This is a genomic window from Sinomonas atrocyanea, from assembly GCF_030811715.1.
GTDB classification, from domain to species: domain Bacteria; phylum Actinomycetota; class Actinomycetes; order Actinomycetales; family Micrococcaceae; genus Sinomonas; species Sinomonas atrocyanea_A.
On sequence record NZ_JAUSRH010000001.1, the window covers coordinates 450,039 to 503,918 of the forward strand.

General features: G+C 71.2%; 59 protein-coding genes and 3 tRNA genes (2 of these 62 running past the window's edge). 17 read left to right on the top strand and 45 right to left on the bottom strand.

What is annotated here, in order from left to right:
* Positions 1-49: the 5' end (the start) of a carbohydrate ABC transporter permease gene (locus J2W21_RS02155; RefSeq protein ID WP_307112858.1), read on the bottom strand. The gene continues 974 nt to the left of window position 1, outside the view; 49 of the gene's 1,023 nt are visible here — the first part of the coding sequence; it begins with the start codon at positions 47-49; its stop codon lies beyond the left edge, outside the window.
* A 27-nt stretch (positions 50-76) separates the two neighbouring features.
* Positions 77-1,429, bottom strand: coding sequence for an ABC transporter substrate-binding protein (locus tag J2W21_RS02160; protein ID WP_307112859.1), 1,353 nt, complete (start codon positions 1,427-1,429; stop codon positions 77-79).
* Positions 1,430-1,570: 141 nt separating this feature from the next.
* Here J2W21_RS02160 and J2W21_RS02165 point away from each other — a divergent pair, with 141 nt between their 5' ends.
* A complete protein-coding gene (locus J2W21_RS02165; protein WP_307112860.1) occupies positions 1,571-2,611 on the top strand; it encodes a LacI family DNA-binding transcriptional regulator in 1,041 nt (346 codons plus the stop codon).
* A 63-nt stretch (positions 2,612-2,674) separates the two neighbouring features.
* Here the strand turns inward: J2W21_RS02165 and J2W21_RS02170 are convergent, their stop codons facing one another.
* The 5 genes from J2W21_RS02170 to dgoD all read right to left on the bottom strand — a co-directional run bounded on the left by J2W21_RS02170 (position 2,675) and on the right by dgoD (position 8,123).
* Entirely contained in the window at positions 2,675-3,841 is a 1,167-nt protein-coding gene (locus J2W21_RS02170; RefSeq protein WP_307112861.1) for a Gfo/Idh/MocA family protein, read from the bottom strand.
* A gap of 12 nt (positions 3,842-3,853) precedes the next feature.
* A complete protein-coding gene (locus J2W21_RS02175; RefSeq protein WP_307112862.1) occupies positions 3,854-4,714 on the bottom strand; it encodes a sugar phosphate isomerase/epimerase family protein in 861 nt (286 codons plus the stop codon).
* 114 nt (positions 4,715-4,828) lie between these two features.
* Positions 4,829-5,872, bottom strand: a complete 1,044-nt coding sequence (locus tag J2W21_RS02180) for a Gfo/Idh/MocA family protein (protein ID WP_307112863.1) — start codon at positions 5,870-5,872, stop codon at positions 4,829-4,831.
* Between the two features lie 70 nt (positions 5,873-5,942).
* Positions 5,943-6,899 carry a sugar kinase gene (locus J2W21_RS02185; RefSeq protein WP_307112864.1) on the bottom strand — a complete coding sequence of 319 codons (957 nt, stop codon included), beginning with the start codon at positions 6,897-6,899 and terminating at the stop codon, positions 5,943-5,945.
* 78 nt (positions 6,900-6,977) lie between these two features.
* Positions 6,978-8,123, bottom strand: coding sequence for a galactonate dehydratase (dgoD, locus tag J2W21_RS02190; protein WP_307112865.1), 1,146 nt, complete (start codon positions 8,121-8,123; stop codon positions 6,978-6,980).
* A gap of 18 nt (positions 8,124-8,141) precedes the next feature.
* Between dgoD and nadE the strand changes: the two genes are divergently transcribed.
* The 3 genes from nadE (at position 8,142) to J2W21_RS02205 (ending at position 10,749) form a co-directional block, all read left to right on the top strand.
* Complete coding sequence (nadE, locus tag J2W21_RS02195; RefSeq protein WP_307112866.1) at positions 8,142-8,987, top strand: ammonia-dependent NAD(+) synthetase; 846 nt, start codon at positions 8,142-8,144, stop codon at positions 8,985-8,987.
* Between the two features lie 75 nt (positions 8,988-9,062).
* Positions 9,063-9,875 carry an exodeoxyribonuclease III gene (locus J2W21_RS02200; RefSeq protein ID WP_307112867.1) on the top strand — a complete coding sequence of 271 codons (813 nt, stop codon included), beginning with the start codon at positions 9,063-9,065 and terminating at the stop codon, positions 9,873-9,875.
* 40 nt (positions 9,876-9,915) lie between these two features.
* A complete protein-coding gene (locus J2W21_RS02205; protein ID WP_307112868.1) occupies positions 9,916-10,749 on the top strand; it encodes a hypothetical protein in 834 nt (277 codons plus the stop codon).
* Between the two features lie 30 nt (positions 10,750-10,779).
* Here the strand turns inward: J2W21_RS02205 and J2W21_RS02210 are convergent, their stop codons facing one another.
* The 15 genes from J2W21_RS02210 to J2W21_RS02280 all read right to left on the bottom strand — a co-directional run bounded on the left by J2W21_RS02210 (position 10,780) and on the right by J2W21_RS02280 (position 20,969).
* A complete protein-coding gene (locus tag J2W21_RS02210) occupies positions 10,780-11,364 on the bottom strand; it encodes a DUF3618 domain-containing protein (RefSeq protein WP_307112869.1) in 585 nt (194 codons plus the stop codon).
* Positions 11,361-11,732, bottom strand: a complete 372-nt coding sequence (locus J2W21_RS02215) for a phage holin family protein (protein ID WP_307113005.1) — start codon at positions 11,730-11,732, stop codon at positions 11,361-11,363. Before J2W21_RS02215 ends, J2W21_RS02210 begins: the two co-directional genes overlap by 4 nt.
* A 104-nt stretch (positions 11,733-11,836) precedes the next feature.
* Positions 11,837-12,763: a hypothetical protein gene (locus tag J2W21_RS02220; RefSeq protein ID WP_307112870.1), complete on the bottom strand. Its 927-nt coding sequence runs from the start codon at positions 12,761-12,763 to the stop codon at positions 11,837-11,839.
* Positions 12,764-12,834: 71 nt separating this feature from the next.
* A complete protein-coding gene (locus tag J2W21_RS02225; RefSeq protein WP_307112871.1) occupies positions 12,835-13,857 on the bottom strand; it encodes a LacI family DNA-binding transcriptional regulator in 1,023 nt (340 codons plus the stop codon).
* 39 nt (positions 13,858-13,896) lie between these two features.
* Positions 13,897-14,178 carry a hypothetical protein gene (locus tag J2W21_RS02230; RefSeq protein ID WP_307112872.1) on the bottom strand — a complete coding sequence of 94 codons (282 nt, stop codon included), beginning with the start codon at positions 14,176-14,178 and terminating at the stop codon, positions 13,897-13,899.
* The gene (locus J2W21_RS02235; protein ID WP_307112873.1) at positions 14,175-15,056 is read right to left on the bottom strand and encodes a carbohydrate ABC transporter permease; all 882 of its coding nucleotides are present in this window, start codon (positions 15,054-15,056) and stop codon (positions 14,175-14,177) included. Before J2W21_RS02235 ends, J2W21_RS02230 begins: the two co-directional genes overlap by 4 nt.
* 1 nt (position 15,057) lies before the next feature.
* Complete coding sequence (locus tag J2W21_RS02240; RefSeq protein ID WP_307112874.1) at positions 15,058-16,062, bottom strand: carbohydrate ABC transporter permease; 1,005 nt, start codon at positions 16,060-16,062, stop codon at positions 15,058-15,060.
* Positions 16,063-16,135: 73 nt separating this feature from the next.
* Complete coding sequence (locus J2W21_RS02245; RefSeq protein ID WP_307112875.1) at positions 16,136-17,428, bottom strand: ABC transporter substrate-binding protein; 1,293 nt, start codon at positions 17,426-17,428, stop codon at positions 16,136-16,138.
* A 228-nt stretch (positions 17,429-17,656) separates the two neighbouring features.
* On the bottom strand, positions 17,657-17,905 hold the full coding sequence (locus J2W21_RS02250) for a hypothetical protein (protein WP_307112876.1): 249 nt from the start codon (positions 17,903-17,905) through the stop codon (positions 17,657-17,659).
* A gap of 117 nt (positions 17,906-18,022) precedes the next feature.
* The gene (locus J2W21_RS02255; RefSeq protein WP_307112877.1) at positions 18,023-18,667 is read right to left on the bottom strand and encodes a hypothetical protein; all 645 of its coding nucleotides are present in this window, start codon (positions 18,665-18,667) and stop codon (positions 18,023-18,025) included.
* The gene (locus tag J2W21_RS02260) at positions 18,664-19,293 is read right to left on the bottom strand and encodes a DUF6286 domain-containing protein (protein ID WP_307112878.1); all 630 of its coding nucleotides are present in this window, start codon (positions 19,291-19,293) and stop codon (positions 18,664-18,666) included. Before J2W21_RS02260 ends, J2W21_RS02255 begins: the two co-directional genes overlap by 4 nt.
* On the bottom strand, positions 19,286-19,711 hold the full coding sequence (locus J2W21_RS02265; protein WP_307112879.1) for a hypothetical protein: 426 nt from the start codon (positions 19,709-19,711) through the stop codon (positions 19,286-19,288). Before J2W21_RS02265 ends, J2W21_RS02260 begins: the two co-directional genes overlap by 8 nt.
* Positions 19,712-19,716: 5 nt before the next feature.
* Entirely contained in the window at positions 19,717-19,908 is a 192-nt protein-coding gene (locus tag J2W21_RS02270) for a hypothetical protein (RefSeq protein WP_066494703.1), read from the bottom strand.
* Positions 19,905-20,339: an Asp23/Gls24 family envelope stress response protein gene (locus tag J2W21_RS02275; RefSeq protein ID WP_307112880.1), complete on the bottom strand. Its 435-nt coding sequence runs from the start codon at positions 20,337-20,339 to the stop codon at positions 19,905-19,907. Before J2W21_RS02275 ends, J2W21_RS02270 begins: the two co-directional genes overlap by 4 nt.
* Positions 20,340-20,420: 81 nt before the next feature.
* The gene (locus J2W21_RS02280) at positions 20,421-20,969 is read right to left on the bottom strand and encodes a TetR/AcrR family transcriptional regulator (RefSeq protein WP_307112881.1); all 549 of its coding nucleotides are present in this window, start codon (positions 20,967-20,969) and stop codon (positions 20,421-20,423) included.
* 121 nt (positions 20,970-21,090) lie between these two features.
* Between J2W21_RS02280 and J2W21_RS02285 the strand changes: the two genes are divergently transcribed.
* Complete coding sequence (locus J2W21_RS02285) at positions 21,091-22,509, top strand: MFS transporter (protein ID WP_307112882.1); 1,419 nt, start codon at positions 21,091-21,093, stop codon at positions 22,507-22,509.
* A gap of 18 nt (positions 22,510-22,527) precedes the next feature.
* Here J2W21_RS02285 and J2W21_RS02290 read toward each other — a convergent pair whose 3' ends face one another.
* From J2W21_RS02290 to J2W21_RS02305, 4 genes are all read right to left on the bottom strand, one after another.
* A complete protein-coding gene (locus J2W21_RS02290; RefSeq protein WP_307112883.1) occupies positions 22,528-22,977 on the bottom strand; it encodes an SRPBCC family protein in 450 nt (149 codons plus the stop codon).
* 131 nt (positions 22,978-23,108) lie between these two features.
* Positions 23,109-23,181 (bottom strand) — tRNA-Phe (locus tag J2W21_RS02295).
* Between the two features lie 50 nt (positions 23,182-23,231).
* Positions 23,232-23,305: transfer RNA gene (locus J2W21_RS02300), tRNA-Asp, on the bottom strand.
* Positions 23,306-23,387: 82 nt separating this feature from the next.
* Positions 23,388-23,460, bottom strand: a tRNA-Glu gene (locus J2W21_RS02305).
* A 63-nt stretch (positions 23,461-23,523) separates the two neighbouring features.
* On the opposite strand from J2W21_RS02305, the gene J2W21_RS02310 reads away from it, so the two are divergent.
* Positions 23,524-23,898: a metallopeptidase family protein gene (locus J2W21_RS02310; protein WP_307112884.1), complete on the top strand. Its 375-nt coding sequence runs from the start codon at positions 23,524-23,526 to the stop codon at positions 23,896-23,898.
* Between the two features lie 290 nt (positions 23,899-24,188).
* Here J2W21_RS02310 and J2W21_RS02315 read toward each other — a convergent pair whose 3' ends face one another.
* Positions 24,189-25,229 (bottom strand): universal stress protein, encoded by a 1,041-nt coding sequence (locus J2W21_RS02315; RefSeq protein ID WP_307112885.1) that lies wholly within the window; start codon positions 25,227-25,229, stop codon positions 24,189-24,191.
* A gap of 271 nt (positions 25,230-25,500) precedes the next feature.
* On the opposite strand from J2W21_RS02315, the gene J2W21_RS02320 reads away from it, so the two are divergent.
* A complete protein-coding gene (locus tag J2W21_RS02320; protein ID WP_307112886.1) occupies positions 25,501-26,136 on the top strand; it encodes an FAD-binding protein in 636 nt (211 codons plus the stop codon).
* A 37-nt stretch (positions 26,137-26,173) separates the two neighbouring features.
* Here J2W21_RS02320 and J2W21_RS02325 read toward each other — a convergent pair whose 3' ends face one another.
* Positions 26,174-26,821, bottom strand: a complete 648-nt coding sequence (locus tag J2W21_RS02325) for a copper resistance CopC family protein (RefSeq protein ID WP_307112887.1) — start codon at positions 26,819-26,821, stop codon at positions 26,174-26,176.
* Between the two features lie 124 nt (positions 26,822-26,945).
* On the opposite strand from J2W21_RS02325, the gene J2W21_RS02330 reads away from it, so the two are divergent.
* Both J2W21_RS02330 and J2W21_RS02335 read left to right on the top strand, forming a co-directional pair.
* Entirely contained in the window at positions 26,946-28,379 is a 1,434-nt protein-coding gene (locus tag J2W21_RS02330) for an NCS2 family permease (RefSeq protein WP_307112888.1), read from the top strand.
* A 243-nt stretch (positions 28,380-28,622) separates the two neighbouring features.
* Positions 28,623-29,189 carry an NADPH-dependent FMN reductase gene (locus J2W21_RS02335; RefSeq protein ID WP_307112889.1) on the top strand — a complete coding sequence of 189 codons (567 nt, stop codon included), beginning with the start codon at positions 28,623-28,625 and terminating at the stop codon, positions 29,187-29,189.
* On the opposite strand, the gene J2W21_RS02340 is transcribed toward J2W21_RS02335, so the two are convergent.
* Genes J2W21_RS02340 through J2W21_RS02350 form a run of 3 tightly spaced genes read right to left on the bottom strand, consistent with a single transcriptional unit; the run spans position 29,167 to position 32,431 of the window.
* The gene (locus J2W21_RS02340) at positions 29,167-29,955 is read right to left on the bottom strand and encodes a permease prefix domain 1-containing protein (RefSeq protein ID WP_307112890.1); all 789 of its coding nucleotides are present in this window, start codon (positions 29,953-29,955) and stop codon (positions 29,167-29,169) included. The two genes, J2W21_RS02335 and J2W21_RS02340, sit on opposite strands and share 23 nt — an antisense overlap.
* Positions 29,952-30,275, bottom strand: coding sequence for a PadR family transcriptional regulator (locus J2W21_RS02345; RefSeq protein ID WP_307112891.1), 324 nt, complete (start codon positions 30,273-30,275; stop codon positions 29,952-29,954). Before J2W21_RS02345 ends, J2W21_RS02340 begins: the two co-directional genes overlap by 4 nt.
* 41 nt (positions 30,276-30,316) lie before the next feature.
* Entirely contained in the window at positions 30,317-32,431 is a 2,115-nt protein-coding gene (locus J2W21_RS02350) for an elongation factor G-like protein EF-G2 (protein ID WP_307112892.1), read from the bottom strand.
* A gap of 162 nt (positions 32,432-32,593) precedes the next feature.
* Between J2W21_RS02350 and hutG the strand changes: the two genes are divergently transcribed.
* Positions 32,594-33,568 (top strand): formimidoylglutamase, encoded by a 975-nt coding sequence (hutG, locus tag J2W21_RS02355; RefSeq protein ID WP_307112893.1) that lies wholly within the window; start codon positions 32,594-32,596, stop codon positions 33,566-33,568.
* Positions 33,569-33,579: 11 nt separating this feature from the next.
* Here the strand turns inward: hutG and J2W21_RS02360 are convergent, their stop codons facing one another.
* Positions 33,580-34,272, bottom strand: coding sequence for a DUF4396 domain-containing protein (locus J2W21_RS02360; protein WP_307112894.1), 693 nt, complete (start codon positions 34,270-34,272; stop codon positions 33,580-33,582).
* A gap of 31 nt (positions 34,273-34,303) precedes the next feature.
* Positions 34,304-36,070, bottom strand: coding sequence for a chloride channel protein (locus tag J2W21_RS02365; protein WP_307112895.1), 1,767 nt, complete (start codon positions 36,068-36,070; stop codon positions 34,304-34,306).
* 78 nt (positions 36,071-36,148) lie between these two features.
* Between J2W21_RS02365 and J2W21_RS02370 the strand changes: the two genes are divergently transcribed.
* Positions 36,149-36,658 (top strand): MarR family winged helix-turn-helix transcriptional regulator, encoded by a 510-nt coding sequence (locus tag J2W21_RS02370; RefSeq protein ID WP_307112896.1) that lies wholly within the window; start codon positions 36,149-36,151, stop codon positions 36,656-36,658.
* 100 nt (positions 36,659-36,758) lie between these two features.
* Here J2W21_RS02370 and J2W21_RS02375 read toward each other — a convergent pair whose 3' ends face one another.
* The 3 genes from J2W21_RS02375 to J2W21_RS02385 all read right to left on the bottom strand — a co-directional run bounded on the left by J2W21_RS02375 (position 36,759) and on the right by J2W21_RS02385 (position 40,574).
* Positions 36,759-36,944, bottom strand: coding sequence for a hypothetical protein (locus J2W21_RS02375; protein ID WP_307112897.1), 186 nt, complete (start codon positions 36,942-36,944; stop codon positions 36,759-36,761).
* Positions 36,945-37,194: 250 nt separating this feature from the next.
* Complete coding sequence (gene hutH / locus J2W21_RS02380) at positions 37,195-38,796, bottom strand: histidine ammonia-lyase (protein ID WP_307112898.1); 1,602 nt, start codon at positions 38,794-38,796, stop codon at positions 37,195-37,197.
* A gap of 14 nt (positions 38,797-38,810) precedes the next feature.
* A complete protein-coding gene (locus J2W21_RS02385) occupies positions 38,811-40,574 on the bottom strand; it encodes a urocanate hydratase (protein WP_307112899.1) in 1,764 nt (587 codons plus the stop codon).
* A 221-nt stretch (positions 40,575-40,795) separates the two neighbouring features.
* Here J2W21_RS02385 and J2W21_RS02390 point away from each other — a divergent pair, with 221 nt between their 5' ends.
* Positions 40,796-41,209, top strand: a complete 414-nt coding sequence (locus tag J2W21_RS02390; RefSeq protein WP_307112900.1) for a hypothetical protein — start codon at positions 40,796-40,798, stop codon at positions 41,207-41,209.
* 28 nt (positions 41,210-41,237) lie between these two features.
* On the opposite strand, the gene J2W21_RS02395 is transcribed toward J2W21_RS02390, so the two are convergent.
* Together J2W21_RS02395 and J2W21_RS02400 are read right to left on the bottom strand one after the other, a co-directional pair.
* A complete protein-coding gene (locus J2W21_RS02395) occupies positions 41,238-42,578 on the bottom strand; it encodes an LCP family protein (protein ID WP_307112901.1) in 1,341 nt (446 codons plus the stop codon).
* Between the two features lie 111 nt (positions 42,579-42,689).
* Entirely contained in the window at positions 42,690-43,286 is a 597-nt protein-coding gene (locus tag J2W21_RS02400; protein WP_307112902.1) for a TetR/AcrR family transcriptional regulator, read from the bottom strand.
* Positions 43,287-43,383: 97 nt separating this feature from the next.
* Between J2W21_RS02400 and J2W21_RS02405 the strand changes: the two genes are divergently transcribed.
* The gene (locus tag J2W21_RS02405; protein WP_307112903.1) at positions 43,384-44,394 is read left to right on the top strand and encodes an NADP-dependent oxidoreductase; all 1,011 of its coding nucleotides are present in this window, start codon (positions 43,384-43,386) and stop codon (positions 44,392-44,394) included.
* Between the two features lie 34 nt (positions 44,395-44,428).
* Here the strand turns inward: J2W21_RS02405 and J2W21_RS02410 are convergent, their stop codons facing one another.
* Complete coding sequence (locus J2W21_RS02410; RefSeq protein ID WP_307112904.1) at positions 44,429-45,220, bottom strand: IclR family transcriptional regulator; 792 nt, start codon at positions 45,218-45,220, stop codon at positions 44,429-44,431.
* 255 nt (positions 45,221-45,475) lie between these two features.
* On the opposite strand from J2W21_RS02410, the gene J2W21_RS02415 reads away from it, so the two are divergent.
* The gene (locus tag J2W21_RS02415) at positions 45,476-46,915 is read left to right on the top strand and encodes an amino acid permease (RefSeq protein WP_307112905.1); all 1,440 of its coding nucleotides are present in this window, start codon (positions 45,476-45,478) and stop codon (positions 46,913-46,915) included.
* Positions 46,916-47,031: 116 nt separating this feature from the next.
* Here J2W21_RS02415 and J2W21_RS02420 read toward each other — a convergent pair whose 3' ends face one another.
* Together J2W21_RS02420 and J2W21_RS02425 are read right to left on the bottom strand one after the other, a co-directional pair.
* Positions 47,032-47,775, bottom strand: coding sequence for a 3-hydroxybutyrate dehydrogenase (locus J2W21_RS02420; protein ID WP_307112906.1), 744 nt, complete (start codon positions 47,773-47,775; stop codon positions 47,032-47,034).
* Entirely contained in the window at positions 47,772-49,148 is a 1,377-nt protein-coding gene (locus J2W21_RS02425) for an MFS transporter (RefSeq protein WP_307112907.1), read from the bottom strand. The genes J2W21_RS02420 and J2W21_RS02425 overlap by 4 nt, the downstream gene beginning before the upstream one ends.
* 179 nt (positions 49,149-49,327) lie before the next feature.
* Here J2W21_RS02425 and J2W21_RS02430 point away from each other — a divergent pair, with 179 nt between their 5' ends.
* Positions 49,328-50,236: a LysR family transcriptional regulator gene (locus J2W21_RS02430; RefSeq protein ID WP_307112908.1), complete on the top strand. Its 909-nt coding sequence runs from the start codon at positions 49,328-49,330 to the stop codon at positions 50,234-50,236.
* Between the two features lie 63 nt (positions 50,237-50,299).
* On the opposite strand, the gene J2W21_RS02435 is transcribed toward J2W21_RS02430, so the two are convergent.
* Genes J2W21_RS02435 through J2W21_RS02450 form a run of 4 tightly spaced genes read right to left on the bottom strand, consistent with a single transcriptional unit; the run spans position 50,300 to position 52,792 of the window.
* The gene (locus J2W21_RS02435) at positions 50,300-51,145 is read right to left on the bottom strand and encodes a spermidine synthase (protein WP_307112909.1); all 846 of its coding nucleotides are present in this window, start codon (positions 51,143-51,145) and stop codon (positions 50,300-50,302) included.
* Entirely contained in the window at positions 51,145-51,684 is a 540-nt protein-coding gene (locus tag J2W21_RS02440; RefSeq protein WP_307112910.1) for a GNAT family N-acetyltransferase, read from the bottom strand. The genes J2W21_RS02435 and J2W21_RS02440 overlap by 1 nt, the downstream gene beginning before the upstream one ends.
* A 6-nt stretch (positions 51,685-51,690) precedes the next feature.
* Entirely contained in the window at positions 51,691-52,353 is a 663-nt protein-coding gene (locus J2W21_RS02445) for an O-methyltransferase (protein ID WP_307112911.1), read from the bottom strand.
* Positions 52,354-52,411: 58 nt separating this feature from the next.
* Positions 52,412-52,792 carry a thiamine-binding protein gene (locus tag J2W21_RS02450; RefSeq protein WP_307112912.1) on the bottom strand — a complete coding sequence of 127 codons (381 nt, stop codon included), beginning with the start codon at positions 52,790-52,792 and terminating at the stop codon, positions 52,412-52,414.
* Positions 52,793-52,886: 94 nt separating this feature from the next.
* Between J2W21_RS02450 and J2W21_RS02455 the strand changes: the two genes are divergently transcribed.
* Positions 52,887-53,513, top strand: a complete 627-nt coding sequence (locus tag J2W21_RS02455; RefSeq protein ID WP_307112913.1) for a TetR/AcrR family transcriptional regulator — start codon at positions 52,887-52,889, stop codon at positions 53,511-53,513.
* A gap of 55 nt (positions 53,514-53,568) precedes the next feature.
* Positions 53,569-53,880: the beginning of a DUF5684 domain-containing protein gene (locus tag J2W21_RS02460; protein ID WP_307112914.1), read on the top strand. The gene runs 348 nt beyond the window's last position; the window shows 312 of its 660 coding nt (coding positions 1-312); it begins with the start codon at positions 53,569-53,571; its stop codon lies beyond the right edge, outside the window.

Sequence of the window (53,880 nt, forward strand, 5' to 3'; positions counted from 1 at the left end):
CGGGTGCGGCGGGCCGGGTCTCCGGCTTCGGGGTGCTTGCAGTGCTCATGTCAGTCACGCGGGAGGTCCCGCTCTCTCACTTGGCCCTGTCGAGGGACTGCTGGGACTTGGTCTGGGCGTCCTTGATGCGCTGGCTCAGAGCGGCATCCGAGACGTTGCCGGAGGCGAGATCGGGCAGGGACTGCACCGTCACGTTGAGCAGGGCGAGCTGGATGTCGCCCCATGCCCCCGTGAACGGCGTTGCCTTGGACTCCTTGGCGGACTCGGTGCTCGCAGCCATGTGGGGTGCGCTGGCCAGGGACGCGAGGGCGTCCGCGTTCGCGGGCAGGTCGCCGAAGGTCTTCTGGTAGTTCAGCTGCTCGTCCTTGCTCGTGACGAGGTTGACGTACGCGAAGGCGAGGTCCTTGTTCTTCGAGTAGTCGGCGACCACGAGGTTGTCGCCGGACAGGATCGAGGCCGCCGGCTGATCGGACTTCGAGGAGGTCTCACCGGGAGCCACGGTCGGCATGAGCGAGTACTCGAACTTGTCCTTGATGGCGGACTTCTGCAGCGTCGGGAGCGAGGTCGTGGTCGTCATGAGGAAGTAGGCGGACTTGCCTGACGCGAAGTCCGCGAGCGCCTGGCTGTTGCTCCAGCCCACGGCGGCCGGATTGACCACCTTGTCCTTGGTGAGCCAGCCGAAGTAGGTCTGGTAGGCCTTCTGGACGGCCGGGTCGTCGAGCTTGGCGGTCTTGCCGTCCACGAGGGGGTTGCCCGCCTGCACCGACATCGCCCAGATGTACTTCCAGGGGTCGAAGTTGTCCTTGTAGGCGACGCCCATCCCGTACTGGCCCTTGGACGGGTCGGTGAGCTTCTTGGCCTGGTCGAGGAGGCCGTCCCACGTGGTGGCCGGCTTGTCGATGCCGGCCGCCTTGAGGAGGTCCTTGTTGTACGCCATGACGAACGGGCGGCTCACGAACGGGATGCCCGCGAGGTGGTCCTTGTCCGGGCCGGAGATCCCGAGCGCGGCCGGGTTGAAGCGGTCCTTCCCGCCCACCTTCTTCCAGTCGTCGTCCGAGAGCGTGACGAAGGCCTTCGTGGCATAGGCCGTGGGAGTGAAGGTCGTGCCCAGCGAGTACACGTCGGGGCCCTGCCCCGACACGACGGACGTCTGGATCCGGGTCAGCTCGTCGTTCGCCGACGTGAACGTCTCGAACTTGAGGTCGGCCCCGGTCTGGTCCTTGAACTTCTTCGCGGTGTCCGCGAACCACTGCTTCTGCTGCTCTGGGTAGTTCGTGTTGACGTTGACCAGGACGTCGAGCGTCTTGCCCGCCCCGTTCACCGCCCCGCCGGACGACGATCCTCCGCCCGACCCCGAGCCGCACGCGGCCAGGGCGAGGGATGCCACAACAGCGAGGGAGGCCACTTTGGCCGTGCTGCGGATTCGCATATGTCTCCTCCTTGAGTACGTTGCGAGCCAGGACGCACTGTGATCCAGCTCACTGCTCTTCCCCACGACCCCCAGCCTAGGAAGAGGAGAACACACCGGCAAGCGATTGCCAAAAGTTGCCAGTGCTGCTGGAATGGAGACATGAGTGACACGAGCGCCCCGTCGGCCGCCGCCGACGGGGTGGACCACCGCATGCCGACGATCCGCGACATCGCCGAGCGTGCCGGCGTCGCGACATCGACGGTCTCGCGCGCCCTGTCGAATCCCCAGCGGGTGAACGCCCGCACCCGCGAGCGGATCGAGAAGATCGCCGCGGAGCTCAACTACGTGCCCTCGACCCAGGCGCGGGGGCTCAGTTCCGGGCGCACCGGGGCCATCGCCGTGCTCGTGCCGGACGTGACGAACCCGTTCTACTTCGACATCATCCGCGGCACGCAGAACCAGCTGAAGGCAGCCGGCTACACCCAGCTCCTCGTCGACACGGAGGAGGCGACCGACGTCGAGCTCGACGCGCTCCGCCGGCTGCGCCGCACGTCGGACGGCATCATCCTCGCAGCCTCCCGCCTCACCGACGCTCAGCTCGCGGAGGTGGCGGGCAGGCAGCCGCTCGTCACCATCAACCGGGCGACGGCGGACGCGCCCACCGTGCTCATCGACACCCCGGGTGCCATGGTGCAGGCCCTCGAGCACCTGGCCTCCCTCGGCCACACCAAGGTCACCTATGTGGGCGGCCCGACCAGTTCCTGGTCCACGCACCGCCGCTGGCAGGCCATTCAGGAGGCCGCGTCCCGGCGGAACATCGAGGTCACCCGGATCGGCCCCTACGCCCCCAAGACGCTCTCCGGCGCGGCCGCCGCCGACGCCGCCCTGGGCACGGGCGCCACGGCGTTCATCGCCTTCAACGACCTGATCGCGATCGGCATGCTGCAGCGCTTCCGTGAGCGCGGCGTCCGCGTCCCCGAGGACGTGAGCATCGTCGGGTGCGACGACATCTTCGGGGCCGACTTCTGCAACCCGCCGCTTACCACGATCTCCTCGCCCATCGAGCAGGCCGGGCGCACCGCCGTGTCGATGCTGTTGGCCCAGCTCGACCCGCTCCACGGCGGAACGCCGCGCAAGCTCGCCGTCATGCCCACCTACCTCCAGGTGCGCGCCTCGACGGGTCCGGCGAAGAAGGCCTGACGAGGACACGACGGCGGCCCGGCGCTGATGCGTCCGGGCCGCCGTCCTGTCCTTGCTCGCCCCTCAGGAGCGCTGGGGGAACTTGCCCTCCTCGGCGATCCGCTTGTTGAGCTCCGCCAGGAACTCGCCCTCGTCGAAGTCCATCGGGACCTCCTTGCCGGTCCAGGCCGAGAGATGGATCGCGTTGGCGAGCCGGACCCCGAGGATCCCGTCGCTTCCGGGGGCGATGAGCGGGGTGCCGTCGAGGATGTTCGCGGCGAAGTTCTCGAGGACGGTCGCGTGCTGGCCGCCCCACGCGGTGTCGAACTCGAGCGTCTCGTGCGTGTAGTACTCGTTGGGATCGAACTGGTCGCTCGTCATCTTCCAGATGTCCTCGGTGGGGATGCTCGCGTTGATCTCCTGCTCGGAGCGGCGGTAGCGGGTCACGACGGCGGTCTTCGAGTCGGTGACGACGATCTTGCCCGCATCGCCCGTGATCTCGAAGCGGTCCGTGCCGACCAGCTCGTGGGTCGCGGTCGTGAACGTGCCGGTGGCCCCGCCGCCGTAGTCGACGACGGCGACGACCTCGTCCTCGACGTTGATCTTCCTCCGGAAGCCGAAGCCGGCCTTCGCGAAGACGCGCTCGGGCACGCCGCAGATCCACTGCCACAGATCGAGCTGGTGGGGAGCCTGGTTGACCAGCACGCCGCCGCCCTCTCCGCCCCATGTGGCCCGCCAGTCGCTCTGGTCGTAGTACGCCTGCGGGCGGTACCACGTGGTGATGATCCAGTTGGTGCGGCGGATCGCGCCGATCTCCCCCGCCTCGACGATCTCCTTGAGCCGGCGGTAGAGCGGGTTGGTGCGCTGGTTGAACATGATCGCGAACGTCAGCTCGGGCTTGGTCGCGGCGAACTCGTTGAGCTCGCGGACCTGCTTGGTGTAGACGCCCGCCGGCTTCTCGACGAGCACGTGAATGCCGCGCCCGAGCGCCTGGATGCCCATCTGCGGGTGGAGGTAGTGGGGCACGGTCGTCACGACGGCCTCGACCTCCCCGGACTCGAGCATGGCCGCGTAGTCGTCGAACAGCGCGACCCCCGGGTGCCGCTCGGCCGCGAGCTCGCGGCGCGCGGGATCCGTGTCGGCGATGGCCGCGACCTCGATGTTCGGCACCCGGCCGTCCGCGACGAGCGCTGCGTACTGGCTGCCCTGGTTGCCGAACCCGACGATGCCGAGGCGGACTTTCCTGCTCATGCTGCTGCCTTCCTAGAAGAGGTCGCCGAAGCCGAGGGCGACGAGGTTGTCGTGGGAGGTGGTGAGGGCCTCGAACACCGTCCGGCCGTAGAGCAGGTCCTGCTCGACGAGGAGGTAGCGCGCGCCGGCGTCGATCGCGGCGGGCACGATCGCGGCGAAGTCGAGGTTTCCCTCGCCGACCTCGGCGAACTGGACCACGTCCTTGAAGCAGCTCTGGAAGGTGGCCGAGTCGCCGGACTCGTAGGCCGCGATGCCCTCCTCGGGCAGGGCGCCGATGCGGTAGTCCTTGAGGTGGACCATGGCGGTGCGGCCCGCGTACTTCGCGAGCGTGCGCACGGGGTCGAGGCCGCCGCGCTGGACCCAGTGGACGTCCACTTCGAGGCCGATGCTCGGCGCCTCCTCGGCGAGGATGTCCATCACGTAGCGGCCGCCCATCTTCGCGAAGTCCACGTGGTGGTTGTGGTAGTAGAGGGTGATGCCGTGGTCGGCGAGGGCCTGGGCGGCCTTCTCGACCCGGCGGGCGTAGTCGACCACGCGGTCCTCGCTGCGCAGCTCGGACATGGGGAGCATGCCGATGCGGAGCATGTCGGTGCCGAGGCGGCCGCAGTGGGAGGCTGCGCGCTCGACGTCGACGGCAAGCGGATACGGCGTGGCGCCGGCTTCGCCGTCAAGCTGGGCGGACAGGGCGGCGAACTCGATGCCCAGCTCGCCGCGGGAGCGCTCGAGTTCGGCGATGTTCGCCTCGTCCATGGGGATCTGGGAGACCTCGACGGCGCGGTAGCCGATCTCCGCGACCTTGCGGAGCGTCTCGAACGGCCCGGTGTCCGCGAAGCTCTCCCTGAGCATCATTGCCTGCACGCCGATCTTGGCCATGGCTCTCCTCAATCGTTCCTCGCGGCCGCCATCCAGTGGCGGCCGTCACAGAGTGCTCTCACTCTAGGCAGGGGGAATGACTGATGGTAAACGTTTGCCAGAAGTTGCCGCTTTTCAGACCCACGCGCCCGGCGGGTAGGAGCGCGCGTACACGTCCTTGATGAGCCGCAGGGACTCGGACGCCTCGCGCGCTCCGATCCAGAACCGCTCCCCCGCAGCGACCGAGCGGTAGAAGTCTGCGATGAGCAGCTGGTGGGACGCGCCCCAGTAGCTGCGCTCCCCCGGAAGGACGCCGGCCTCCTCGACCGTCTCGATGCGCCCATCGGCGTACCGGACGGTGAGGGTCCCGCGCAGGCTCAGCTCCGCGGACTCGGTCTGGATGTCCAGGGTCACGGGGGCGTTCAGGCCGTTCGCGTTCGTCGCGAAGAAGACGCTGCGCGGGCCGCCGGCATGCTCCAGCACCAGGTCCGCGGTGTCCTCAACCTCGATCACCCCGCCCAGCAGCCGGGCCGAGGCCCGGCCGTCGACCACCCTCGCGGGCCCGACGAGCCACTGGAGCAGGTCGAGCGTGTGGATCGCCTGGTTCATGAGAAGGCCGCCGCCGCTGCCGGCCCAGGTGCCGCGCCAGGGTCGGGCAGCGTAGTACTCGGCCGGCCGGTGCCACATGACCGTGGCCTGGGCGCCGAGCACGGCGCCCAGGGTGCCGCCGGCCAGGAGGTCGCGCATCGCGGTGACCGGCGCGTTGTAGCGGTTCTGGAAGCACACGCCGAGCTGGGTCCGCCCGGCCAGCCACGCGGCGTCGGCCGCCTCGATGAGGCGCTCCGCGTCTGCGAGGGTGTGCGCGAGCGGCTTCTCCGTCAGGACGTGCACGCCCGCGGCGAGCGCCTCGAGCGCCTCCGGGACGTGCTGGCTGTGGGGGGTGCAGACGTGGACGACGTCGGCGCCTCCTCCGGCGAGCAGCTCACCGACGCTCGCGTGGCCGGGCACGCCGTGGGCAGCGGAGGCGGCCTCGCGCCGCGCCGGGTCCGGGTCGACGACGCCGACGAGCCGCACCGCCCCGTGGGCTGCGAGCGCGCCGATCGCTGCGAGGTGCTGGGCCGAGATGTCGCCGCAGCCGATCACGGCGGCGCGGAGCACGGGCGGTTCCTCAGGCTGCATCCCTCCACGCTAGTGAGCCGCCCGCGGAGCCGCAATCGGTTGCCACCATGTGCCAGCCCTCGGGTCGGTCCTAGCGGTGCGTCTCCCCGTCGCCCAGATCGAGGAGGGCGAGCTCGTCGCGGCGCGGGAGGCCCTCCCAGTCGCCGAGGTGCCCCACGGCGAAGGCCCCCAGCAGGCAGCCGCGGCGGAGCCGCCCCGCCACGTCCTCGCCGTCGAGCCTCGCCGAGAGGTAGCCGGCGGTGAATGCGTCCCCCGCCCCGACCGTGTCCACGGCCCTGACCGGGAACGCGGGGGCGTGGAGCGCGCCGTGGGGCGTGAACGCCTGCGCGCCGTCCGCGCCGAGCTTGGCCACCACCTCGCCCACGCCCGTGCCGAGGAGCTCCTCGGCGGCGGCCTCGAGCGTGGCGCCGTCGGGGGCGGCGAGCGCGAGCTCGGCCGGGGAGCCGATGACCACCTCGGCCCCCTCGATGAGCCAGGGCAGGACCTCGGCCGCCTCGTCGGTGCTCCACAGCTTCGAGCGGAAGTTGATGTCCACGGAGAACGGGACCGCGCGCCGGCGGCACCTCTCGGCCGCGTGGAGCACCGCGGCCCGGGCCACGTCCGAGAGCGCAGGGGTGATGCCGGTGAGGTGCAGCCACGCGAGGTCCCGGTCGAGGATGTGGTCCACGTCGTGCGGCGAGAGCCGGGCGCCGGCGGAGCCGCGCCGGTTGTAGAACACCCGCGAGACCTCGGGGGTGCGCGCCTCGAGGAACATGATGCCGGTGGGCCGGGAGTCGCGGCGCACGCGGGAGGCGTCGACGCGCTCGGCCGCGAGGCTGCGGAGGATGAACTCGCCCAGCTCGTCGTCGCCCAGCACGCCGCCCCACGAGGACTCGTGGCCCAGCCGGGCGAGGGCCACGGCGACGTTGAGCTCCGCCCCCGCGGCGTGCATCGTCAGGGGCCCGCCGATCGCGAGCGGACCGACCGACCTCAGCGAGACGAGGGCCTCCCCCAGGGTGACGACGGCACCGCGGCCGGACCCGCTCACGCGGCGCCTCCGGGGACGTCCGGCGCGAGGGTGGGGCTGTCGAGAGCGCTCATGCCTTCCTTTCCTTCCCGGGCCCGGTCACCATTCCGCGAACGATCCGTCCGCGTGCCGCCACACCGGCCCGCGCCACGCGTGGCCGAGCCTGTCGGCGTCGCGGACCGCCGCCTCGTCGACCTCGATGCCGAGGCCCGGGCCGGTGAGCCGCTCGATGCAGCCGTCCACGAACGCCAAGGGCCCGGTGTCCACCACATAGTCCAACACCTCGGCGCCCCGGTTGTAGTGGATGCCGATGCTCTGCTCCTGGATCAGATAGTTCGGGGTCGAGAAGCCCACCTGCAGGCACGCCGCGAGCGCGATCGGGCCGAGGGGGCAGTGCGGGGCAAGCTGGACGTCGAAGGTCTCGGCGAGCGCGGCGATCTTGCGCACCTCGGTGATGCCGCCCGCGTGGCTCAGGTCCGGCTGGGCGACGGCGATGCCGGCCTGCAGCACGGGGAGGAACTCCTGGCGGGAGTAGAGCCGCTCGCCCGTGGCGATCGGGATCGTCGTCGACTCGACCATCCGCCCGATCAGGTGGGAGTTCTCCGGCACCACCGGCTCCTCGAGGAAGAACGGGTGCAGGTCACCCAGGAGCGAGGCGGCGCGGCGCGCCGTCGCGAGGGTGAACCGGCCGTGGAAGTCCACCGCGACGTCGCGGTCCGGGCCGAGGACCTCGCGGGCGGCGGCGACGCGGCGCACGACGCCGTCGAGCTCGCCGACGCTGCCGTTCGCGGACATGCGCCCGGACGCGTTCATCTTCACGGCGGTGAGCCCTGCCTCGACCTGCGCGGCGATCGCCTCGGCCACCTCATTCGGCTCGTCCCCGCCGACCCACCCGTAGACGCGGACCCGGTCCCGCACCGGGCCGCCGAGCAGCTGGTGGACGGGGGCGCCGAAGTGCTTTCCGGCAATGTCCCAGAGCGCCTGGTCCAGGCCTGCCACGGCGCTGGCGAGGATCGGACCGCCGCGATAGAAGGAGCCCTTCGTGAGCACCTGCCAGTGGTCCTCGATCCGCAGCGGGTCCTGCCCGAGCAGGAGCTCCGAGAGCTGGTCCACGGCAGTGCGGACTGTCTCTGACCGGCCCTCGCAGGTCGCCTCGCCCCAGCCCACGATCCCGGTGTCGGTCTCGATCCGGACGAACAGCCAGCGCGGCGGCACGAGGAATGTCTCAATGCGGGCGATCTCCATGGCAAGTACGCTAGCCCCATGCGCGAACTCCAGGCGAAGATCATCGAGGAGATGGGCGTCAAGCCCGAGATCGACCCCGCGGCGGAGGTCGAGGCGCGAGTCGCCTTCCTCAAGGACTATCTGCGGGCGACCGGTTCCAAGGGCTTCGTGCTCGGCATCAGCGGGGGCCTCGACTCCTCGCTCGCGGGCCGGTTGGCCCAGCTGGCCGTCGAGTCGCTCGCGGACGAGGGCATCGAGGCGGACTTCGTGGCCGTGCGCCTGCCCCATGGTGTCCAGCACGACGAGGAGGACGCGCAGGCCGCCCTCGACTTCATCCGCCCCAAGTCCCAGCGGACCTTCAACATCAAGGCCGCTGTGGAGGGGTTCGAGTCCGAGTACGAGCGTTCCGGCCCGGACCAGCTGAGCGACTTCGTCCGCGGCAACACCAAGGCACGTGCCCGCATGATCGCCCAGTACATGATCGCCGGCGAGCGCCATCTCCTGGTCATCGGCACCGACCACGGCGCCGAGTCGGTGACGGGATTCTTCACCAAGTACGGCGACGGCGGCGCAGACATCCTCCCGCTCTTCGGGCTCGACAAGCGCCAGAACCGCGCCCTGCTGCAGCATCTCGGCGCCCCCGAGCAGGTGTGGCAGAAGATCCCTACCGCCGACCTGCTCGACCTGCAGCCTGGCCGCACCGACGAGCACGAGCTGGGGATCACCTACGAGGACATCGACAACTACCTCGAGGGGCACGAGGTCTCCGACGAGGTCGCCGAGTCCATCGAGCGCCGGTACCTCATGACGCGACACAAGCGCGCCACCCCGGTGACGCTGTTCGATTCGTGGTGGCGCGAAGGGGCCACGAGCTGGTCGAAGTAGCGCGTCGACCGTCAGATGGCAGCGAGTCGGCTGCCCACGGTGCCGACTCGCTGTGCGGTTGATAGCGTGGGCGGCGTGAAGCTTGCTACCTGGAACGTCAACTCCCTCCGTGCCCGCGCCGACCGCGTCGAGAACTGGCTCCTGCGCAGCGGCGTCGACGTGCTCGCGATCCAGGAGACCAAGTGCAAGGACGAGAACTTCCCCTGGGAGCTCTTCGAGCGCAACGGGTACGAGGTCGCGCACTTCGGGGTGAGCCAGTGGAACGGCGTGGCGATCGCCTCCCGGGTGGGGCTCGCCGACGTCGAGCGGACGTTCCCTGATCAGCCCTCGTTCGGGAAGAACGGCGAGAACGCAGCCCAGGAGGCGCGGGCCATCGCGGCCACGTGCGGCGGGGTGCGGGTCTGGAGCCTCTACATCCCCAACGGCCGTGCCCTCGACGATGAGCACATGCCGTACAAGCTCGAGTGGCTCAAAGTGCTCAATGGCCACGCCGCCGAGTGGCTCGCGCAGGACCCCGGGGCACAGATCGCCCTCGTCGGAGACTGGAACATCGCCCCCAAGGACGAGGATGTGTGGGACATCGACCTGTTCCGCACGCAGGGGTTCACGCACGTCAGCGAGCCCGAGCGGGAGGCCTTCCGGGCGTTCGAGACTTCGGGGTACACCGACGTGGTGCGCCCGTTCACTCCCGGCCCCGGGGTGTACACGTACTGGGACTACACCCAGCTGCGCTTCCCGCGGAAGGAGGGCATGCGGATCGACTTCGTCCTCGGCTCGCCGGCCTTCGCCTCCAGGGTCACGGGCGCCATGATCGACCGCGAGGAGCGCAAGGGGAAGGGCGCCTCCGACCACGCGCCCGTCGTCGTAGACGTGGCGGACCCCTCATGACCTCGCCGTCTGCGGCCGCCCGCGCCAGGAGCGGGACGGGATGAGCGCGCGGCGCGTCCGTGCGGGACGTCCGCTCGCCTCCCAGCTGCGCGTGTACGAGCCCCTCTCCTCCTTCACTGCCGAGGAGCAGGAGAGGATCCGGCGCGGGCTCTCGGAGCAGGGGCGGAACGAGCTCGACCGGGCCGAGGCCGAGGACGCGCTGCGCCGCATCGCCCGCCATTCGGGCGACCCCTTCCCCGACGGACGCGCCGAGTTCACCCGGAGCATCACAGCGGACGGCAAGACGGTCTACTGCCCGTCCCAGCTCGTCCTCCGCTCCGGGCTTGCCGCCGAGTCGGTACTCACGACGGCGCCCGCTCCCCTCGCGTCCGTCCTCCTTCCGGAGGCGGCACGGGCGCGGCACCAGGAGCGGGTGGACCGGCTCGCCGAAGAGTCCGGGACGCCGCGGATCAACACGCGCGAGTCGCTCTGGGGCATCCCCTTCAGCTGGTTCGTGCTGTTCCATGAGGGTGATCCGACGGACGTCGTCGAGGAGGACGACCATGTGGCGACGGTCCGCATCACCGCCACCTGGGCCAAGGCGATCAGTCGCGCCCGGTTCGCGGTGGCCAATCTCGCCCTCGCCGCGCCCGAGATGAATCTGCTCGATGAGCTGACGACCCTCACGGAGTGGCTCGAGGAGTTCAGCCCCGATTCAATGGTCGAGCTCGACTACGGCAGCGTGGCGGACAGGGTCTTCCCCGACGATTCTCCGACCGATGTGCTCCTCGGCATCGAGTGCCTCGCCGAGGGCGACATGACGGGCGCCGCTGCCGCCTACCGGCGCCTCGCCTCCCGGTGGATCCCGATCCGCCAGCTGGCCCGTGCGTCTTGAGGCCAGCCGGAGGACCGGTGCGGTCCTGCGTCAGCTCCCGCTGGCGTCGCTGACGTTCTGACGGGCTTCCTGGACGCGGCCCTGCACGGCATCGCCCTGGGTCTGCGCCTCGTCCTTCATGTTCTGGGCTCCGGAGGAAGCGGTGTCCTTCACCGAGGCGACGGCTTCCTGGGCCGGCTCCTTGAGGTGGTCGGCCACCTGACGGGCAGCGCCGGCGACCTCCTGCGTGAGAGGCTGCGCCTTGTCCTTGAGGGTGTCGGCCAGCTCCTGCTCCTTCTCGCTCGGCGGAATGAGCGAAGAGACGAGCAGGCCCGCGCCGAAGGCGATCAGGCCCGCGGCTAGAGGGTTCCCGCGGGTCTTGCGGACCACGCCCTGCTGCGCGTGCCCCATGGTGTCGCCCGCGCCGTGGACGGTGTCCCTGGCCGAGCCCCGTGCGTCCTCGGCAGTTCCCATGACCTTGTCCTTCATGTCCGACATCGCCCCCTTGATCTTCTCCGTCTGGCGGTGCGCTATGTGGGACGGGGTGACCTTGTCGGCCACCGCGTCCACGTCATAGCCCAGGCGCGCCCGCGTCTGCTCGATGTTCTCCCTGACTTCTTCGGGGTTCTGGCTCATCGTGGCTCCTCACTCGGCTTGAGCGACTCAGGAATCTTCTTGACGGTCTCCGCGGTGCGCGGAAGGCCCTTGGCTGCCTGCAGCTCCTTCTTGGCCCGGACCGCCAGGATGGCGGCCACGATGCCCCAGAGGACTGCGACGATCACGGCCGACCAGCCCAGGCCCACGAGGTAGTACCCGAGGGCCCACCAGAGGGCGAGGGAGAGGAAGAGCAGGACGAAGTGGCCGGCGATTCCGGCGCCGCCGTACATCCCTGCACCCTTGCCCGCGCGGGTCGCGGTCTCCCGCGCCTCGGCCTTGGCCAGCTCGAGCTCCTGGCGCACCAGGGTCGAGAGGTCGCTCGCGACGTCCTTGACGAGATTGCCCAGCGAGTTCGTCGCGGCCTTCTCCTCGGCCGGCGGTGTTGCACCGGGTCCGGGGGCGTAGCCGGGACCGCCGGCGGCCCCGGAGGATTCGTACCCGGGACTGTGGCTCACGGCAGCTCACCCCGCTCCGCCTCGCGCGGCTCCACGAGGCCGGAGGCGTGCCGGCCCGTGTACTCGTCGACCTCTTCGGGCCCGGCGGCGTAGTCCGGGTTGCCCACCGTTCCGGCGGCGTGCTCGGCGTAGCCGGTCTCCTCCGGGTACCCTTCCCGGGCGTTCTCGAGGCCCTGACCGTACCCCGCTGCCGTGCCGTAGCCCGTCTCCTCGGGGTACGCGCCAACGGGTGGGTACACCGGTCCGGTGCCTGCTCCGGCACCCGTTCCGGCGCCCGCTCCGGCCATGTAGCTGCCGTCGGTGGGGAAGCCCTCGCCCGTCGGGTATGCGGCGGTGGGGGCGCTGGGCTGGGCCGGCGCCTGAGTGGGCCTGGCCGGGACCTGGGCGGACGGGGACGGCGCCTGGCCCCCGCCGTCGGACGCGTTGGCCGCAAGCGACCGCGATAGGCGGCCGGCGAGCAGGCCGGCTCCCGCGGCAATCGCGAGGAACGCGCCGGGCCTGCGCCTCGCGTAGCCCTTGACCTCCTCGAGGAGGGAACCAGGGTCCCTGGCGTCGAGCCAGTCGGCGAAGGATCCTGCGCGCGAGGCCGCCTGGCGCACGAGGTCGGTCGCGACCCCGGATCCTTCGCTGTTGGAAGCCATCGAGTGGAGCTCGTGGTGGATGGAGCGGAGCCCCTCGGCAGCCCTCGACTGCTGGTGGGCGGCCTGCTCCATGAGTTCCTGGCGGCTCTGGTGGTACAGGTCCTTGGCCTGGTACTTCGCTTCGTGGGCAACGTTGGTGGCCTCCTGCTTGGCCACCCCTCCCACGGCTCCGGCGGACGAGGCCGCGTCGCCCGCGACCCCTTGGGCCTCGCCCTTCACCGCGTCCGTCGTCGATGGGGACTGCTGCGGCCCTCCGGGATATCCAGACAGAGATTCGCTCATGGTCTTTTCCTTTCGCGATCGTCACTCGGTCGAGTACCTGACGCATGGTCGGATACCCGATCCCGGGAAATTCACACGAAAGGCGTGGACGAAGGCGGCGCGGTGGACTCCCGGACGATGAGCCGCTGCTCGGCAACCTCGCTGTGGACTGCTCCCGCCGTGCCGCTGAGTTCGGCGAGCAGCATCTGGGTCCCGCGGCGAGCCTGCGCCCGCGGATCCTGCCATACGGTGGTGAGCCCGGCCGAGGCTCCCATCTCGTGGCCGTCGATCCCCACCACCGAGAGGTCCTCCGGCACGCGCAGGCCCAGGCGCCGCGCCTCGAAGAGCACGCCGAGGGCCATCTCATCCGAGGCACAGACGATCGCCGTGGGCCGCGGCTCGGGCAGCGCGACGAACCGGTGCAGGGCCTCGACGCCGCTCGCGACGGTGAAGTTGCCGAAGAAGGAGGCGTCCGGATGGAGCTCGAGCCCGGCGGCGTGGACGGCATCGTTGAACCCCTCCACGCGGATCTGGGGCACGGAGAAGTTCAGGTCCGAGTCGTCCTGCCCGTGCAGGAGCGCGATGTGCCGGTGGCCGAGGCCGATGAGGTGCTCGGTGATGGAGCGCGCGGCGAGGTAGTCGTCGATCCCGACGTTCGGGCACCCCGGCACCGGGCCGCCGACCACGACGAGGGGCATGTCGATCGCATGCAGGTCCTCGATCTCCTCCGGGCGCAGGAACATGCACAGGAGCAGGAGCGCGTCGATCTGCTTGTGCACCATGGCCTTGCTGAAGAGCCGCTCGCGCGGGGAGGAACGCCCGCCGAGGTTGAACAGGGAGAGGTTGTACCCGTGTCCGTGCAGTTCCTGGTCGACGCCGGCGATCGCCTTGCCGAAGAACCACCGATCGACGTACGGGGCCAGGACCCCAATGGTGCGCGTCTTGCCGCTCGCGAGCCGCGAGGCGGCCGAGGACGGCACGTAGCCCAGTTCCTTGGCCGTCGCCAGAATCTTGGCGCGGGTCTCCGGAGAGACCCGCGGCAGGCCCCGGATGGCCCGTGAGACCGTCGCCGTCGACACCCCCGCGGCGGCAGCGACGTCGTCGATCCCTACCATGTTCCCTCCCCGGGGAAGGCCGCCGCGGCGGCCCGTGAATCAGCCCTTGAACTCGTCCTTCTCGCCGCGGAGCACCCTGCGCCGCAGCTTCCACAGGCCCGCCATCGCGAGCAGGACGGCGAACAGGCCGAGCGCCCAGCCGAGCGCGGACTGGCCCGTGACTTCGAGCCAGACCGTGATGGCGAGGAGGATGAGGCCCCAGAAGGCCAGGAAGCCGATGAAGATCTCGAACTGGTCGACCACGGCCCTCCTGTGGTCGGAGGAACGGCGGTAGGCCGCCCCTCCGACGGACAGGGGATCGTGGGCGTCTGGCCTGCTCACTTGACGGCGCCGGCGGTGAGGCCGGCCACGATCTTGCGCTGGAAGACGAGCACGAGGATCACGAGCGGGACCGTGACGATGGTGCCCGCGGCCATGACGGCCGTGTAGGGCTCCTGGTGCGGCTGCGAGCCCGCGAAGTACGCGATCGCCACGGTGACGGTGCGGGTCGAGTCCGAGGACAGCTGGCTCGCGATGAGGAACTCGTTCCAGGCCGAGATGAAGGCGAGGATCGCCGTCGTGAACGTCGCGGGAGCCGCCAGCGGGAGGATGACCTTCCGGAAGGCCTGGCCCTGGGTGCACCCGTCGATGCGCGCCGACTCTTCCAGCTCCCACGGCATCTCGCGGAAGAACGAGGTCAGCGTGTACACCGTCAGTGGGAGCGTGAAGGAGATGTTCGGGACGATGAGCGCCTGGTAGGTGCCCATCCAGCCGATGTTCGTGAACAGCTGGAACAGCGGGGTCACGAGCGCCACGCCCGGGAACATCGAGGCCCCGAGGATGAAGCCCATGACGGCGAACTTGAACCGGAAGTTCAGCCGGGCGAGGGCGTAGGCGGCGAAGACGCCGACCACGAGGGCCACCACGGTGGTCACCCCCGCCACGATGAGGCTGTTGAGCAGGTTCCGGCCGAAGTGGTTGCCCAGGTTCTCATCGAACACCGTGGCGAAGTTGTCCCACGTGACGTGCGTGAAGAAGAACGTCGGATCAAAGGTGAACGCCGTGTCGCGGAAGGCCGTGACAATCATCCAGTAGGCCGGTGCGAGGCACCAGATCAGGATGACAGCGGCCGAGATGTAGGTCCGCAGCGCGGCCCAGTCGAAGCCCTTGCGGCGCGCCGGGACGGCTGCGGTCCGGGGCAGGGTTGCCGTGGCTGCCATGTCACTTCCTCCCCGAGGACGTCGCCGCGCCGACGGCATTGGCGCCGAGGAAGCGGACGAAGATGAAGGCGACGATGAAGATCACGAGGAAGGTGATCGTCGAGAGCGCCGCAGCACTATTGAATCCCTCGCGGATCTGGTCGACCACGAGGATCGAGAGGGTCGAGGTGTTGTTGGCGCCCTGCGTCATGATGTACGGCAGGTCGAACATGCGCAGGGCGTCCAACACGCGGAACAGGATCGCGACCATGAGGGCCGGCTTGACGAGCGGCAGGGTGATCTGGGTGAAGCGCTGCCAGGAGGAGGCGCCGTCGACCTTGGCCGCCTCGTAGACCTCGTCCGGGATCAGCTGCAGGCCGGCGAGGATCAGGAGCGCCATGAACGGGGTGGTCTTCCAGACGTCGGAGATGATGATGGCCCACTTGGCGGGCCACTCCGAGCCCGTCCAGAGGATCTGGGTGCCGAGCAGCTTGTTGGCAATCCCGTCGAACGCGAAGATGAAGAACCACAGCTTGGCCGTGACGGCCGTGGGGATGGCCCACGGGACGAGGACCGCGGCCCGGACGGCGCTGCGCCCGCGGAACGTCCGCGCCATGATGATGGCCATCCAGAAGCCGAGGACCGTCTCGAGGGCCACGGTCACCACCGTGAAGAAGAACGTGGTCCCGAACGAGTTCCAGAACTGGGAGCCGAGGGTCCCGGGCGGGCAGGCCTGCCCGTTGCACTGCTGGAAGAGCCAGTGGGCGTAGTTGTCGAATCCGGCCGGGCCGCCCTGCTCGAAGAAGCCCGTGGCGGGGTTCAGGCCGGCGTCCTTCTGGAAGGACATGATGATGGCGTTGACCACCGGGTAGATGATCACGACCGCCAGCAGGACCAGGGTCGGGATGAGCAGGACGGAAGCCCAGCGGCCCTGCGTCACCTGCTTCCTGTCGGCGCTCTCGCGGCCAGGCATGTGGTGGGCCTTGGAGGACCGCGCCTCGGTGCGCTCTGGGAGTTTCGTGGACATTGGATGTCTCCTGTTCCGGGGGCCGGCGGCCCGGGGGTCGGATGACTCCCGGGCCGCCAGCCGGAGAACGTGGCTACTTGGCGGCCTCGATGGCCGACTGCATGTCAGTCAATGCCTGGTCCACCGTCTTCTCCCCCTTGAGGGCGGCGTAGGCGTTGTCCTGCACGGCCTTGGTCACGGCCGGGTAGAACGGCGTGACCGGGCGCGGGACGGCGTTCTCGATCGAGGTCTTGAGCACCGGCAGGTAGGCGAGCTTGGAGGTCAGGCTCGGATCGGTGTACAGGCTTCCGAGCACCGGCGCGAGCGAGCCCTGCGTCGCGTAGAACTTTTCGGTCTCCTCGCTCGTGAGGAACTTCATGAAGTCGAGCGCCGTTGCCTTGTTCTTGGAGTAGACGCTCATCGCGACGTTGTGGCCGCCCAGCGACGAGGCGCCGGGACCGTTCTGGCCCGGAAGCGGAGCGATGCCGAACTTGTCGGCCACCTTCGAGGAGCCGTCGGTCTTGTTCACGATGTTGTACACGTAGGGCCAGTTCCGCAGGAACATGAGCTTGCCGTCCTGGAAGGCCGTACGGCTGTCCTCTTCCTTGTACGTGATGGCCTCCGCCGGGATGTTGCCGTTCTTGAAGGCATCGACGAGCTTGCTCAGGCCTGTCTTCGCCTCAGGCGAGTTCACCGAGGCCTTGCCCGAATCGTCCACGATCTTGCCGCCGAACGAGTTGATGGCCTCCGCCGCGTTCACGGTCAGGCCCTCGTACTTCTGGAACTGGCCCGCGTAGCAGCCGATGTTGTTCTGCTTCGCGATGGAGCACATGCTCATCATCTCGTCCCACGTCTTCGGCGGGTTCGGCACGAGGTCCTTGCGGTAGTAGAGCAGGCCGCCGTCCGAGGTCTGCGGCGCCGCGTAGAGGGTGCCGCCATACGTGGCCGTCTTGACCGTGGCGGGCAGCATGGCCGAGGTGTCGATGGCCGTCTTGTCCTTGAGCGGCTGCAGCCAGCCCTTCGCGGCGAACTCCGCCGTCCAGACCACGTCGACGTCCACGACGTCGTAGTTGGCATCCTTGGCCTGGAAGTGCTGCACGAGGTCGTCGTGCTGCTGGTCGGCCTGGTCCGACTGCTCCTTGAACGTGACCTTCTGGTCCGGGTGGGCCGCGTTCCACTTGTCCACGAGCGGGCGGACCACGTTCGAGTTGTCCTTGCCCTGGACGTAGGTGATCGGGCCGCGCCCGTCGAGGTTGTTGGCCGCATCCCCGCCGCCGTTGCTTCCCCCGCCCCCGCTGGATCCTCCGCTGCAGGCCGAGAGGGCCAGCACGAGTACGCTTGCCGCGGCCAGAGGAGAGGCATATCTGGAGAAGGTTCGGTTTCTCATGCTCGACTCCTGTGTCGGTCGAGGCAGCGCTCACGCTCCGCCGCCCCAGTGATTTGTGGTGGGCCTCACACTAGGGCGCATGCAAGGACTTGTGCAAGCGCTTACGCAGATCGTTTCCTCCCCGTGACCTGTCTGGCCCGCGGGACGGGTGGGACTGCTGGGAAAGACGGCGGGGGCGCCCTGGGCGTCAGTGCGCCCCCGCATCGGGGCCAGGCTGCAGGGACGGGCCTAGTCGGCCTTGTCTCCCTTGAAGATGCCGGTGATCTTCGAGCCGAACTCCTTCACGTTCTCGGTGACGCCCTCAGCCAAGTCCTTGGCGTGCTGGCCTACGTCGCCGGAGAAGAATTCCTTCACGTTCTCGGTCGTGTCAGCCGCGAACTCCTTGCCCTTCTCGACCGCGTCCGCCGCGAACTCCTTGCCCTTCTCGACGGCGGCCTCAAGGCCGTCCTTTGCTCCCTCGGTTCCGTTCCCGCTCATGTGGTTCCTCCTGTCGGGGCCGTGGTGGCCGCTTCGGTGTGGGCGGGGCTGCCCCCGCGCCTCACGCTAGGCGGACGCGCCACGGGGATTCAAGCGGCCCCGGCACCGCGCAGGGCGCTAGCGAACGCGTTCGGCGCGGCTGAATCGGGTACGGGCACCCGAGGTGATGTGCAGGAGGACGGGGACCGAGACGCCCACCACGCGCCCGAGTCTGCCCACGAGCCTCTCGACGTCCTGGGCGATCGCGGCCGGATCCGCACCCTGGCGGGCGACCAGCCGGATCCGCAGGGCAATGCGGCCCTCGAAGTCCACGGCGACGACGCTGCTGCCCAGGACGTCCTTGCGCGGTGCGAGGGCTCCCCGTACCGCCTGCTCCACTGCAGCGGCAGCGATGGTCACCCGGCCCCGCACCTCCCCCGGCGCGAAGCCCCCGTCCGGCCCTGCGCCCCCGTCGGGACCCGTCGCTGCGACCAGGTCGCTGCGCCCCTTCCCCTGCTGTGCGACCCACCACACCATGAGGAGGATGACGACGATGGCCGCCACAGTGAGCAGGAGCCACAGCCAGGAGACCCTGGTCCCCGGCACGCGGGAGCCCTCGAAGACGGTGCCCACGGACTCCGCGGCGGACGGCGCCCAGCCGTGCCACCACGACGCCGCCGCGGGCACGGCTGCCAGCAGCACGAGCAGGGCGCCGACCGCGAGGAGCCCGAGTCCGAACAGGAAGACGAGGACGCGGTTGAGGGCCCGGGGCGTGCCGTTCATGCGCCGACCACCCCGGTCCCCTCGACCCGGACCCGCAGCTGGAGGTACGGCGCCGGCCGCAGCCGTGCGAGCTCGTCCTCGGCCGCGGCGAGCACATCCTCGGCCCGCACTGGGATCCCCGAGGTGGGGCGGACATGGACGATCGCCTCCCGCTCGGTCATGACCACATTCACCTGCTCGGGGCGGACCACCGCGGCGGCCCGCGCGCGGCGCGCCAGCGCGGAAGCAAGCACCTCGTCGTCGACCACGACGGCGATCCTCCCGCCGGGCAGCGAGCGGCGCCCTCTGCGCCCCGGCCGCACGGCGACGACGGCGAGGATGAGTCCGATCATCGCGAGGACCGCGCCGACGAGCCCGAGGAGCCCGCGGTTGACCCCTGCGGGAAGCCCCGCCACGGCGCGGGCTGCCGACTCCGGATCGATGAGCCATGCGGGCTGCCCCAGAGCCTGCAGCGTCGATTCCAGGAGCCCGTACGCGCAGACGACGGCCACGACGAGGGCCACCACTCCCGCCACATACGCCCGCGACGAGCTGGTCTCCCGGCGGACCGCCGAGTCGAGCCCGTGGCCGCCGTCCTCCGACGCTGCCGGGACGCGCTGGGCCCGGGTGACGCCGCGCTCAGCCATGCAGGGCCCCCATCAAGGGGCTGAGGACGGCCGGGCGCCGTTCCATCCGCATGCCGGAGATCCGGATGTCCACGCGGGAGAGTGTTGCCCCGCTGAGGCGGGCAACGGAATCGAGGATGCGGCCCTTCGCCACCGCACAGCGCTCCCACACGCTGCCGCCCCAGACCGAGGGGTCCGCCGGCGACCCGGCGTCCGACAGGTCCGGAATCGCGATCGGCGCGACGATCCGCAGAGCCAGCAGGCCGGCGTCGTCTGACCAGTCCGCCCGGACCTCGGCGGGGCGGATGCCGAGCTCGGCCGCGGCGGCGGCCTGCGCAAGGCTCGTGAGGGCCTGCGTGCTCACCCGGTTCAGACCCGCATGGGCGCCGCCGGGAGGCCGCGAGGGCGGCGCGGGCACCGTGCCGGCTGGAGGAGGCATCTGGCTCACGAGGAGGATCGCCGCCCCAGCAGAGCCTCCCAGACGCGCCGCAGATCGAGCCGGCCTTCGGCGGCGCGGCCCAGCGCAGCGCCGATGGCCATGAAGAGGAGCGAGACGAGGAAGCCCCACACACCGAACTGGAAGGACATGAAGGCCAGGAACGCCCCTGCACCGATGCCCACGACGACCAGACTCACTGCACCTCGATTCCGGGCTTGACGCCCTGGCGCGGCTCGCCGATGAAGACGTCGGCGATCTCGACGTTGACCTCGATGACCTGCAGCCCCGTGAGGTCCTCGACAGCGCGGTACACCGCCGCGCGGACCTGGTCTGCGAGCTGCTGGAGCGGGACGCCGTACTGGGCCACGAGCGTCACGTCCACGGCGGCCTGCGCCTGGCCGACCTCCGCCCGGACGCCCGTCGCATGGTCGCTCAGCACGGGCCCGACGGCCTCGCGGATCGCCCCGAGGGCGCGGGAGGGCGCGGATCCGAGGGAATGGACACCCGGGACGGCCCGGGCAGCTGCAGCGGCGACCTTGGCGACCGCGTTCTCGTGGACCACCGTCCGTCCCGTGGCGGCGACAGCAGCGCTGTACTCGTCACCGAGCGCGCCTGGTTCCTGGGTCATCCGGCCTCCCCTCGTCGCCTCTGCGCACTACCTTAGTACGCACCGCCGACACTGGACCTGAGGCTCCGCGCGGGACGGCTTTCAGGCGGCGACGAGGCCGTCCGCGACGACGCCGAGCATCGAGGCGACCTCGTCCGGACCGAGCGCGCTCGCGTCCGCGACGGCGGCCACGGCGCCGACGAGGCGCGAGATCTCCATGGCGCTCACGCCGGGACGCAGGGCGGGTCCCAGCTCGTCGATGACGCGCTGATTGGCACCGAGGTACCGCGTGCACTTCGCCACGAACGGAGAGTCGGGGTCGCCGAGCGCGAGGGTGATGCGCGCGGCCGCGCCCTTGTGTCCGTTGAGCAGGTCGACGTAGTCGCCGAACCAGCTCACGAGCTTCTCCCTCGCGGAGCCGTCGAGCCCGAGAGCCCGGTCCACCGCGGCCTTGACCTTGTCCGTCCAGGCCTCGAGCACGGCATCGTACAGGGCCTCCTTGGTGGGGAAGTGCCGGTACAGGGTGCCGGCCCCGACTCCTGCGGCCTTGGCCACCTCGTCCATCGAAACCCCGGTGAAGCCCTTGTCCTTGAACAGGGCGCGAGCGATCTCGACGATGCGATCGCGGTTGCGGCGGGCGTCAGCGCGCACGGACCACACACCTTTCCTCGGACACGGTTGCCAAACGGAGAGCGTCTCCGTATAGTTCTAACCGGAGGATCTCTCCCTTTTAGTGTACGTCAGCCCCTCGGCCAGAACAGGACACTTCCCCATGCCGCAATCCACCGCCCTCCGCGCGCCCGCAGCGACCACGTCCGCGGGCGCAGCACCTCCCCGCCGCGCCGCCAACATCGGCCTCTGGCTCGTCATGCTCGCCCAGCTCATGCTCGTCCTCGACGCGACCGTGGTGAATGTCGCCCTTCCGCACATCGCCACCGACCTCCGCTTCTCCCCTGCCCAGCTCAGCTGGGTGCTCAACGCCTACGCGCTCGCCTTCGGCGGCGTCCTCCTGCTGGGAGGACGGGTCGGAGACGTGTTCGGGCGCCGCCGCACCTTCCTCATCGGAGTCGCGGCCTTCACCGCCTTCTCCCTTCTCGGGGGCATGGCGACATCACCCCTCCTCCTCGTCCTATCCCGAGCCCTCCAGGGCCTCGGCGCCGCCTTCGCCGCACCGAGCGTGCTCGCCCTCGTGACGACCTCCGCGAAGGACGACGGCGCGCGCCACCGCGCGCTCGCCCTCTTCTCCGCCATCGCATCCATGGGCGGCGCGCTGGGACTCATCCTCGGTGGCGTCCTCACCGACGCGGCCAGCTGGAGGTGGACCCTCTTCATCAATGTGCCCATCGGAGCCGTGATCCTCGTGGCCGTGCCGCGGCTCGTCCCCGAAACCCCGCGCCGGTCCGGCCGCTTCGATGTGCTCGGCGCTGTCACGGCGACGGGCGGCGCCGTCGCCATCGTCTGGGCGCTCCTCCAGGCGGCCGACCACGGCTGGACGGATGCCCGGACGCTCGGCGGCCTGGCCGTGGGTGCAGCGCTGCTGGTTGGACTCGCCATCACCGAGCGCCGCGTGGCGCACCCGCTGCTGCGCCCCGAGCTGCTCCGCAGCCCAAGCCGGGTCGGCGCCCTCGCCGCGATGGCGGCGACATACGGCGGCATGCTTGCGATGTTCTTCCTCATGGTCCAGTACCTTGAGGACGTCCTGGGCCTCTCCCCGCTCGTGACCGGGCTGGCCTTCCTGCCCATGCCGCTGAGCGTGTTCGCCATGTCGCGGGTCATCCCTCGCCTGGTCGAGCGCTTCGGCGCCGAGCGGCTCGTGATCTCCGGCGCCCTGCTCCGTGTCGTCGGGTTCGTCCCGCTCACCCAGATTGGAGCCCACACTCCGTTCCCCGTCGTCGTGGGCGCACTGGTCGCCACCGGGATCTCCGCGGGCATGACCTTCATGCCGCTCACCACCCTCGCGCTCCGGAACGTCGAGCCAGAGCACGCCGGGGCGGCCTCGGGCCTGTTCCAGACCATGCAGCAGCTTGGCGGCGCGGTGGGCCTTGCCATCGTTGCGTCGACCTACGCCGCCTTCGCGGTCCCCGGCGATGTCCTTGCCGGCGGCCGGGCGGGGTTCGTCTCCGCCACGGTGCTCTCGGGCCTCGCGCTCGTGGCCGCAGTGGGGCTGTCGCTCAGGGCCCGGCGCCCATGAGCGCTGCCGCGGTCGCGCTCAGCCGGCCTCGACCAGGAGCTTGAGGTTCTCGAGCGTCTGCTGGCGCGCCCGCTCCTGCATCCTCTCGATGATGAGCTCGTCCGCGAACTTCCCGATGGCGCTTCCGGGCACGTTGTAGTCGAACTCCGCCGTCACCTCGGTGCCGCTCCCGTTCGGCTCGTAGTCCCACACCTGCCATCCGCGGAGGGGGCCCTCGAACTCGATGCGGATGCGCTGGCCGCCGGACGGGGTCGCGCTGCTCTCGGTGACGCGCGTCGTGACGTGGAAGGGGACCCCGGCCATGAGGTACTTGTGCTCCACGACCGTGCCCGGGCCGCCGTCGCCCTCGATCTTCTCGGCTTCGCCCAGGTTCACCCACCACGAGGCCCAGTGCTTCGGATCCGCCGCCACCTCGACCACCCGCTCGACCGGCGCGTCAATGGAAATGTCCACCTTGATGTGTCCCATGGAATGACGCTAGAGCGGCGCCCGGTGCCCGGCCACGGCCCAAAGGCCCGGCACAAGATCCCCGTCCGGGGGCGGGGAGCGGAGGAGACAACAGCAGAGGCCCCCGCTGCTGCGGGGGCCTCTGCCTGAAGTGGCTCCGACCGGCGTCGATCCGGTGACCTTTCGATTTTCAGTCGAACGCTCTACCAACTGAGCTACAGAGCCTCGATGATCTCTCACCGAAAGGCAACTGACCGTGGGCCATGTCGCCGAAGCGACCCTGACGGGACTTGAACCCGCGACCTCCGCCGTGACAGGGCGGCGCGCTAACCAACTGCGCTACAGGGCCTCGTATTTCGCGGGTTGATCCCCGCTCACAAGACTTAGATCCTAGCAGACCCTTCGGGGCCTTCCCAAATCCTCGCCCTGCGTACCCCCAACGGGATTCGAACCCGTGTCGCCGCCGTGAAAGGGCGGTGTCCTAGGCCACTAGACGATGGGGGCCAGCCAGACCATCAAACTATAGGGCCCGGCTCTCTGGCCAGACAAATCAGTAGAGTTGGCCGCATGGGCGCGGCGTGGATGGGCGAGGACGAGTTCGAGGCGGCTGTCGACGCCGCCCTCGCCCAGATCCCCCGGCGCGTCGCGAAGCACATGGACAACGTGGCCGTCTTCATCGAGGACACGTACGTCCCGGCGGCCCACGAGGACCCCGACACGGTCCTGCTGGGCCTCTACGAAGGGACCCCTCTCACCGAGCGGGGCGAGTGGTACGCCGCCGGTTCCCTTCCAGACCGCATCACGATCTTCCGCGAGCCGATCCTGCAGATGTGCTCCACCCGTGAGGAGGTCGTCCAGGAGATCCTCGTGACCGTGGTGCACGAGTTCGCGCACCACTTCGGGATCGACGACGCCCGCCTCCACGAACTGGGCTGGGGCTGACCCTCCCCTCCCTTCTCCCCCGCCTCCATCCGTTTCGGGTACGCATCTCGTCGCGATTGCGGCATTCCGGGTACGGCGGCGACCACCCGGCCGCCGCTCGGAGCAGCACCGAGGCGAGCGACCGGCGTCGTGCGCACAGCAGCGCGCGGTGGGCGGGGAACTCGCCGCCCACGTCTCAGTGCCAGCTCGTACCCGAAACGCCGAATGGCTGCCGAGATGCGTACCCGAGACGGGGAAAGGGCGACGAGATGCGTACCCGAAACGGGGGTGGGCGCGGGGAGGGGTGCGAGCTAGGGCGCGAGCATCGGGCCGAAGGACGGCCGGTCGGAGAGGCGCTCGTCGGCGCGGTCCGGGACCACCATGACCGGGCCCTTCGCGTGGTGGAGGACGCCGTCCGTCGTCGAGCCCAGGAGCATGCCCGTGAAGCCGCCGCGGCCGCGCGTGCCGAGCACGAGGAGGTCCACGGTGTGCGAGACGTCCACGAGTACGTCCACCGGCGCGCCGTCGAGCAGGCTCGTCTGCACCTCGAGGTCCGGGAAGTGGCTCTGGAGCCAGGCCGTCCCGGCCTTGAGCTGGGCGCGGATGTCCTGGAACAGCTGCTCCCGGTCCACCGGCGCGGGCACCCACGCAAGGCTTCCGCTGAACTGCGGCACCGCGCAGACAACCCGCAGCGGCACCCCCCGCATCATGGCCTCCTCGGCCGCCACGAGCACCGCAACGCGGGCCTGGTCGGAGCCGTCGACGCCGACTGCCACCACGTCCTCGACGTGCACCGGACCTTCCTTGGACTGCTCCTCGCGGACGTGCCGGTCCTCGATGACGCCGCCAATCCGCTCGGCGAAGCGCAGCGGAACCGTCACCGTGGCGCAGTGCGCGTGGGCGGGGAGGGCGCTCGAGACGGATCCGAGCAGCCTGCCGACGAACCCGCCGCGGCCACGGGAGCCGAAGACGAGGAGCTCCGCCGCCTTGGAGAACTCGAGGAGCACTCCGGCCGCGTCGCCGGACTCGACGGAGGAGGTGACCTCAAGCCCCTCGGCCTCGCCGAGCTGCTCGATCGCCTCCTTGAGGACGGCCTCGGCGCCGTCGCGGATCACCGTGTCGTCGAACGTCGCGTAACCGCCGTCCAGGCCGGATGCCGCGAAGAGGGGGACGCTGTAGGCGGTGACCACGTGGAGGGGACGCCGGCGCCGCCGGGCCTCCTGGGCAGCCCACGCGAGGGCGCACCGGCCGTGCTCGGAGCCGTCGACGCCGACCACGATCCCGGGGGGGAGATCGGCTTCAGCCGGCTCGCCGCCGGCCGCATCGTCCTGGGGGTGGAGCTGGGCGTCCATGGCTTCCTCCTCGACTCGCTGGGAGCCTAACACGGCCCCCACATGGCCAATGTCCCCCGTCACACAGGGGCGGTCAAGGCCGCTTCGAGAACCGTCCACAAGGTCACGGAACGGTCTACCGAAGCGCCCCGATTTTCTGTAGGGTCGAGTGCGTCACCCCGTTCTGGAACGATCCTTTCGGATGCGGGGTGGTGTTCTGCAAGCAATGTCGGGGGAACCGCGCGAGCAGCAACCGACCGTGCCATTCCGCAGGAGGACCAGCCCCGTGCCCGTGCCTACGCCATCTCGCCACGAGGATGCGCCGACCCCGCAGGCCCGGGCGCTCCAGGGCGAGGACCCCGGCGCCGAGTCGACGAGTGCGGTCGTGATCGGGACAGGCCTCTCGGGCCTCGCCGTCGCCGCCGAACTCGCCCGGCATGCCGTGGCCGCCGTCACCGTGGACGGGCTCGAGAGCTCCGCCCCCACCACTGCCACGTGTGCGCTCCGGGTCGCGGACCTCTCGAGCGCCGAGTCCATGGAGTACCTCGAAGTGCTTCGGCACCTCCGCAAGCATGCCGTGAGCCACGGCCTCGACGTGCGCCATCAGCTCACCGCCCGCCACCTCGCCCTCGTCGAATCGGCGGACCCGGAGGCCCCGGCGCGATGGGCCGTGCGGACGGACACAGGAGTCCTGTACGCGGACGCCGTGGTCCTCACCCGCTGCGCGCACAACCAGCTGCGGCGCTTCCTCGCCGACCTCGGCTACTCACTCGGCGAGCATCTGCTCGAGGCCCTCGGGCAGATCGGCCTCTACCTCGTGGGCGTGACCGGGCTCGCCGCGCCGAGCACGCGCGAGGCGCTGCTGCAGGCCAAGCACGTGGGCGCCGAGGTGGCCGCGCGCGTCCGCGCCGGCCTCCAACCGGCCTGAACCGCAGCCGGCTGCTCAGGCCCCACCGCCCGCGTCCTCACTCCCCCGTCCGGTCCTCCGGGGCCTCCTCCCCTCGGGAGAGCCGGCGCCGCGCGCCCACGCCGAGCGCCGCGAGGAGCCCGACGGCGACCACGGCGAACACCGCGACCATCCACGGGAACGGCTCCGACTGCGCAGCCGGGGCAGGCGGGGCCGTCTGCGCCGTGCCCGGCTGGGAGGCCTGGATCCCGGGCGGCGTGCCCGGCGCGGCGGACGCTCCGGCGCCGGAGGCCGGCGTCGTGCTTCCCGCGGTGACCGTGAAGGTGAACGTGCCCTCGATCGGGTGCGAGTCCGAGCTCACCACGCGCCAGACCACGGTGTAGGCGCCGGCTTGGCCCCCGGCGCGGAGCTTCTGGTGGACGCTGCGGTCGACGACCTCGGGGGCGCCGTCGGAGACGTCCGTCCCGGCGGGGTCCGTCACCTTGACCTGCGCGCCGACGCCGAGGGGCGTCTCGCTGAAATCGAGCCGCACCTCCGCCGGCGCCGTGGCCACCGTGGCGCCCGACGCCGGCGCGGAACCTTCCAGCGCATCGTGGGCGAACGCCGGGGCCGGGGCCAGGAGGACGAGCGCGAGCGCGGCCAGGCCCGCGGACGCCGCCGCGGCGGCTCGGGCCGAGGACGCGCGGAGACGGCGGAGGATCTGCATCACACCAGCCTATTTTTGGGCCGAAGGCACCACAACTGGCGAGTAGTATTGACCCGGCCTTCCGGGTGCCCGGGATGTCATGCCCCACCCACGAACCCCTCATCCCCCTTCACCAGGAGCGCCCATGGCATCGGCAGTGGACCGGTACTTCAAGATCAGCGAGCGCGGCTCGACGGTGGCCCGCGAGATCCGCGGCGGCCTCGCGACGTTCTTCGCGCTCAGCTACATCGTGGTCCTCAACCCCCTGATCCTCTCGGGCGCCGACGCGGCCGGAAACCACCTGGGCATCCCGCGGGTCGCGGCGATGACCGCCCTCGTGGCCGGCATCCTGACGATCCTCATGGGCGTGTGGGCCAAGCACCCGTTCGCGCTCGCGACGGGCCTGGGCGTGAACGCGTTCGTGGCCGTGACCGTGGCGACCCACCCGAACGTCACGTGGCCGGACATGATGGGCCTCGTGCTCGTGGCCGGCGTGGTCATGTTCGTGCTCGTGCTCACGGGCTTCCGCACGGCCGTGTTCAAGGCGGTGCCGGAGGGGCTCAAGACGGCGATCGTGGTGGGCATCGGCGTCTTCATCGCCCTCATCGGGCTCGTCAACGCGGGGTTCGTGCGCCGCATCCCCGACGCGGCCGGCACCACCGTGCCGCTGGGCCTGGGCGACGCCGGGCGGCTCGTGGGCTGGCCCACGCTCGTGTTCGTGGTGGGCCTCGTCCTCACGATCGCCCTCATGGTCCGCAAGGTGCGCGGCGCGCTCCTGATCGGCATCATCGCCGCGACCGTCCTCGCGAACGTCGTCGAGCTCGTCTTCCACGTCGGCCCGTCCGTCGCCCCGGGACAGGCCCCCAACCCCGCGGGCTGGTCCCTCGTGGTCCCCGGCCTCGGCAACGTCGCGCCTGTGGACCTCAGCCTGTTCGGCCAGGCCAACCCGCTCGGGGCGTTCGCGCACCTGGGCACCCTCGGCGCCCTCCTCATGGCGTTCGTGATCCTGCTGAGCATCTTCTTCGACGCCATGGGCACCATGGTGGGCCTGGCCCGCGAGGCCGGCACCATGGATGAGAACGGCCAGATCCCGAACGTGGACCGCGTGCTCCTCGTCGACGCGTTCGGCGCGATCGCCGGCGGCGGCACCTCGATCTCCTCCAACCAGATCTTCGTCGAGTCCGGCGCGGGCATCGGCGAGGGCGCCCGGACCGGCCTCGCCTCCGTGGTCACCGGGGCGCTGCTCCTGCTCGCGATGTTCCTGACCCCGCTGATCAACCTCGTCCCGTTCGAGGCCGTGGCCCCCGCGCTCGTGATCGTGGGCTTCCTCATGTTCCAGCAGGTCGCGCGGATCGACTGGCACGACCTGGGGATCGCCATCCCGGCGTTCCTCACGATCGGCCTCATGCCCTTCACCTACTCGATCGCCAACGGCCTCGGCGCCGGCTTCATCTCCTACGTGCTCGTGCGCCTCTTCCAGGGCCGCGCCAAGGAGATCCACCCGCTCATGTGGGCCGTCGCCGCGGCGTTCCTCATCTTCTTCGGGATCGGCCCGGTCGAGAAGGTCCTCGGCTTCTAGCGGTCACCTCGCACGACGGCGGCGGGCCGGCTCCTCGGGGCCGGCCCGCAGTGTTCGTTTCGCCCTCTCCTTCGGTCAGAGCCCCGGTCTACACCCCGGGGCTTTGACCGAAGGGGAGGGCTTCTTTCGGCCCGGGGCTGAAGCCTTTCGGCAGGCAGGGCCGCGGCCGTACGCTGACGACGGCGCCGCGGCCGTACCGCTTGCACCCCCACCTTCGGCGCCGGCACCGGAAGGACCACGCGAATGGCCTATACCGTCGGCTACTTCATCGGCAGCCTGTCCCAGAAGTCGATCAACCGCACGCTGTCCAAGGCGCTCATCCGCCTGGCACCCGACTCGCTCGCCTTCGAGGAGATCCCCATCAGGGACCTCCCGCTCTACAACCGGGATCTCGACGCCGACTACCCGCCCGAGGCCCGCGCCCTCAAGGAGGCGATCGAGCGCGTGGATGCCGTCCTGTTCATCACGCCCGAGTACAACCGGGACATGCCGGGCTCACTGAAGAACGCCATCGACTGGGCCTCACGCCCGTGGGGCACCAATTCGTTCAACCAGAAGCCCTCAGCCGTCATCGGAGCGTCGCCGGGCAAGATCGGGACGGCCCTCGCCCAGCAAAGCCTGCGGGCCGTCCTCTCGTTCTGCAACTCGCCGCAGATGAGCGCCCCGGAGGCGTACATCCAGTTCCTGCCCGGCGTCTTCAGCGAGGACGGCGAGGTGGGGGACGCGAGCACGGAGGAGTTCCTCCGCCACTACATGGAAGAGTTCGCGCTGTTCGTCGAGCGGGTGCTCACCGTGCTGCCCCGGGCCTGAGGCCGCCCTGCCGGCGCACGCCGAGGAGGGCCAGGACCCCCAGGGCAAGCCCAAGGGGAAGAGCGACGCTCGTCGCGCTGAGCCACGCCCCGACCCCTTGTCCGCCGTGGACGGCAGCGGTTCCAGCGGCCACTCCGGTCGCCGCAGAAGCCAGCAGGAAGGCCGCAGCGCCGAGCGCAGGGACGAGACCCGCTGGGAGGGGGACGTCCTTGGGCAGGATCCTCCACAAGGCCAGGAGCACGAGGCCGACCGCACCGAGGAACACCCGGCCCTCGACGACCTCGCCCCAATGGTGTTCGGCGGCTGCCTGGGCGCAGTCGAGCCCCGGATACGGTGCCTGCAGGACGGCGCAGCGCGCGGCTGTGTAGGCGACTCCTGGCAGGTCGCCGGAGACGAACCCGGCGCCCCACAGCCGTCCGAAAACCTCGGAGAGCACGCCGCTGAGGCCCACGGCGATCGCTCCCATGGCGGCCAGTCCCACAGCGGGCCGCACGAGGGCGCGCAGCGGCAGGCAGCCGAGGGAGCGCAGCGGCGTCCGGAGCGCCGAGGTCGCGGACCCCACCGGCCCGAAGCGGCGCACGGCCTCCGCCTCGGCGTCCTCGGGGCTCAGGCCTTGGGCCATGAGGTGGCCGGCCGACTCGCGCAGGTGCGACTCCGCCTCGGCGAGCAGGCGGCGGGCGGCCGCGGGCTCGGAGTCCCGTGCCGCGGCGAAGAGTTCATCGAGGTAGCCGTCGATCGCGCCCGCATCTTCTGGCCGCGGGTTCACTGCGCCGCTCCGAGGACGCCGCGCACGGCCGAGGAGAATCCGTCCCACTCCCGTGTCCTGCGTTCGAGTTCCGCACGGCCCGCGGCGGTGAGGGCGTAGACCCGGCGGCGCGCCGGAGTGGCGTCGGCCCAGCGGCTCGCGACCCATCCGGCCGCCTCGAGCTTGTGGAGTGCAGGGTAGACCGAACCCTCCTGGAGCTCGAACTGCGCGCCGCTGCGCTGGTGGATGCGCGCGATGAGCGCGTACCCGTGCGCTTCTCCCACGCCGAGCGAAGCAAGGAGGAGGAGGTCAAGCTGTCCATTCACGCTGCTGCGTCCCATACCTAGACAATCTAGGCTTACCTGCTCTGGCCCTGCAAGGGTCAGCGCGGCGCCGGGTCGTGGCGGAGGTACTCGCGCCGGAACGTCCCGGTGCCGGCGGTCAGCCCGCGCAGCTCGACGGCGTAGCGCAGCAGCTCGGCGTCGGGCACCTCGGCGCTGATCTCGGTCGTCTCGCCGGCGGACGTGGTCCCGGTGAGGCGCCCCCGCCGGGAGGAGAGGTCGCTCATGACCGCGCCCACGTAGTCGGCAGGGACGCTGATGGTCACCGCCGAGACCGGCTCGAGCAGCTGGATCCTTGCGGAGGCCGCCGCCTCGCGCAGCGCGAGGGCCCCGGCGGCCTGGAACGCGGCGTCGGACGAGTCGACGCTGTGCGTCTTGCCGCCCACGAGCGTCACCCGGATGTCCACCACGGGGAAGCCCTCCGCCACGCCTTTGGCCATCTGCGCGCGGACGCCCTTCTCGACGGACTCCACGAACGGCCTGGGGATGGCGCCGCCCACGATCCGGTCGATGAACTCGAAGCCGGCGCCGCGCCCGAGTGGCTCGACCTCGATGTCGCAGATCGCATACTGGCCGTGGCCGCCGGACTGTTTGACGTGCCGCCCATGCCCGGCCGCCGCAGCGGCGAACGTCTCGCGCAGGGGGGTGACGACGTCGACCGTCTGCAGCTTGACCCCCTGATCGCGCAGCCGGTCGAGCACCACCTCCGCGTGCGCCTCGCCCATGCACCACAGCACCAGCTGATGGGTCTCCGGGTTGCGCTCCACCCGCAGGGTCGGGTCTCCGGCGGCAACCTTCGCGAGGCTCTTGGCGAGCGCGTCCTCGTCGCCGTGGGAGGCGGCCTCGACGGCGACGGGCATGAGCGGCTCCGGCATCTCCCACGGCGCGACCAGGAGGGGCCTCTCGCGGGCGGAGACCGTGTCCCCCGTCTCCGCTCCCAGGCGCGCGACGGCGCAGAGGTCCCCGGCCACGGCGTACGGCGCGGCCTGCAGTGCCGCGCCGAACGGGGTGTAGAGGTGCCCGAGCCGCTCGTCGGAATCGTGGTCCGGGTGGCCGCGCTCGGCCAGACCGTGGCCCGCGACGTGGACGGGCGTGTCCTCGCGCAGGGTGCCGGAGAAGAGCCGCACGAGGCAGACCCGGCCCAGGAACGGGTCCACGGTGGTCCGCACGACCTCGCCCACGAGGGGGCCGTCCGGATCGCAGCGCAGCCCCTTGACCGGCGCGCCCTCGAGGTCCGTGACCGGGGGCACGGCGTGCTCGACGGGGGACGGGAAGCCGCGCCCGATGACCTCGAGGACCTCCGCGGTCCCGATGCCGGCGAGCGCAGAGGTGGGCACGACCGGGAAGAACGAGCCGCGGGCCACGGCCTTCTCGAGGTCGCCGATGATCGTGTCCAGGCCGATGTCCTCGCCGCCCAGATAGCGGTCCATGAGGGTCTCGTCCTCGCTCTCGGCGATGATGCCCTCGATCAGGGCCCCGCGCGCACCGTCCCAGCCGCCGATCTCCTCGGCGGTGCCCGGGCGCATCTCGGGCGGCGTGCCCGGCAGCGCCGCCTCGCCCGGGTAGTCCGAGACCGTCCGGGTGAGCAGGCCGAGCAGGCCGGTCGGCGCGCCGCCGGACGCCATGGGGACGTAGAGCGGGAGCACGGACTCGCCGAATGCCGCCTGGCAGCGGGCGAGCGCGGCGTCGAAGTCCGCACGGGGGTGGTCGAGCTTGCTGACCACGACCGCGCGCGGCATCCGGACGCGCTCGCACTCGTCCCACAGGGCCACGGTCGCGGCGTCGACCTCCTCGGCGGCCGAGACCACGAACAGGGCGGCGTCGGCCGCCCTGAGCCCCGCGCGGAGCTCGCCCACGAAGTCGGCGTACCCGGGAGTGTCCAGGAGGTTGACCTTGGTCTCCCCCGCCATCACCGGCGCCACAGACAGCGCCACCGAGCGCTGCTGGTGCACCGCGGCCGGGTCCGAGTCGCCCACGGTGGTGCCGTCCGCGATCGATCCCCTGCGCGCGATCGCCCCGGTCGAGGCGAGGATCGCCTCGAGGAGCGTGGTCTTCCCCGCGCCGGAGTGGCCCACGAGCACCACGTTCCGGATCAGCTCCGAACGGTCCGCCGCCGTGGGAGCCTTCGTGGACCCGTTGGTCCCTTTGCCCGACATGAGTTCCTCCTGCTCCTGCTCCCCAGCCGGCCGTGTCGTGTCCCCTATCCTGCCCCCGGCTCGGCCCTGAGGCGAGGGGGCGCTGGCACCGAATCCGGGGGCCCGGACATCAAGGGCCGCGGGCACTGGCGCACGCTCGGTCCGATGCTGTGTGCTGGGGGGATGAACGAGCCCCTAGACATCCCGTGCGAGCCGTGGCTCGGCCGCAACGACGGAGACTCCGCGGAGCACCGCCGCTGGTGGCAGGCCGTGCGGCCCTATGAGCCCGAGGCGCTCGCGGCGGCGGCGCACGACGGCGCCCGGTCCCGTCCCGCGGTGCTGCTCGGCTTCCGCTCGGAGGAGGGCGTGCGGCGCAACAAGGGCCGGCTCGGCGCCGCCGGGGGGCCCGCGGCGATCCGCGCGGCCCTCGGCCCGCTCGCCTTCCATCTCGAGCGCGAGGTGTTCGACGCGGGGGACGTCGCCGTGGCCACCGGCGGTGAAGGGCTCCCCGGAGACCTCGAAGGTGGCCAGGAGCGCTTCGGCGCCGCGCTCGCCGCGGCCCTCGACGCCGGGGCGCTCACGGTGGGGCTCGGCGGGGGCCACGAGACGGCGTACGCGAGCTACCTCGGGCTAGCGGAGTCGGAGCGCACCGGCGGGGCTCGGGTCGGAGTGCTCAATCTCGACGCCCACTTCGACCTGCGCAACGAGGAGCGGGCGACCTCCGGGACGCCGTTCCTCCAGATGGCCCGGGCCGAGGCGGCCGAGGGCCGCGAGCTGCAGTACGCGGTGCTGGGGATCTCGAAGCCGAACAACACGCGCGCCCTGTTCGAGCGGGCCGACGAGCTGCGCGTGCGCTACCTGCTGGACGAGTACACGACGCGCGAGACCGCCGAGTCGTTCGTCGAGGACTTCCTCGCCGATCTGGACGCGGTCTACCTCACGATCGACCTCGATGTGCTGCCGGCCGCGGTGGCCCCGGGGGTGTCCGCGCCCGCTGCCGTGGGAGTGCCGCTCGAGGTGATCATCGCCGTCGTGCGCCGGATCGCTGCGAGCGGGAAGCTGCTCCACGCCGACATCGCCGAGCTGAACCCCGCCTTCGATCTCGACGGGCGCACCGCGCGGGTCGCGGCGCGGCTCGTGGACACCCTCCTCGGCTGATGCGCGAGTGGCTACATCGCCTCCTTGATGCCCTTGCGGATGAGCCAGACGTTGGCCGGCCAGGCCGTCGCGAAGCCCACGACCATGCCGACCTGCATGAGGAACCAGTAGACCGGCGAGTCGGGGTGGAGGTGCGGTGAGGGGAAGAACACGAAGGCCATGAGGGCCATCCAGCCGAAGAGCCCGACCTCGAAGGCCGTCAGCGAGAGCACGTCCGCCTTCGCGGCCGCGGCGATGCCCTTCCTGAAGCCGAGACCGCGCATCGGGGCGATCGCGAAGTACTGGAACGCAAGCCCGAGGAGGACGGCCAGGACGTAGTCGCCGAGGTACTCGGCCCACAGTGCGGTGCCGGCGATCTGGAGCCCCAGCAGGAAGATGCCGGTCTCGGCGATGATGTCGCCCAGCGTGCAGCCCGCGCCGCAGTGGCTCACGCCGACCGCGACCTGAGCCCAGAACGGCTTCTCCGGCGGCTCGTCGAGGCCGCGGTCCTCGAGCCACCGCGGGCTCGTGGTGCGCCCGTAGCGCCAGTGTCCCCACACCGCGACGGGCCCGAGGTAGAGGGCTGTGACGGGCCAGACGGCCTCCATCACGCGCATCCTCAAGCGGTGGCCCCGCGCGTAGATGTCGACGAGGATGGCGGCGGCGCTCAGCCCCGCCGCCGCGAGGGCCGCCCACGCCAGGGAGGTCAGCCAGATCGGTGCCATGATGCTCCTTTGCCCGCGGGGACGGTGGCGCTCAGGTCGAGGCCACGAGCCAGCGCAGAACGTGCTTCGTGTCGAGCCAGCCGGTGAGGACCCCTTGACCGTCGACGACCGGGAGGCCATCGGTGTCAGCGGCCGCCAGCACGAGGTCCACCCCGGCTGAGAGCCCGTCGGCCTCCCGCAGGGCGCCCGCGGACTGGGCGAGGTCCCCCACGGTGAGCCCGGCGACGTCGTCGTCCTCGAGGCCCTCGGCGAGCACCGCCGCGGTGGCGACGCCGGCGAGCCTCCCCGCGCCGTCGACGACCGGGGCCGCCCGCGAGGCCGACTCGGCCAGCGCGGCGGCGGCCTCGCGGGCCGGCAGGGCCGCTGCGAGCGGCTGCGGGGGCGCGGTCATCGCCTGGGCGACCGTGAGCCCGTGGAGCGCGTCCCTCTGCTGCGGCGCCGAGAGATCGATGCCTCGGCGGAGGAGCTTGCGCGTGTAGATCGTGTCGCGGCTGGCGAGGGCGGACACCGCGGTGGCGACGATGACGGCGAGCAGGAGCGGCAGGATGAGCGTGTACTCCCCGGTGAGCTCGAAGATGATGAGGCCCGCCGTGATCGCGGCCCGCGTCGAGCCCGCGAACACGGCGCCCATGCCCACGAGCGCGAACGCCCCCGTCTGCCCGGCGAGGGACGGCATGGCCGCTGCGGCGATCTGGCCGAAGGCGGCCCCCGTCGTGGCGCCGATGAAGAGGGAGGGCGCGAAGACGCCGCCCGAGCCGCCGATGCCGATGGTGAGGCTCGTGGCCACGACCTTCGCCACTGTGAGAAGCAGCAGGAACGGGAGGGCGTAGCGGCCGAGGATGCTGTTCTGGAGCACGGGATAGCCCACGCCGTACATCTGCGGGATCGCAAGGAGCAGGCAGCCGAGCAGGAGTCCGCCGACGGCCGGGCGCAGCCACTCGGGCCCGCGCCAGAGCCAGTCGCAGGCGTCCTCGATCGCATACAGGACCTTGGAGAAGAGCACGCCGACCCCGCCCGCCACGAGGCCGAGGACCGCGAAGACGAGCATCTCGCCGGGGTCCGAGACGGTGAAGGCGGGCAGGGGCAGGAACGGGTAGTTGCCGAGCAGGGCGCGCCCGACCACCGAGGCGGCGATCGAGGAGAGCATGACGGCGGCGAAGGACCGGGCGGCGAAGTCGCGCAGGATGAGCTCGAGGGCGAAGAAGACGCCGGCGAGGGGCGCGTTGAACGTCGCGGCGATGCCGCCTGCGGCCCCGCACGCCACGAGGGTCCGCAGCTGCGACTCCGAGGATCCCGCGAGCGTCCCCAAGCGCGAGCCGAGCGCCGAGCCGATCTGGACGATCGGCCCCTCGCGCCCCACCGAGCCTCCCGAGCCGATGGTGAGTGCGGAGGCGAGGGCCTTGACCACGGCGACGCGGCCCTTGATGCGCCCGCCCTTGCGCGCGACGGCGTACATGACCTCGGGAACACCGTGGCCGCGCGCCTCGCGGGCGAACCGGTGCACGAGGGGGCCGTAGACGAGGCCGCCGACGGCCGGGGCGAGGACGATGAACGCCGGCCCGAGCCACGGGACCCAGGGGTTCACCGGGTGCCCGGTGGTCGCCGCGTAGTCGGCCGTGCCGGAGAAGAGCTGCGTGGCACCGACGATGAGCCAGCGGAAGCCGACGGCCGCGAGGCCCGCGCCGAGGCCGACCAGCACGGCGAGGCCTACGAGGTACAGCGAGCCGACCCCGATCCGGTCTCCCACCGCGCTCGCGGCCGACCTCCAGCGGGCGCCGCGGACGGATGCAGACGGCATGGACACCTCTCCTCATGTGCAAGACAACAACAATTGCATGAATGCATGTTTCTTTCCGAAGAGGTTAGCATGGGAGCCGTGGAAGACGAGAGGCATGAGGCGGGCCGGGAGACGGCCGGAGGAGCTCCGGAGGGCGCCGACGCCGACGTCGAGGCGGTCATCAGGGCGTCCAGGGCCCTCCTGGGAGTCATCGCCACCTCGGTCACCGAGGCGCTCGAGACCGTCACGCTCCCGCAGTTCCGGGTGCTCGTGGTGCTCGCGAGCTCGGGGCCGCTGCCCATCGGCGCCGTCGCCGCCCGCCTGAACGCCGTGCCGTCCACGTTCAGCCGCTTCCTGGACCGGATGGAGGATGCGGGCCTCGTCGCGCGCAGCCCCAGCCCCGGGAGCCGGCGCGAGATCCTCGTGCAGCTGGCGGACAAGGGCGCCCGGATCGTCCACGAGGCCACGCAGCGCCGCCGGGAGTCGACAGCGGAGATCCTCGGCCGGCTCGGGCCGTCGGAGCGCGCCGCGCTCGTCGCGGCACTGGACACCTTCTCGGCGGCGGCCGGCGAGCCCTCGCCCGAGACGCTGCTCACGATGGGGCTCTGACGGACGGGCTCCGCCCGGCACGCAGAGGGGCCCGCACCGGTAGGTGCGGGCCCCTTTCGTTGCGAGCCTCTGCGAGGCAGCCGCAGCGGCGAGCGGTGGCTCAGCCGCGGCGGACGATCACTCCGTCCGACTTGAGGCACAGCTGGCGGTCCTGCGGGCCCTGCGGGAGGATCCACAGGACGTTCCCACTGAGGGAGACCTCCTCGACCGTGCCGCGGCCCACGACCTGCGCGTGCCGGACCACTTCGACGACCTCTCCCACTGCGAGTTCGGCCCAGTTCTCCACCGGTGCCTGATACGCGCCGCGCCGGGAAAGTACCGCTCCACGTGCCTTCATTGCCTCTTCACTCCCTTGTGCAGAAACCTGCTGCCCGTTGATGTGCTGTGATGCAGGCCACGTCTCCATGGCCCCAGTGTGGTCCGCGTCATCGCGGATACCTCTTTCTATCGGCTTCCCCGGCGCGTCGCCATGGAGGGTCTGACCACGATTCGCAGGAATCGTTGTGCAACCCTCCATAGCGAGCCCGAGGGGCCGCTCAGTGCAGGCCGCCGACGGCGGCGCTCACCGCCGCGAGCAGCTCGCCTTCGGCGAGCACCCGGTCCGCCTCCTCCAGCTCGGGGGACATGAACCGGTCCGACCCGGGGCCGGCCACCGTGCGGCGGAGGACCTCGAGCGCAGCCGCGCCGCCGGGGCCCGGCACGAGCGCGCCGCCCGAGGCCTCGGTGCGGAGATCGATCGCGCGGGCCGCCGTGACGAGCTCGATCGCGAGGACGCGGCGCAGGTTCTCCACGGCCTTGCGGAGCTTGCGCGCGGCGTGCCACCCCATGGACACGTGGTCCTCCTGCATCGCGGAGCTGGGGATCGAGTCCACAGACGCCGGGACGGCGAGGCGCTTGCAGTCCGAGACGAGCCCCGCCTGGGTGTACTGGGCGATCATGAGGCCCGAGTCCACGCCCGGGTCGTGGGCGAGGAAGGCCGGCAGGCCGTGCGAGCGCGCGGGGTCGAGCATCCGGTCCGTGCGCCGCTCCGCCATCGAGGCGAGATCCGCGACGGCGATCGCGAGGAAGTCCAGGACGTAGGCGACCGGGGCGCCGTGGAAGTTGCCGTTGCTGGACACGCGGCCGTCCGGGAGGACCACCGGGTTGTCGATCGCGGCGGCGAGCTCGCGCTCGGCCACGGCCTGCGCGTGGGCGATCGTGTCCCGCACGGCGCCGGCCACCTGGGGGGCGCAGCGCAGCGAGTACGCGTCCTGGACGCGGGAGTCGCCCTCGCGGTGGGAGGCGACGATCGCAGAGTCCCGCAGCACGGCGAGCATGTTGGCTGCCGAGTCGGCCTGGCCCGGGTGCGGGCGCAGCGGGGCGTGCAGCTCGGGGAGGAACACCTGGTCGGTGCCCATGAGGCCGTCGACCGACAGCGCGGCGGTGACGTCCGCGGTCGTGACGAGCTGGCGGAGGTCCGCGAGGGCCATGAGGAGCATGCCGAGCATGCCCTCGGTGCCGTTGACGAGGGCCAGGCCCTCCTTCTCGGCCAGCACGATCGGCTCGATGCCGTGCTCGGCGAGCAGCTGCGCGACGGTGCGCTCGCCCGCCCCGCCGCACCGCTCGCCGTCGGGCCCGAAAGCCTCGCCCTCGCCCATGAGCACGAGGGCCACGTGGGACAGCGGGGCGAGGTCGCCCGAGCAGCCCAGCGAGCCGAACTCGCGGATGACGGGCGTGATGCCGGCGTTGAGCAGCGCGACGAACGTCTCGAGGACCACGGGGCGCACGCCGGTGCGGCCCGAGGCGAGGGTCTTGGCCCGCAGGAACATGAGGGCGCGCGCCACCTCGCGCTCCACAGCCGGGCCCATGCCGGCGGCATGCGAGCGGATGAGCGACTTCTGCAGCTGGGTGCGCTTCTCCTGGGGGATGTGCAGGTTCGCGAGGGCGCCGAACCCGGTCGAGATGCCGTAGGCGGGGACCTCGGACGCGGCGAGCTCCTCGACGTGGGCACGGACGCGGGCGACGGCGTCGAGCGCCTCGGGCGCGAGCGTCACGGTGGCGTTGTGGCGGGCGACGGCGACGACGTCCTCTGCCGTGAGGCCGTGGGTGGAGAGGGTCACCTGCGTGGGGAGGTGGGTTTCGGGGGCGGTGAGGGTCATGTCCGTGAGGTCCTTTACTTGGCCGGGCGGGGGGCCGGGGTCATGGGGATCTTGACGCCGCGCTCGGCGGCGACCTCGGCGGCGCGCCCGTAGCCGGCGTCGACGTGGCGGATCACGCCCATGCCCGGGTCGTTGGTCAGGAGGGCGGTGAGCTTGGCGGCGGCGAGCTCGGTGCCGTCGGCGACGGAGACCTGGCCGGCGTGGATCGAGCGGCCGATCCCGACGCCGCCGCCGTGGTGGATCGAGACCCAGGTGGCGCCGGAGGACGCCGCGGTGAGGGCGTTCAGGAGCGGCCAGTCGGCGATCGCGTCGGAGCCGTCCTTCATGGCCTCGGTCTCGCGGTACGGGGAGGCGACCGAGCCGGAGTCGAGGTGGTCGCGGCCGATCACGATCGGGGCCTTGACCTTGCCCTCGGCGACGAGCCTGTTGAACAGGAGGCCGGCCTGGTGGCGCTCGCCGTAGCCGAGCCAGCAGATGCGGGCCGGGAGGCCTTCGAACTCCACGCGCTCCTCGGCGGCGTCGAGCCACTTGTGCAGGTGCTTGTTTTCGGGGAAGAGCTCCTTGATGGCCGCATCGGTGACCTTGATGTCCTCGGGGTCGCCGGAGAGGGCCACCCAGCGGAACGGGCCGAGGCCTTCGCAGAAGAGCGGGCGGATGTAGGCCGGGACGAAGCCGGGGAAGGCGAACGCGCGCTCATAGCCGCCCTTGCGGGCCTCGTCGCGGATCGAGTTGCCGTAGTCGAAGACCTCGGCGCCGGTGTCCTGGAACTCGACCATGGCCTGGACGTGGCGGGCCATCGCGTTCTCGGCCTTCTTGGTGAAGCCCTCCGGATCGGCCTCGGCCTCGGCCTTCCACTGCTCCACGGTGTACTCGGTGGGCAGGTAGCTGAGGGGGTCGTGGGCGGAGGTCTGGTCAGTGACGACGTCGACGGTCAGCTCTCCGGCCCTGTGGCGGCGGAGGATCTCGGGGAACACCTCGGCGGCGTTGCCGACGTAGCCCACGGACCAGCCGCGGCGCTCCTCCTTGGCGGCGAGGACCTTGGCGATCGCGGTGTCGAGGTCCGTCTCGACCTCGTCGAGGTAGCGCTTGCCGACGCGGCGGCGGAGGCGGGTCTCGTCGACGTCGACGATGAGGCACGCACCGTCGTTCAGGGTGACGGCGAGGGGCTGGGCGCCACCCATGCCGCCGCAGCCGCCAGTGAGGGTCAGGGTGCCGGCGAGGGGGCCCTCCGTGGAGTCCTGGGCGGGGGCCGCAGGGTGGCGCCCCTCGGCGATGAGCTTCCGGCCCACGGCCGCGAACGTCTCGTACGTGCCCTGCAGGATGCCCTGGGTGCCGATGTAGATCCACGAGCCGGCGGTCATCTGCCCGTACATGGTCAGGCCCTCGGCCTCGAGGCGGCGGAACTCGGGCCAGGTCGCCCAGTCGCCCACGAGGTTCGAGTTGGCGATGAGCACGCGCGGGGCCCAGACATTGGTGCGGAAGACGCCCACCGGCTTGCCGGACTGCACGAGCAGGGTCTCGTCGTCGTCCATGCCCTTGAGGGTCTCGACGATCGCGTCGAAGGCCTTCCAGGAGCGGGCCGCACGGCCGGTGCCGCCGTACACGACGAGCTCGTCGGGGCGCTCGGCCACCTCGGGGTCGAGGTTGTTCATGAGCATGCGCATCGGCGCCTCGGTCTGCCACGACTTGGCCGTGATCTCGGTGCCGCGGGGAGCACGGACCGGGCGGGCACCGGTGGTGAAGTCGGCCTTGGGGGCGGGGCTGGTGGTCTCCGTCATCGTGACTCCTGCGTCGTGATGGGTGGGTGTCTGCTGGACCGTTCGATCCTCTGCATCCATCACACCGCGCCGCGCCGCATCGGAACAGGGGCTCGCGCGGGGCGCCGTCCGGCATCCCAGACATGCCCGGCGGCCGCTCGGCCCGGGAGGGGCCGCCGTGCCGGAGGCCACTACCGTGCGGGGCCGCCGACCGTGTTGACTACCCCCTGTAAGGGGGAACGGTGGACTACAGGGATCCGAGGTCGTGGCGCGGGCTGCTGCTCAGCGGCGGCTGGGGCAGGTCGGCGCGCCGAGGCAATCCGCGCGGCCGGCACGTGCTGGGCATCGCCTCGACCGTATGCGGCGCACTGTCCCTCGCGGGCGCCGTGACGGTGTCCATGGTCCTGACCTCCGAGCTCGGCTGGTACGGCCCCCGCGGCGCCCCCGAGGTCGGCGCCTGGCTGCTCCTCCAGTGGGACTCCCTGATGGTCGTCTGGCTCTGTGCCGGGACGGCGGTCGCGGGGCTCGGCTCGGGCATCGCCTCGCTCGCGGCGCGCTGGTCCCTCGGCCTGACGGTCGTCGGGCTCACGCTCTCGGTGGCAGCCCTCGCGGCGACGATCAACGCCTGGGGCCTGTTCTTCTTCAACCACCTCTAGAGGGCAGCCGCCGCGCGGCCCTGCGGCGCTACTTGACGCAGGGCACGGCGCCGCCCTGGAGCTGGCCCTGCCAGTCCGCGTAGGTCGTGGTGGTGGGCGTCGGCGAGGGTGTCGCGGTCGGACTCGCAGCGGAGGACGGCGAGGCGGGCGCCGCCCCCGGCGAGGTCTCCGCGGCCGTGGGGGCCGGCGTCGTCCGCGTGGTCTTCGGCGCGGGCGGCACGGGCGGCGCGAGCAGGGCGCGGACGGTGGACTGGATCTGCGCCACGTCCACGAGGTTGACGGAGGCGCCGTCCGGCGCGGTGCCGAAACCGAGGATGGGCAGGGTGCTGAACGAGATGTTGCCGTTGGTGAGGGAGGTGGCCTGCTGTGCAAGCTGGAGGAGGTCGAGACCCCGGTCCACCGCCATGTTCTTGCTCACGGCATCGAGCACGGCCTCCATCTTCGGCAGGTTGGTGAGCGTGCCCGCCTGTTTGAGCTGGTGGAGCACCGAGACGATGAAGGCCTGCTGGCGGCGGGTACGGTCGAGGTCGGTGAAGTCGTAGGTGGGGTCGGACGTGTCGCGGCGCTGGCGGACGAAGGCCATGGCCTGCTGGGCGTTGATCTGCTGCGTCCCGGCCCGGAAGTCGGCCCCTGAGAACGTGTCCCGGGTGGTCCGGTTGACGCACACCGTGATCGGCTGGATCGCGAGGGCCACCTGGTAGAACGCCACCATCGTGATCTCGACGAAGTGGTCGATGCGGACTCCACCGAGGAACTTCGACACGGTGGCGAGCTCGGCGGCGCGGCCGGCGTCCCGGGCCGCCTGGTAGGTCGCGTCGTCGTTCGCCCTGCCGCTGCCCAGGAGCGCCGCCTGCTTGGCCGCGAAGCCGTAGCTGTAGGCCTCCTTGACCTTGGCCTTGAATCCCGCGCCCGGGAAGCCGACGGTCTGGACGTAGTCGTCGCGGGGGATGGAGATCTCTGTGGACCGCGAGCCGTCCGCCGGGATGTGCACGAGCATGAGCACGTTGGCGTTGTAGAAGCCGCCGCTGTCGTCCCCCGCGTGGAGCGCGTTCTGGATGTCCTGGGGCAGCGCCCTGCCGTTCTCGTCGAGGCGGGAGTCGAGGCCCATGATGAGGATGTTGGTGTCCTTGGACAGCTTGGGCACCGAGACCGAGGAGGCCGACGGCGAGGGGCTTGCCGCCTCGGAGAAGGCCTCGGAGAGGGCGTCGGAGCGGTGCACGTTCGCGTTGAACCGTCCGGCCAGCTGCACGACGTAGACGACCGCTCCCGCACCTGCGAGCGCCAGCACGGTCGCGACGATGAGGACCGCGCGCATCCACGTTCGCCGGCGCGCAGGCCGCGCGCCCGCCCGGCTTCCCTGCTCCGCCATGCGCAGCCCCCTCGGCAGGACGCGCCCGGCTGCGCCTGCGGCCGGCGGGCGTCCATGTGATGCACACCATACTCCCGCCGCCGTCCGGCGCGCATCAGCGGATCGGCGGGCCTACCTGGCCTGCGGCCGGAACGAGTCGATGAGGCCGCGCGCGGTGAGCAGGCCGCGGGAGGCCTCCTCCGGCGCAATCCGGACGAGCGCGAACGCCGCGACCACGAGCCCCGTCACGGCGTCTGCGAGCCGGTCCCGCTCGGCCTCCGGGGCGGCCGGCAGGTGGGCCCCGATCCCGCGGCCGACGGCGGCGCGCAGCTCGTCCCGGTAGGCGGCGATCACGCGGGCCACCTCGGCGTCGTGGGCGATCGGCGCCCCGGCGGCGTTGATGAGCAGGCAGCCGTTGGCGGCCGGCGCAGAGCCGGCGCCGGCCAGCGCCTCCCGCAGCCCGTCAAGGTACCCGATGATGGCGCCCGGCTCGACCTGGGCCCCCTCGAGCGGGCGCAGGCGCGGGCGGACCACCTCGTCGAGGTAGCTCTGCACGGCCTCGTCGAAGAGCCCCCGCTTGGACCCGAAGGCGTTGTAGATGCTCGAGCGGCTCAGCCCGGTGGCCCGCTCGAGGTCCGGGACCGAGGCGTCCTCGTAGCCCGACTGCCAGAACACGGCGCGCGCGGCGCGCACCGCCGTGTCCCTGTCGAAGGCCTGCGTCCTGCCCACGGACACCCCACTTTCTGTAACGACTGGTCCAGTATATAGTGGACCGGTCGTTACAGAATATCGGTGGACGTCAGTTCCGGCGAAAGGTACCCCCAGCATGTCGCAGACCTCCAGCACCCAGATCCAGCTTGTCCGACGCCCCTCGGGGTGGCCGACGCACGAGGACTTCCGGACCGTCACCGTGCCCTACGGCGACCTCGAGCCCGGGCAGGTCCGCGTGCGCAACGAGTTCGTCTCGGTCGACCCGTACATGCGCGGCCGGATGAACGACTCCCGCAGCTACGTGGCGCCCTACGCGCTCGGCGAGACCATCACCGGAGGCGCCGTGGGCCGCGTCGTCGAGTCCGCCTCCGACGAGGTTCCGGTCGGCGCGATCGTCCTCCACCAGCACGGCTGGACGGACATCATCCAGGCCGACTCCGGGACCTTCCGGGTGCTCCCCGACGTCCCGGGCGTGCCCCTCTCGGCCCGCCTGCACATCCTGGGCATGACCGGGATGACGGCGTACGTGGGCCTCACCGCGATCGCGGGCCTCAAGGCCGGGGAGACGGTGTTCGTCTCGGGCGCGGCCGGCGCCGTGGGGACCGCCGCGGGGCAGATCGCCAAGCTGCTCGGGGCCAAGCGCGTCATCGGCTCCGCTGGCTCGGCGGAGAAGGTCGCGCTCCTGACGGAGAAGTACGGCTACGACGCGGCGTTCAACTACAAGGACGGCGACGTGCGTGGCCAGCTCGCAGCCGCGGCCCCCGAGGGCATCGACGTGTTCTTCGACAACGTCGGCGGCGAGCACCTCGAGGCCGCGCTCGAGGCCTTCAACGACGGCGGCCGGGCGGCCCTGTGCGGGGCGATCTCGGCCTACAACGCCACCGAGCGCCCCGCCGGGCCGGACAACATGGCCAACCTGATCACCCGCGGGCTGACCCTGCGCGGCTTCACCCTCGGCCACTACCTGCACCTCGCGCCCGAGTTCACCGAGCGGATGACCGCGTGGTTCGCCGCGGGCAGCATCGCCTACGACGAGACCATCGTGGACGGGATCGAGCACACGGTCGATGCGTTCCTGGACATGATGCGCGGGGCGAACACCGGAAAGATGCTCGTCCGCGTGTGAGCTCGTCCGCGCCGCGGCTGGGCCCGGCCGCGGTTCAGCCGCGGCCGTAGATCCGCGCGGCGAGCTCCCCGGCGGCCTTCTGGGCGCGGGCGGCGAGTTCCTCGCGGCGTTCTGCGGGCACGCGTTCGGATTCGAACGTCACCGCCACCGCCGCGGTGGGCCAGCCGGTGTGGTCCCTGACCACGGCCGCGACCGAGGCCAGACCCGGGGTGACCTCGCCGCCCTCGGTCGCGTAGCCGCGCTGTCGGACCTGGTCCAGCTCCGACTGGAGCGCCGAGTACGAGCGGATCTGCTCGCCCTCCTCGGTGCGGGACGTGAAGGCGGCCGCGTTCGGGTACAGCGCGCGCACCTGGGACTTGGGCAGCGCCGCGAGGATCGCACGCCCGCTCGCGGTGAGGTGGCTCGGCAGGCGCACCCCCACGTCGGTCACGAGCGAGGGCCGGTTCTTGGCCCGTTCCTCGACGATGTAGAGCACGTCCCGGCCGTGCAGCACCGCGAGGTGGGTGCTCTCCCCGATCGCGTCCACGAGCGCCGCGAGCAGGGGCCGGCCCAGGCGCGAGAGCGGCTCCTGCCGGGAGTAGGCGCTCGAGAGCTCGAACGCGCCGATCCCGAGCCCGTACCGCTGCTCCTCGGGAAGGTGGAGGACAAACCCGTTCTCCTCCATCACGGCGAGCAGGTGGTAGACGGTGGAGCGCGGCAGGCCCAGCTGCGCCGCGATCGCCGAGGCCGGCTGCGGCCCGCGCCGCGAGGCCAGCAGGCGCAGGATGCGCAGCGTGCTCTCGGCCGCGGGCACCTTCGACTTCTCCCGCGCCGGGGTGGGGGGCATGGCGACTCCTTCCGCTCTCCGCCGGGCCTGTCTGGCTGTCTGCAATCCCGGACCACCTCCAGTGTGGGGCGGACGACGGCGGGTGCGCACCCGCCGTCGTCCGCGCACCGTCCGGAATCCCGGACACCAGTCCCGATGGCGCCCATCTGGGATGCGAGACACAGTCTGCTGGTGACGCCACTCACAGCACCCGGCCGGCCCGGCACAGTGGGAGGAGCCTGGCCCGAAGGCCCTTCCCGACGACGTGAGGATCCCATGCAGACCACTCAGCCGGCCGCGCTCAGCCGCGGCCTCAACGTCCGGCACATCCGGTTCATGGCCTTGGGGTCGGCCATCGGCACCGGGCTGTTCTACGGCTCCGCCGAGGCCATCCAGGCCGCGGGGCCCGCAGTCCTGATCGCCTACATGATCGCCGGCGCGGCCGTGTTCATGGTCATGCGCTCGCTCGGCGAGATGGCCGTGCGGCACCCCGTGTCCGGCTCGTTCAGCCAGTACGCCGGCCGGTATCTGGGCCCGTTCTGGGGCTTCGCGACGGGCTGGACCTACGTGTTCGAGATGGCCATCGTGGCCCTCGCGGACATCACCGCGTTCGGCATCTACATGGGCTTCTGGTTCCCGCAGGTGGACCGATGGGTGTGGATCGCCGCCGTGATCCTCGTCCTCACGGCGATCAACCTGCTCAGCGTCAAGGTCTTCGGCGAGCTCGAGTTCTGGTTCTCGCTCGTGAAGGTCGCCGCGATCATCGCCATGATCGCCGGCGGCGCCGCCCTCATCGCGTTCGGCTTCTCGTCGCCCTCCGGCGGCCAGGCGGGCGTTCACCAGCTCGTGGCGAACGGCGGGCTGCTCCCGAACGGCTTCGGCGGCCTGCTCGCGTGCTTCTCGGTGGTCGTGTTCGCTTTCGGAGGCGTCGAGACGGTCGGCGTGACGGCTGGCGAGGCGGCAGACCCCAAGAAGGCCATCCCGCAGGCCGTGAACACGGTGCCCGTGCGGATCCTGCTCTTCTACGTGCTCACGCTCGGGGTGCTCATGAGCCTGTTCCCGTGGAACCAGGTGGGCGCCCAGGGCAGCCCGTTCGTGCAGATCTTCAGCGGCCTCGGCATCCCCGGGGCGGCGAACGTCCTCAACGCGATCGTCATCACCGCCGCGCTGTCCGCGATCAACTCGGACATCTTCGGTGCGGGGCGCGTCCTGTTCGGCCTCGCGCAGCACGGCCACGCTCCGGCCTCCTTCGGGAAGGTGTCGGTGCGCGGGGTGCCGTGGATGACGGTGGTGGTCATGACGGGCGTGCTCGCCGTCGGGGTGGTGCTCAATGCCATGATCCCGGAGGACGTGTTCACGGTCATCGCCTCCATCGCGACGTTCGCGACCGTGTTCGTGTGGGCCATGATCCTCGCGAGCCACGTGGCCATGAAGCGCGAGATCCGCCGGTACGCTCTCGCACCGAGCGAGTTCCCGTCGCCGCTGTGGCCCGCGGCCTCGGTCCTCGCGATCGCGTTCATGGCGTTCGTGACCGTGCTCCTGGGCTGGTTCGAGGACACGCGCGTGGCCCTCGTCGTGGGCGGCGTGTGGATCGCCCTGCTCGCCGGCGCGTATGCCCTGTGGGTCCGGGGCGACGGGCGCCGCCGCCCCGGGCTGCGGGACGAGACCGCGGCCCTGCCCGTCGTCTCGGGCGATGGCGAGCGGGTGCGGGCGTAGTTCTCGGCAGCCCGCGGGCATATCACCACAACTCAGCGCCGTTCCAGCCCCTTTCAGGGCGGAAACGGCGCTGAGTTGTGTCGTTGTGCTCGGGGTGCGGACCCAGGGTGCCGGGCCTAGCGGGCCGACCAGCCGCCGTCCATCGTGTAGGACGCGCCGGTGACCATGCCCGCATCGTCCGAGGCGAGCCAGCACGCGAGGGAGGCCACCTCGGACGGCTCGACGAGCCGCTTGATCGCCATCTCGGTCAGCATGACCTTCTCGAGGACCTCGGACTCGGGGATGCCGTGCGTCTGGGCCTGGTCCTTGATCTGGGACTCCACCAGGGCGGTGCGGACGTAGCCGGGGTTGATGCAGTTGGACGTCACCCCGTGCTCCGCGCCCTCGAGCGCGGTGACCTTCGACAGGCCCTCGAGGGCGTGCTTCGCCGTCACGTACGCGCTCTTGAAGGCCGAGGCGCGCAGGCCGTGGACCGAGCTGAGGTTGATCACCCGGCCCCAGCCGCGCTCGTACATGTGCGGCAGCGCGGCGCGGACCAGGAGGAACGGCGCCTCCACCATGAGCCGCTGGATCCGCCGGAACGCCTCCGGGTCGTACTCGTGGATGGGGGCGACCTTCTGGATCCCGGCGTTGTTCACGAGGATGTCGCAGTCGAGCTGCAGGTCCTCGAGCGCGGAGGTGTCGAGCAGGTCCACGGCCCACGCGCTGCCGCCGAGGTCCGCGGCGAGCTTCTCGGCGGTGCCGCCGTCGAGATCGGCGACCACCACGTGCGCGCCCCGGTCCGCGAGCCCGCGGGCGACTGCGGCGCCGATCCCCGCCGCGCCGCCGGTGACGAGTGCCTTGCGGCCGTCGAGGCTCATGCGCGGGCTCCGGCCTCGGACACCTTGCCCTGGACGCGGGCGGCGTCAGCGGCATCGAGCGCGTGCAGCGAGGCGCCCTTGGTCTCCCGCATGGTGAGCACGGCGATGGCGGTGATGACGGACGCAGCCGCGAGGTAGACCGCGGTCGGCCACCACGAGCCCGTGGCCTTGAGCCACTCCGTCGCGAAGACCGGGGCGAGCGAGCCCGCGACGATCGAGGTGACCTGATAGGCGATCGAGACGCCCGAGTAGCGCATGCGGGTCGGGAACATCTCGGCCATGATGGCCGGCTGGCCGGCGTACATCAGGGCGTGGAAGATCAGGCCCACGATGATCGTCACGAGGATGATCCAGGTGTTCTTGGTGCCGAAGGCCGTGAAGGCCCAGAAGCCCCAGGTGGCGGTGAGGATCGCACCGGTGAGGTAGACGGGCTTGCGGCCGATCCGGTCCGCGAGGCGGCCGATCACCGGAATGATCGAGAAGTGGCAGATGTGCGCGATCGCGATGACGCCGAGGATCGAGGCGGTGTTCATCTTCAGGCCGGTGCCGAGGTAGACGATCGAGAACGTGACCACGAGGTAGTACATGATGTTCTCGGCGAACCGCAGGCCCATGCCGACGAGGATGCCCTTGGGGTAGCGGCGCAGGACCTCGAAGACGCCGTAGCCGGCGGCCTTCTCGGCCTCGAGCTCGGCCTTGGCGGCCTCGAAGATCGGGGCTTCCGTCACCTTGGTGCGGATCATGTAGCCCACGAGGACAACGACCGCGGAGAGCCAGAAGGCAATGCGCCAGCCCCACACGAGGAAGGCGTCGCCGGAGAGCGCCGAGGTCAGGACCCACAGCACGACGGTCGCGAGGACGTTGCCCAGCGGGACTGCGGCCTGCGGCCACGAGGCCCAGAAGGCCCGCTTCCCGTCCGGGGCCTGCTCGGCCACGAGCAGCACGGCGCCGCCCCACTCGCCGCCGAGCGCGAGGCCCTGGATGAAGCGGAGGACGACGAGGAGGATCGGGGCCCAGACGCCGATCTGCTGGTAGGTCGGGAGGCAGCCCATGAGCACGGTCGCCACGCCGATGAGCACGATCGTGATCTGCAGGGTCCGCTTGCGGCCGATCCTGTCGCCCATCTGGCCGAACACGATCCCGCCGAGCGGGCGCGCGATGAACCCGACGGCGTAGGTGAGGAACGCCGCGATGATCGCGTCGTACTCGTTGCCCATCTTGGGCAGGAGGATCTTGTTGAACACGATCGTGGACGCGGTCGCGTAGAGGAAGAAGTCGTACCACTCGACGACCGTGCCCGCCATCGAGGCGGAGACGATCTTCTTGAGCAGTGGCTGCTCGGTGCTGCCGGCGGAGCGCTGGTTCACGCTCATGGGTGTGCCTCCTGGGTGTCGTCGCTGACACGGCTCACAATCGGGGCCTCGCGGGCGTCTTCACGGTATGACGCCCATCACATGTCCCGTTGAGTATTCCCTGCACAGGTCTGCGCCTTCAATGGGCAATCCGGCACCGATTGTGTGCAGATATGCAGATTGCGCCGTAGGGTTTCCCCATGACGTCGGCGCAGCCCTCACCCGATCTCCTCCTCGTGCTCCTGGAGGTGTCCCGTTCTGGGAAGTTCACGACGGCGGGCGAGGGCCTGGGACTGAACCACACCACCGTGGCGCGCAAGATCGCGGCCCTCGAGAAGTCGCTCGGCGGCCGGGTGCTGGCCCGTGCCGCGGGCGGCTGGGAGCTCACGCCGCTCGGCGAGCGGGCCGTGGGCGTTGCGGCCCAGGTCGCGGACGCCGTGGGGCGGCTGGGGCCGGGCGGGGAGGACCCGATCACCGGGGTGGTGCGCATGACGGCGACGGACGGCTTCAGCGCCTACATCGCTTCACCGGCGGTGGCCCGGCTGCGGGCCGAGCACCCGGGACTCACGGTCGAGCTGGTCACGGTGACCCGGCGCGCGCTCCAGCAGCGTTCCGGGGTGGACATCGAGGTCGTCGTGGAGGGCGAACCGCAGGTCCACCGCGCCCAGGCCGTGCGGCTCGGCGAGTACACGCTGGGGATGTACGCCTCCCGCGGGTACCTCGCCCGCCACGGCGCTCCGCAGACGCCCGAGGAGTTGGCCCGCCACGGGCTCGTCTACTTCGTCGACTCGATGCTCCAGATCGACGACCTCGACGCCCCCCGGCGCCTCGCACCCGAGATGCGGGACGGCCTGACGTCGACCAACGTGTTCGTGCATGTCGAGGCGACCCGGGCCGGCGCCGGCATCGGCTTCCTGCCGTGCTTCATGGCCGACCGCCACGAGGACCTCGTGCGGCTGCTCCCCGACTACTTCCGCGAACAGCTCCCCTACTGGATGGTGCTTCGGCCGGACTCCTACCGCCAGCCCGCCGTCGCGGCCGTCGCAGAGGCGCTGCGTGCCCAGATGGAACGTGCCCGTCCCATGCTCCTGGGCGAGAGCGCCGGGTGACCCGGCCCCACGCGCCGTAGTGGCCGGCGCGGCGTAGCTGGCGGAACACGCGAGAGCGGCCGTTCACGCACCCGTCGGGCCGGCAGGGTCCGGGGAAGGGTCCCGGCGCGGCTCGCTCGCCCCGATCCACGCCCGGACCTGTCCGTCATCCCAGACCTGGGCCGGCAGCCCGCCGCCGAGCAGGCGGCGACGGAGTGCGGGCGAGGCGGGGATCGGCGTCGTGCTTCCGGCGATCACGAAGTTGCCGTACCGGCGGCCCTTGAGCATGGCCGAGTCCGCGACGATCGATGTGTGCGGGAAGACCGCGGCGATCGCGGCCGCCTCCGTCCTCGCGGAGACATGGTCCGGGGCGCTGCCGATGTTCGCCAGGAACAGCCCGCCCGCGTCGAGAAGGCGGGCCGAGGCCTCGATGAATTCGACGGTGGTCAGGGCGTCCGGCGTGGTGGACCCGGCGAAGACGTCGCGGACCACGACGTCGCGCGTGGCCGGGGTGAGGGACTCGGTGACCTGCCGCGCGTCGCCCACGCGGATGCGCAGCAGCGGTGCCCGGGGCAGGTCGAACCATCCGCGCACGTACTCGGCGAGCTTCGCGTCGAGTTCGACGACGACCTGCCGTGCGTCCGGGTAGCGCGCAGCCAGATACCGCGGGATGGAGCAGCCGCCACCGCCCTGGTGGAGGACGCGGAGGCGGTCGGTGCGCTCGGGGTCGAAGCGGTCCTCGATGAGGGCCACGATCCAGCGCATGTACTCGAAGTCGAGCCGGAGCGGGTCGGACAGCACGATGTGCGAGCTCTGGACCCCGTTGATCTTCAGGAGCCAGCCATCGCGCGAGTCACCGTCGGGCACGAGCTCGGCGCTGCCGGTGCTGATCGGGTAGAGGCCGGCCGCCGGGCCCTGCTGGGCGGCCATCAGGCGGCCCCGCCTGCGCCGCGGACCATGCGCATCTCGTACAGGGACGTCCCTCCGACGGCCTCGAGGTGGCGGGCGCCGTCGGGCGCGAAGCCGAGCTTGCCGTAGAACGCCCGGGCCCGCGGGTTGGCCTCGAAGACCCACAGGGACGCCGGCCGGTCGGCGAGGACCCGCTCGACCACCGCCAGCCCGGCGCCCGTGCCGTGCATCTCGGCCAGGACGTAGACGGTGTAGAGCTCCTCGGGCGTGGGGGCATCCTCGTCGCGGGCAGGGCCGGCCCCGGCGAACCCGACGACGCGCCCGCGCGAGCGGACGAGCGCGAACCGTGCGGGCGATTCCGGGGCGAGGGCCCGGCTCCAGCCCTCGGTGCGTGCCGGCGAGTCGCCGAGGCTGCCCGCGAGGAACGCCGCCGGGAGCAGGTGGGCGTAGGCCTCGCGCCACGAGGCGTCCTTGACCGCGAGCACCGCCTCGGCATCGTCAGGCGTGGCCCCGGTGATCTCGAAGGCAGGCTCCCGCGCGGCACCGCTGTGCTGGACCATCGCGCGCTACTTCACCACGGCCAGGGCGAAGCCGTCCCAGCCCTTGGACCCGGCCGTCTGCACGACGGTTGCGTCGAAGAGGGGGCCGCCGAGGAGCTCGAGCGACTCCACGATGGACGGCGCATCGGCGTCCCCGCGTTCCGGGTGGAGGAGGGTGCCCTCCCACACGGCGTTGTCGAGCACCACCACGGTGCCCGGGCGCCCGAGTCTGACGGCCCACTCGAGGTAGCGGGAGTTGTTCTGCTTGTCGGCGTCGATGAAGACGAGGTCGTACGGTCCGGACAGGCCGTCGAGCGTCTCGAGCGCGCGGCCCACGTGCACGGTCACCTTCTCGGCGAGCCCGGCGGCGGCGAGGTTCTCCCGCGCCACGGCAGCGTGCTCCGGCAGGTACTCGAGCGTGTCGAGGTGGCCGCCTTCAGGCAGGGCCTGTCCCATCCAGATGGTGCTGAACCCCGCGAGGGTACCGATCTCGAGCACCCGCCTCGCGCCGGAGATCCGGACGAGGAGGTTCAGGAGTTTGCCGGACGTGGGCTGGACTTCGATCGGCGGCATGCCCCGCGCGCCGGCGGTCTCGAGGGCCCGCTCGTGCTCCGGGCCGGGCTTCACGACGGTCCGCGTGAGCCAGCGTTCGACCTCGGTCCATTCGGGCTGCGCGACATGTTCGACCATGCCGCCAGTCTGGCACCTTGTGCCGAGGCCGCGACAGCGCCCGCGGCCGAGCGGCGCGTCAGCCGCCCGGCCGCTCCGTGGGCCCCGCGCCCTGGCCCGCGATGGCCCGCTCGAGCCGGTCGACCTTGCCGGTGATCTCGCCGGTGTGGCCGGGTCGGATGTCGGCCTTGAGCACGAGCGAGACCCGCGATCCGTAGCGGCCTACCGCCTCGGTGGCGCGCTTCACGACGTCCATGACCTCGTCCCACTCACCCTCGATCTCGGTGAACATCGAGCTCGTGCGGTTGGGCAGGCCGGACTCCCGCACAATCCGGACCGCTGCCGCGACCGCTTCGTGGACGGAGTCGGAGGGAGCGGACGACGGCGGGTTGGGCACCTCAGCCGCGCGGCCGGCGTCGGGCGCGGGGCCGGAAGGGGACACGGAGAACGCGACGATCATGCGCATCAGTGTGCCACCTCGCCCCGCCGGACAAGGTTGAGAGCGCGCCGTCATATAGGCGACACCCGCACTCTCGGATGGGTACTGTTGGGGTATGCAGCAGGAACGGGCGTGGCGCAAGCCGATGCGCGCCGACGCGGCACGCAACATCGAGAAGATCATCACGGCGGCCCTGGACTGCTTCCGCGAAGAGGGCCCGAATGTGTCCCTCAAGACCGTGGCGGACCGGGCTGGGGTGGGCCCTGCCACGCTGTTCCGCAACTTTGCCGACAAGGACGAGCTGGTCCTCGCCGCCGTCGAGCGGCAGATCAAGGTCAAGGTCGAGCCCGTGGCCGAGATGGCGCTCGACAACCCCGATGCCGCCGCAGGCCTCGTCGAGGTCCTCAGCGCCGTCATGCAGGTGGCCAACGACGAGCACAACCTGCTCTCCGCCGTCGCGGGCCGGCGGAGCCTGCTCGTGGGACTCGCCGGCAAGCTCATCGAGTCCCTCGGGGTCCTGCTCCAGCGGGGCCAGCGGGAGGGCACCCTGCGCGAGGAGCTCCAGCTGATCGACATGGTGCGGCTCGTGGCCATGCTCATCGGCGCTGGCGACACCTTGGAGCCGGGGTCCTTCGCGTGGCAGCGCTACGTGGCCCTCGTCGAGGACGCCATCCGCACCCACCGGGAGAACCGGCCGCTGCCGCCGCTCGGCCCGATTCCGGGCGTCGAACTCCCCCTCTGACCGCGGGGAGCTCTCCCCATGGCGGAGCCGGGGCACGCCCGCTAGCGTCGGGGGCATGACCATGCTTTCTGTCCTCGCATCCACGGGCTACGGGGCCTCCTCTTCAGGGGCCAGCGCCGCCGTCGGCCTCATCGGCGCGCTCCTCGGCGCCGTCATCGGCCTCGCCGTCGCCGGGCTCCTGTACATGGGAGTCTTCACCAAGGCCGGCCGCCCGGCCTGGGAGGCCTACGTCCCCTTCTACAACTTCTACGTGCTGATCACCAAGATCGTGGGCCGCCCGGCCTGGTGGTTCTGGGTCATCCTCGCCTCGAGCGTGATCCCGGTCCTGAACTTCATCACGTGGATCGCGGCCCTCGTTTTCGGCATC

Bases quoted from the DNA above. Each gene is read 5' to 3' on its own strand.
- J2W21_RS02160 (WP_307112859.1), bottom strand. From the start codon at position 1,429: ATGCGAATCCGCAGCACGGCCAAAGTGGCCTCCCTCGCTGTTGTGGCA.
- J2W21_RS02165 (WP_307112860.1), top strand. From the start codon at position 1,571: ATGAGTGACACGAGCGCCCCGTCGGCCGCCGCCGACGGGGTGGACCAC.
- J2W21_RS02170 (WP_307112861.1), bottom strand. From the start codon at position 3,841: ATGAGCAGGAAAGTCCGCCTCGGCATCGTCGGGTTCGGCAACCAGGGC.
- J2W21_RS02175 (WP_307112862.1), bottom strand. From the start codon at position 4,714: ATGGCCAAGATCGGCGTGCAGGCAATGATGCTCAGGGAGAGCTTCGCG.
- J2W21_RS02180 (WP_307112863.1), bottom strand. From the start codon at position 5,872: ATGCAGCCTGAGGAACCGCCCGTGCTCCGCGCCGCCGTGATCGGCTGC.
- dgoD (WP_307112865.1), bottom strand. From the start codon at position 8,123: ATGGAGATCGCCCGCATTGAGACATTCCTCGTGCCGCCGCGCTGGCTG.
- nadE (WP_307112866.1), top strand. From the start codon at position 8,142: ATGCGCGAACTCCAGGCGAAGATCATCGAGGAGATGGGCGTCAAGCCC.
- J2W21_RS02205 (WP_307112868.1), top strand. From the start codon at position 9,916: ATGAGCGCGCGGCGCGTCCGTGCGGGACGTCCGCTCGCCTCCCAGCTG.
- J2W21_RS02210 (WP_307112869.1), bottom strand. From the start codon at position 11,364: ATGAGCCAGAACCCCGAAGAAGTCAGGGAGAACATCGAGCAGACGCGG.
- J2W21_RS02220 (WP_307112870.1), bottom strand. From the start codon at position 12,763: ATGAGCGAATCTCTGTCTGGATATCCCGGAGGGCCGCAGCAGTCCCCA.
- J2W21_RS02225 (WP_307112871.1), bottom strand. From the start codon at position 13,857: ATGGTAGGGATCGACGACGTCGCTGCCGCCGCGGGGGTGTCGACGGCG.
- J2W21_RS02235 (WP_307112873.1), bottom strand. From the start codon at position 15,056: ATGGCAGCCACGGCAACCCTGCCCCGGACCGCAGCCGTCCCGGCGCGC.
- J2W21_RS02240 (WP_307112874.1), bottom strand. From the start codon at position 16,062: ATGTCCACGAAACTCCCAGAGCGCACCGAGGCGCGGTCCTCCAAGGCC.
- J2W21_RS02245 (WP_307112875.1), bottom strand. From the start codon at position 17,428: ATGAGAAACCGAACCTTCTCCAGATATGCCTCTCCTCTGGCCGCGGCA.
- J2W21_RS02250 (WP_307112876.1), bottom strand. From the start codon at position 17,905: ATGAGCGGGAACGGAACCGAGGGAGCAAAGGACGGCCTTGAGGCCGCC.
- J2W21_RS02255 (WP_307112877.1), bottom strand. From the start codon at position 18,667: ATGAACGGCACGCCCCGGGCCCTCAACCGCGTCCTCGTCTTCCTGTTC.
- J2W21_RS02260 (WP_307112878.1), bottom strand. From the start codon at position 19,293: ATGGCTGAGCGCGGCGTCACCCGGGCCCAGCGCGTCCCGGCAGCGTCG.
- J2W21_RS02265 (WP_307112879.1), bottom strand. From the start codon at position 19,711: ATGCCTCCTCCAGCCGGCACGGTGCCCGCGCCGCCCTCGCGGCCTCCC.
- J2W21_RS02275 (WP_307112880.1), bottom strand. From the start codon at position 20,339: ATGACCCAGGAACCAGGCGCGCTCGGTGACGAGTACAGCGCTGCTGTC.
- J2W21_RS02285 (WP_307112882.1), top strand. From the start codon at position 21,091: ATGCCGCAATCCACCGCCCTCCGCGCGCCCGCAGCGACCACGTCCGCG.
- J2W21_RS02290 (WP_307112883.1), bottom strand. From the start codon at position 22,977: ATGGGACACATCAAGGTGGACATTTCCATTGACGCGCCGGTCGAGCGG.
- J2W21_RS02310 (WP_307112884.1), top strand. From the start codon at position 23,524: ATGGGCGCGGCGTGGATGGGCGAGGACGAGTTCGAGGCGGCTGTCGAC.
- J2W21_RS02315 (WP_307112885.1), bottom strand. From the start codon at position 25,229: ATGGACGCCCAGCTCCACCCCCAGGACGATGCGGCCGGCGGCGAGCCG.
- J2W21_RS02325 (WP_307112887.1), bottom strand. From the start codon at position 26,821: ATGCAGATCCTCCGCCGTCTCCGCGCGTCCTCGGCCCGAGCCGCCGCG.
- J2W21_RS02330 (WP_307112888.1), top strand. From the start codon at position 26,946: ATGGCATCGGCAGTGGACCGGTACTTCAAGATCAGCGAGCGCGGCTCG.
- J2W21_RS02335 (WP_307112889.1), top strand. From the start codon at position 28,623: ATGGCCTATACCGTCGGCTACTTCATCGGCAGCCTGTCCCAGAAGTCG.
- J2W21_RS02345 (WP_307112891.1), bottom strand. From the start codon at position 30,275: ATGGGACGCAGCAGCGTGAATGGACAGCTTGACCTCCTCCTCCTTGCT.
- J2W21_RS02350 (WP_307112892.1), bottom strand. From the start codon at position 32,431: ATGTCGGGCAAAGGGACCAACGGGTCCACGAAGGCTCCCACGGCGGCG.
- hutG (WP_307112893.1), top strand. From the start codon at position 32,594: ATGAACGAGCCCCTAGACATCCCGTGCGAGCCGTGGCTCGGCCGCAAC.
- J2W21_RS02360 (WP_307112894.1), bottom strand. From the start codon at position 34,272: ATGGCACCGATCTGGCTGACCTCCCTGGCGTGGGCGGCCCTCGCGGCG.
- J2W21_RS02365 (WP_307112895.1), bottom strand. From the start codon at position 36,070: ATGCCGTCTGCATCCGTCCGCGGCGCCCGCTGGAGGTCGGCCGCGAGC.
- hutH (WP_307112898.1), bottom strand. From the start codon at position 38,796: ATGACCCTCACCGCCCCCGAAACCCACCTCCCCACGCAGGTGACCCTC.
- J2W21_RS02385 (WP_307112899.1), bottom strand. From the start codon at position 40,574: ATGACGGAGACCACCAGCCCCGCCCCCAAGGCCGACTTCACCACCGGT.
- J2W21_RS02395 (WP_307112901.1), bottom strand. From the start codon at position 42,578: ATGGCGGAGCAGGGAAGCCGGGCGGGCGCGCGGCCTGCGCGCCGGCGA.
- J2W21_RS02405 (WP_307112903.1), top strand. From the start codon at position 43,384: ATGTCGCAGACCTCCAGCACCCAGATCCAGCTTGTCCGACGCCCCTCG.
- J2W21_RS02410 (WP_307112904.1), bottom strand. From the start codon at position 45,220: ATGCCCCCCACCCCGGCGCGGGAGAAGTCGAAGGTGCCCGCGGCCGAG.
- J2W21_RS02415 (WP_307112905.1), top strand. From the start codon at position 45,476: ATGCAGACCACTCAGCCGGCCGCGCTCAGCCGCGGCCTCAACGTCCGG.
- J2W21_RS02420 (WP_307112906.1), bottom strand. From the start codon at position 47,775: ATGAGCCTCGACGGCCGCAAGGCACTCGTCACCGGCGGCGCGGCGGGG.
- J2W21_RS02425 (WP_307112907.1), bottom strand. From the start codon at position 49,148: ATGAGCGTGAACCAGCGCTCCGCCGGCAGCACCGAGCAGCCACTGCTC.
- J2W21_RS02430 (WP_307112908.1), top strand. From the start codon at position 49,328: ATGACGTCGGCGCAGCCCTCACCCGATCTCCTCCTCGTGCTCCTGGAG.
- J2W21_RS02435 (WP_307112909.1), bottom strand. From the start codon at position 51,145: ATGGCCGCCCAGCAGGGCCCGGCGGCCGGCCTCTACCCGATCAGCACC.
- J2W21_RS02440 (WP_307112910.1), bottom strand. From the start codon at position 51,684: ATGGTCCAGCACAGCGGTGCCGCGCGGGAGCCTGCCTTCGAGATCACC.
- J2W21_RS02445 (WP_307112911.1), bottom strand. From the start codon at position 52,353: ATGGTCGAACATGTCGCGCAGCCCGAATGGACCGAGGTCGAACGCTGG.
- J2W21_RS02450 (WP_307112912.1), bottom strand. From the start codon at position 52,792: ATGATCGTCGCGTTCTCCGTGTCCCCTTCCGGCCCCGCGCCCGACGCC.
- J2W21_RS02455 (WP_307112913.1), top strand. From the start codon at position 52,887: ATGCAGCAGGAACGGGCGTGGCGCAAGCCGATGCGCGCCGACGCGGCA.